Here is a 57671-nt window from a genome sequence, read left to right on the forward strand (position 1 = left end):
CTCAGCGAAAACGGCCTGTACCGACGCGTCGGTCCAGACGAGGTGGAAATGCTCTCGCCCGCACTCGAGCGCATCGGCATCCAGCTGGCCGAGCTCGACGTGCCCCTGAACACCGTGCTCGATCTTCAGGATGAGCTCATTCGGCACAGTCGCTCGATCGCGCGGGCCTACGTGGAGCAGTTGTTCATCGCGATGGTGCGCACGGTCACTGAAAACCATGCCATGCGTGGGGCGCCACCATCGACCAGTGAAGCCGCTGCCGTCGGCGTTGACCTGCGACTGGCAGAGGCGATCAAGGGCCTGTTCGAGCGCCTGCGCCCTTTGGCCATTGGTTCGGTGAGCGCCGCATTCCCGGTGGTGCTCCAACAGGAGTTCGATCGCGCCATCCAGATGCAGCTCGATCAGGCTCGCCCCCCGAACGCATCAGGCAACTGAAGGACTGGCCAACTCGGCCGCCGTCGCGGCTGATCAAGCCACCGATGGCTCCGCTCACGCCAAGCGCCCAGACACAGATCCGGGTGACACACGAAAAACACCGCGCAAAAACACGAAAGGGCCAGAAGTTTCCTTCTGGCCCTCGTGATTTCTTGGTCGGGGCGGCGGGATTCGAACTCGCGACCCCTTGCACCCCATGCAAGTGCGCTACCAGGCTGCGCTACGCCCCGACAAGAATTAGACTATAGCATGTTTTTTGCCGTCATTTCAAGCCGAACGCCTGCATTCACGACAGCAGGTCGCGAATCGACAACAAGGAAACACGCAGGCTGGCGGCAGCCTCGGGAGACAGCTTGGACAGGTCTGGCAGCTCGGGCGCGAGGAAGGCCGACTCGGCCATGACGGACGGGGACGCCTGCAAAGCACGCGACGCCATCAGCACACCGCCACCGGCCAGGCGCTCGGACGCGATCAAGGCGGAGGACGGAGGCAGCGCATCGGGCAAGGCCAGCTCGTCGTCCTCGACCTCGGTGCGTGCAGCATGCCCCAACTCGGTCAGGCGGTTGCGAGCACCGCTGATCGTGAAGCCCTGCTCGTACAGCAGCTCGCGGATGCGGCGAATCAGCAGCACCTCGTGATGCTGGTAGTAACGGCGGTTGCCCCGCCGCTTCATGGGTTTGAGCTGCACGAACTCCTGCTCCCAATAACGGAGCACATACGGCTTCACGCGGCACAACTCGCTGACCTCACCGATGGTGAAGTAGCGCTTGGCCGGGATCGGCGGTAGGTCGTGGCTGGTTCGGTCCATGTTCCCTGCTGCTGAAGGACGCAAAAGCAAAAAAGCCTGTCGGATCAATCAGATTCCGACAGGACCTCAAACTTTACTCCAAGTCGTCACCAACGGGAATGTCACCTTGCACCATGCCCTTGAGCTTGGCGCTGGCGTGAAAGGTCACCACCTGGCGGGCCTTGATGGGGATGGCCTCGCCTGTTCGCGGGTTGCGCCCGGGGCGAGGCGCCTTCTGACGGATCTGGAAGTTGCCGAATCCCGACAGCTTCACGTCGGTGCCCTGCACCAGCGTGTCGTTGATCAGCTCGAAGAAGGCCTCGACCATGTCCTTGGACTCGCGCTTGTTCAGGCCAAGCCGCTCGAACAGCAGCTCGGACAGCTCGGCCTTGGTCAGCGTGGGCGTCTCGATGGTCGGCAACAGCACCGTCAGGTCGCTGATCTTGTCGTTCATGCGTGGTCTCTCCCCTTCTCACGCCTCAGGCGCGCACGCGCGCACCCACCTTGTCGGCCAGATTCTGCAACACGGATTGCACGGCGGCTTCGATGCGCTCGTCGTTGAGCGTCTGCTCGTCGTCGCGCAGCTCGATGCGCACGGCCAGGCTGCGCTCGTCTTCGGCGATGCCGGCCACGGCTTGCTTGGGCTTGTAGATGTCGAACAGGCGAGCGCCGCGCACCAGGCCATCGGTCGTTGCCGACAGGATGGCACCGATCAGGTCGTCGTGCGCGGTGCGGTCGTTGACCACCAGCGCCAGATCGCGGAAGACCGACTGCATGCGAGGCACGCTGGTGAAGCTCGGCACGGAGCGCTGCACCAGCGCGTCGGCATCGAGTTCGAACAGCACGGGGGCCTGAGGCAGGTCATAAGCCTGACGCCACTTGGGGTGCAACTCGCCCACGAAACCCACGGCCCGGCCAGCGACCATCACCTGCGCGCAACGGCCAGGGTGGAAGGCCGGGTGCTCTGCAGCCACAAAGCTGGCCTGCAGCGGCGCCAGCAGCGACTCGACATCGCCCTTGACGTCGAAGAAATCGACCTGGCGCGCGGTCTGCCCCCATTGCAGCGCATCGGCCGGGCCATAAGCCAGGCCAGCCACGCGCACGGGCTGATCGAAACCAGCGACCGTCTGCATGCCATCGGCGACCGAAGCGTCGCGGCGGAACACGCGTCCCACCTCGAACAGGCGCACGCGGTCGGCCTTGCGGGCCAGGTTCGTGCGCAGCACCTCGACCAGGCTGCCGATCAGCGACGAGCGCATCACCGACAGCTGGCTGGCAATCGGGTTGAGCAGCTGGATGGGGTTGGCGTTGCCGGCGAAATCGGCTTCCCAGCGGGCTTCGACAAAGCTGAAGGTGATGGCTTCCTGGTAGCCACGAGCGGCCACGGCACGGCGCACGGCGTACAGGCCACGGCGCGCCTCGGGGCGCACCTCGGAGACCACCGGGGCCTTGGGCGCGCGGCGCGGCAGCTTGTCAAAACCGATGACGCGCACCACCTCTTCGATCAGGTCCTCTTCGATCTGGATGTCGAAGCGCCAGCTCGGCGGGGTCACGATGAGGTGGGTGTCGTCGCCCTGGGCCTGCGTGCCGTAAGGCAGATCCAGGCGTTGGAACACGGCCTGCACCTCGGCCAGGCTCACCGGCATGCCGATGACGCGCTGGGCGCGCGACAGGCGCAGCGTCACGGGCTTGCGCTCGGGCAGGTGCACCTTCTGGTCGTCGAGCGGGCCGGCTTCGCCACCGCAGATGTCGAGGATCAGTTGGGTGATGCGCTCGATGTGCTGCGCGGTGGGAGCCGGGTCCACGCCACGCTCGTAGCGGTGCGAGGCGTCGGTCGAGAAGTTGTAGCGGCGTGCGCGGCCGGCGATGGCCTTGGGCCACCAGAAGGCCGCTTCCAGGTAGACGTTGCGGGTGTCGTCGCTCACGGCGGTGGCGTCGCCACCCATGATGCCAGCCAGCGATTCGACCTGGCTGCCATCGGCGATCACGCCCACCTGCTCGTCGAGCGTGATGGTGTTGCCGTTGAGCAGCTTGAGCTGCTCGCCCGCACGCGCCCAACGCACGCTCAGCTCGCCCTGGATCTTGTCCAGGTCGAACACGTGCGAGGGCTGGCCCAGCTCGAACATCACGTAATTGGAGATGTCGACCAGGGCCGACACCGAACGCTGGCCGCAACGGGCCAGGCGCTCAACCATCCAGGCCGGAGTCTTCGCTCGGGGGTTGACGCCACGGATCACGCGGCCACCGAAGCGACCGCACAAATCTGCGGCCTCGACGTTGACCTTCAGGCGATCGTCGATGGTGGGCTTGACGGGCTCGCTGGCCGGCAGGTGCAGCGGGGCATCGGTCAGGGCAGACACCTCGCGGGCCACGCCCGCCACGCTCAGGCAGTGCGCCAGGTTGGGCGTGAGCTTGAGCGTGAACAGCGTGTCGTCGAGCTGGAGGTGCTCGCGGATGCTGACACCCACCGGCGCGTCGTCGGCCAGGATGTGCAGGCCATTGGACTCATCGGAGACGCCCAACTCCTTGGCCGAGCACAGCATGCCGAAGCTTTCCACGCCACGCAGCTTGCCCTTCTTGATCGCGAAAGGCTTGCCATCTGCACCCGGGGGCAGCTCGGCGCCCACCGTCGCGCAAGGCACCTTGATGCCCGGGCGCACGTTCGGCGCGCCGCAAACGATCTGCAGCACCTCGCCCGTGCCCGCGTCCACCTTGCACACGTTCAGGCGGTCGGCGTCCGGGTGCTTGGCGACTTCCAGCACCTGGGCCACGACCACGCCCGTGAAGTGCGGCGCCACCGGCTGCAGCTCTTCGACCTCCAGGCCAGCCATGGTCAGCAGGTCAGCCAGTTGCTGCGTGCTCAGATCGGGGTTGCAGAAGTTGCGCAACCAGGACTCGGGGAATTGCATGGAAAGGGATCCTCGGGGATTCAGTTCTGATCGGCGTCCAGGACCACGCGGTAGCGGGCCTTTCCGGCGCGCAGGTGGTCGAGGGCCTCATTGATTCGGCTCATCGGGAAGTGTTCGGTCTGCGGCTCGATGCCATGGCGCGCCGCAAAGGCCAGCATGGTGTCGATGTCCTGGCGTGAGCCGGTGGGCGAGCCCGACACGCTGCGCTGCCCGCCGATCAGCGGGAAGGCCTCGACCTCCATGGGCTGCGGCAGGATGCCCACCAGGTGCAAGCGGCCGTTGGGCGCCAACGTGGACATCAGCGCCTTCCAGTTCAGCATGACGTTGACGGTGACCAGCACCATGTCGAGCTGGCCCGCGATGGCCTTCATCGACTTCGGGTCGGTGCTGGAGACCACGCGGTGCGCACCCAACTGCAGCGCCTCGTCGCGCTTGGACTCGCTCGACGTGAAGGCCGTGACCTCGCAGCCCCAGGCCCGTGCGAACTTCAGCGCCAGGTGCCCCAGGCCGCCGATGCCGACCACGCCCACGCGGTGCACGGGCTTGATGTCGAAGTTCAGGAAGGGCGAGAACACCGTGATGCCACCACACAGCAGCGGGCCGGCTTTGGCCGGATCCAGGCCTTCGGGGATCGGGCTGACCCACAGCCAATGCGCGCGCACCTTTTCGGCGAAACCACCATGGTGGCCCACGATGGTGGCGACGCCAGCGCGGCACAGCTGCGGCTGGCCGCTCAGGCAGCTCGGGCAGGTCTGGCAGCTCACCGACATCCAGCCCAGGCCCACTTTCTGGCCCAGCTTGAGGCCCTTGGCGCGCTCGCCCAGGCCCACCACCGTGCCCACCACCTCGTGGCCACCGACGATCGGGTAGGCAGAAAAACCCCACTCGTTGTCGATCAGCGAGAGGTCGGAGTGGCACAGGCCACAGTGCTCGACGCGGATCTCGACCTCTTCGGCGCCCAGAGGACCCGGGTCGTACGAAAACGGCACGACGGGTTTGGCAGCTTCTTGAGCAGCCCAGGCCTGGATCGTGGTGGGGCTCGTGGCGGTGGTGGTCATGCGGGCATCCTCATCAGACTGGGTTGAGACATTGACACGCAGTTCGCAGCGATCACAACGAGGACAGGCGCCCTGTCCTCGCTCGAGCGATCACTGAAACTGCTGCAGGAAACGCAAATCGCCTTCGTAGAACAGGCGCAGGTCGTTCACACCATAGCGCAGCATGGTGAGCCGATCCGGGCCCAGGCCAAAGGCAAAGCCAATGTACTGCTCCGGGTCCAGGCCGAAGTTGCGGACCACGTTCGGGTGCACCTGGCCGGCGCCACCCACTTCCAGCCAGCGGCCCTTGAGCGGGCCAGAGGCAAAAGCGATGTCCACCTCGGCCGAAGGCTCGGTGAACGGGAAAAAGGACGGGCGGAAGCGGATGTCGAGCTCGTCCGTCTCGAAGAAGGTGCTGAAGAAATCGCCCAGCACGGCCTTCAGGTCAGTGAAGCTCACGCTCTCGCCGATCCACAGGCCTTCGCACTGGTGGAACATCGGCGAATGGGTGGCGTCGCTGTCGACACGGTAGGTGCGGCCCGGTGCGATCACGCGGATCTCGGGGATGCGCTCGCCACGGGCCAGTTGCTCGGCGTGGTCCTGCACATGTTGCATGGCGTAGCGCACCTGCATCGGGCTGGTGTGCGTGCGCAGCAGGTGACCGCCTTCGACGTAGAAGGTGTCGTGCATGGAGCGCGCGGGGTGGTCTTCCGGCGTGTTCAGCGCGGTGAAGTTGTGCCAGTCGCCTTCGATCTCGGGGCCGTCGGCCACGGCGAAGCCCATCGAGCCGAAGATGCCTTCGATGCGCTCGATGCTCAGCGACACGGGGTGCAGGCCGCCCTCGCCACGGCGACGCCCCGGCAGGCTCACGTCCAGCGATTCGGCGCGCAACTGCTGCGCGAGTTCGGCATCGGCCAAGGCCTGCCTGCGCGCATTGAGCAGCGCTTCAACCTGTTGCTTGGCCTGGTTGATGGCCGCGCCGCGGGTCTTCTTGTCTTCGGGGCTCAGGGCCGCCATGCCCTTGAGCAGATCGGTGAGCGAGCCCGACTTGCCCAGGAACCGGGCTTTGGCGTTTTCGAGGTCAGCAGGCGTGGCGGCGGCGTCGAACGCGGACTGTGCCGATTGCACCAGGGTCTGCAGGTCGCTGGACGAGTCGTTCATCGGATGCATTCGAAAAAAAAGGCCAACACGGGGTTGGCCTTGGGTTCAGTCGAGGCCACCGGCACACCGGCGGCCATCAGTCTGACATGGGTGCTGCGGAATCAGGCAGCCAGTTGGGCCTTGGCCTTTTCAACGATGCTGGCGAAAGCAGCGGGGTCGTTGACAGCCATGTCAGCCAGGACCTTGCGATCGATTTCGATCGAGGCCTTCTTGATGCCAGCAATGAACTTGCTGTAGGTCAGGCCCAGTGCGCGGCTGCCGGCGTTGATGCGAGCGATCCACAGGCGGCGGAATTCGCGCTTCTTGGCGCGACGGTCACGGTAGGCGTACTGACCGGCCTTCATCACCGCCTGCTTGGCGATGCGATAGACGTTCTTGCGGCGACCGCGGAAGCCCTTGGCGAGGGCGAGGACTTTTTTGTGACGGGCACGGGCGGTAACGCCACGTTTGACGCGAGGCATGTGTAGCTCCTTCTGCGTTGACTAGATGACTGGACGAGACGGCTGCTTGCGGGTCTTACAGACCGGCGAAAGGCAGCATCTGGGCCATGTGGCCCATGTTGGTCTCGTGCACGTTGACGGCGCCGCGGAGCTGGCGCTTGTTCTTCGTGGTCTTCTTGGTCAGGATGTGGCGCTTGAAGGCTTGGCCGCGCTTGACGGTGCCACCGGGACGAACGCGAAAACGCTTCTTCGCGCTGCTCTTGGTCTTCATCTTGGGCATGTTGATGCTCCTTATGACTTGTTCCTGTCAGGCGCCACGGCAACCCACGTCCGTGTCTTGATGGCCTGCAGGCACTTTGATTGCCTCGGTGGCGCCCTTGAAAGGCACCACTTCGGCTTGGAGGCCGCCAGAAGCAACAAAGCGGCTCAACCTGGGTTGCCCCTGGGTGATCCGCCTCGCAGACTGCTGTCGGCTTCGGCCGGCGGGCACCCCCACAAACAGGGCAAACCCACCAAAGCCTTTGATGATAACAGATTATTTCTTCTTCTTGGGGCCCAGAACCATGATCATCTGGCGCCCTTCCAGCTTGGGCATGTTCTCGACCAGGGAGCAGTCCTGCAGGTCATCACGCACGCGTTCCAGCAGGCGCATGCCCAGGTCCTGGTGGGTGATTTCACGACCACGGAAGCGCAGCGTGACCTTGCCCTTGTCACCGTCCTCCAGGAAGCGGCGCAGGTTGCGCAGCTTGATCTGGTAGTCGCCTTCGTCGGTGCCGGGGCGGAACTTGACTTCCTTGACCTCGATGACCTTCTGCTTGAGCTTGGCGTCGTGGGCCTTTTTCTGCTCCTGGTACTTGAACTTGCCGTAGTCCATCAGGCGGCAGACAGGGGGATCTGCCGTGGCGGAGATCTCGACCAGGTCCACATCGTGCTCGGCCGACAGTCGCAGGGCTTCCTGGATGCTGACGACGCCGAGGGGCTCGTTCTCAGGTCCGTTCAGGCGGACTTCGGGCGCAGTGATTTCACGGTTCAGCCGGTGCTTGCGCTCGTCGTTGCGCGTGCGGCGGTCAAAGAAGTTAGCGATGTCTGTTTCCTTCGGGCCCGGCGTTGAAATCGCTCGAACCAATGGTCGGTGAACACGCGCCCGGCGGGTTGGCGACCGGCTGTCCAGACTGCATGAACAGACGCGGCACGCGTCAGACCTGACCGGCGATGTCTGGGTCGAGCTTCAAGGCAACAAGGCAGAAGTCTTCATCGACATCGCGCCGAGGCTATTTGTTGCCCCGGGCGCGCACAGAGCCAGAGCCTGCGCACACGGCGCACTCAACTGACCTTAGCGCGCGAAAGTTTACACGCTCCTGGCACGTTGCGCAAACCCAACGATCGCTCCAAGGCCTCACAGAGGACCCGAATGAGCACCCATGGCAGACTTCGCCATGGCCCCCGCGATGTTTCGACACCTCCAACGCCCCCATCGCCCATGCCCCTGCCCCATTGCTGGCGACGGCTCCTGCTGAGCCTGACAGCGACCTGCCTGCTGCTCTGCAGCGGCGTTCCTGCCGCCCAGGAGTCTCCTGCCCCATCCGCCCCTGCCACGGGCTTGAAGGTGCTGCACGTCGTCAGCGACGAAAATTTCCCGCCCTACACCTACCGCAACAGCGATGGCGGGCCGGAGGGCCTGCTCATCGACCGTTGGCGCCTGTGGTCCCGCAAGACAGGCGTGCCTGTCGAATTCAGCCTTCGCCCCTGGGCTCAAGCGCTGCAAGCACTGCAATCGGGCGAGGCCGATGTCATTGACCTGATCTACCGCACCCCTTCACGGGAAGCGCAATACGACTTTTCCCGTCCGTACGCGGACATGCCTGTTGGCATTTTCAGCCACAGCGACATCCTGGGCATCCACGACACCGCCACGCTCAAAGGTTTCCTCATTGGGGCGCAGGACGGCGATGCCTGCATCGAACAACTGCAGGCAGCGGGCGTGCGCACCATCGCGACTTACGCCAACTACGAGCAGCTCATTCGCGCAGCTCAGCGACAAGAGGTCAAGGTCTTCTGTCTCGACGAGGGCCCCGCGCGCTTTTACCTCTACAAACTCGGCGTCGACACCGAGTTCAAGCAATCGTTCGTGCTCTACACAGGCCAGGCACACCGCGCCGTCAAGGAAGGTCGCACCGAGTTGCTGGATTTCGTCGAAAAGGGCATGCAAGCCATCTCCGAGGCAGAGGAGCAGGCGCTGCAAGACAAGTGGCTGGGAGGTGGAAGTCGTGCACCTCACGTGCCCCCGCAAGCCTGGTGGGCCGCAGCCACGGTGCTGCTGGGCGCTGGCCTGCTGCTGCTTTGGAACATGCAGTTGCGCCGACGCGTGAGCGCGCGCACATCGGCCCTGCATGGCGCGCTTGAGGCCTTGCAACAGGCACACCAGGACACCGAAGTGGCGCGCGCCGACCTGGCAGCCACCCTGGAGGCGATCCCGGACTGGCTGATCGAGTTCGATGCCAACGGCCGCGTCGTCAACGCTTTCGCGGGCCGCGAAGGCAGCGCCATCGAGGCAGATGCCTCCAGGCTGATCGGGCAGCCCCCCGAAGCCTTCCTGCCGGAGGCGGCCGCCCAACTGATGCAGGCATCGGTTGACACCGCGCGCAAAGAAGGAAGGGATCTGGGCCGAAGCATCTGCCTGAATGCGCCGTCCGGTCCGCGTTGGCTTGAGCTCTCGAGCACACGCAAGCTGCACGGCCAGCAATTGCACGTGCTCACGCTCGCTCGTGACATCACCCAAAGACGCCAAGCCGAGGCCGACACAGAGCAAGCCAGGCTGGCTCAAGCTGCGGCCGAACGCGACAAGCTCTTCAAGGTGCTCTATGAAATGGCACCAGTGGCGATGGCCTTCCAGCGCGGCAACGAGGTCGTGTCCGTCAACCAGCGCTACATGGGCCAACTGGGCTTGACGGCAGAGGACATCCGCCACCCCGAACAGTGGTTCCAACGCGCTTACCCAGACCCGGATTACCGCGAATGGGTGATCCTGCGCTGGCAGCAGGACATCGAGCTGGCCCGCAACGGCGATGGCACCGTGCCGGCACGCGAATACCAGGTCAAGACAGGGCACGGTCACACGCTCGACGTGCTGATTGGCGGACAACTGCTCGATGATGGCCTGCTCATCACCCTGCAAGACATCTCCCCGCTCAAGCGAGCCAAGGAAGCGGCCGAAGCCGCCAACGAGGCCAAAAGCGCCTTCCTGGCCACCATGAGCCATGAAATCCGCACGCCACTGAACGCCATCATCGGGCTGACGGCCTTGCTGCTTCGCGACGACCTGCTGGAGCCCGCACGCGTTCGAGACCACCTGCGCAAGGTGGAAGGAGCCAGTCAGCTGCTGCTGGGCACCATCAACGACATCCTGGACTTTTCAAAGATCGAGGCAGGAAAGCTGGAGATCGAGCGCCAACCCTTCGAGCCCCGCACGCTGCTGCGCCAACTGGCCTGGACACTCGAAGACCAGGCACGCTCGAAAGGCCTGACGCTGTCGACGCACGCCGACGCCGAGGTGCCGCAAAGCATGCAAGGCGACCCGCTCAGGCTCGGCCAGGTGCTGCTGAACCTCGCAGGCAACGCGGTGAAGTTCACCGAGGAGGGGCACATCGACATCCGCCTGAGCATCACGCAGGACGCGCAACAGCGCAGCCTGCTGAGGGCTGAGGTCAAGGACTCGGGCATCGGCATCGATGTCGATGCCCAAGCTCGATTGTTCAAACCATTTCAGCAGGCCGACAACTCAACCACCCGTCGCTTTGGCGGCACCGGCCTTGGGCTGGCCATCAGCCGGCGAATCGTGGAGCTCATGGGGGGGCGCATCGGTGTGAACAGCAGCCCCGGTGAAGGCTCCACTTTCTGGCTGGAAATCCCCATGACGCAAGCCGAACAGACAGACGCCCCGGACGCAGCGACCACCCCTGCCGATTCGGGTCTGCCGATGATGGCCAAGCTGCCTGCCGGCATGAACGTGTTGCTGGCCGAGGACAATGAGCTCAACCGAGAACTGGCTTGCGAGCTGCTGCAACTGCACGGCCTGACCGTGCACACAGCCACCAACGGTCGCGAGGCGGTGTCCCTGGCAGCAAACCCGAATCAAACGCTCGACTTGATCCTGATGGACATGCAAATGCCCGAGATGGACGGCCTGGAGGCAACTCGCCTGGTGCGAGCCATGCCACACCGTCAGCGGGTCCCCGTGATCGCCATGACGGCCAACGCGTCGCTGGACGACAGGCAGCGCTGCATCGATGCAGGCATGAACGACCACCTGCCCAAGCCCTTCGAGCTCACGCGGCTGACGCTGACACTGCAGCGCTGGCTGGTACCGCCCCCAGGCTGAGGGAGCGGCCCGGCCATCTGATCAACTGCGCTCGTTCGTCGCCTGGTTGATCAGTGCGGTCAGCGCCGACAGGTCCATCACTCCCAGGTCCTGGTTGCCACGGGCGCGCACGGCCACCTTGCCGGCGTCCTTTTCCTTGTCGCCCAGCACGATGAAGTAAGGCACCTTCTGAAGCGCGTGTTCGCGGATCTTGTAGGTGATCTTCTCGTTGCGGGTGTCGAGCTTGGTGCGGATGCCGGCCTTGTTCAGTGCCGCAGCCACGTCACGTGCGTAGTCGACCTGTGCGTCGGTGATGTTGAGCACCACGGCCTGCACGGGCGACAGCCACACCGGCAAGGCCCCCGCGTGCTGCTCGATCAGGATGCCGATGAAGCGCTCGAGCGAGCCCAGGATCGCGCGGTGCAGCATCACAGGGTGCTTGCGGTCGCTGGCCTCGGTCACGTACTCGGCGCCCAGGCGCTCGGGCATCGAGAAGTCGACCTGGATGGTGCCGCACTGCCAGTGACGACCCAGCGCGTCTTTCAGCGTGTACTCGATCTTGGGGCCGTAGAACGCGCCGTCGCCAGGGGCGATGGTGAACTCGCTGTTGGTGGCCTTGAGGCTTTCCATCAGCGCGTTCTCGGCCTTGTCCCACACCTCGTCGGAGCCGATGCGCTTTTCAGGGCGCGTGGCGACCTTGTAGATGATGTCGGTGAAGCCGAAATCGGCGTAGACCTTCTGCAGCAGCGCTGTGAAGTCCACGCACTCCTGCAGGATCTGGTCTTCGGTGCAGAAGACGTGGCCGTCGTCCTGCGTGAAGCCGCGCACGCGCATGATGCCGTGCAGGCCGCCGGTGGGCTCATTGCGGTGACACTGACCGAACTCGCCGTAGCGAATGGGCAGGTCGCGGTAGCTCTTGATGCCCTGATTGAAGATCAGGATGTGGCCGGGGCAGTTCATCGGCTTGAGCGCGTAGTCGCGCTTTTCCGACTCGGTGGTGAACATGTTCTCGCGGTACTTGTCCCAGTGGCCGGTCTTCTCCCACAGCGTCTTGTCGATGATCTGCGGGCCCTTGACCTCCTGGTAACCGTTGTCACGGTAGACCTGGCGCATGTACTGCTCCACGGCCTGCCACACGGTCCAGCCCTTGGGGTGCCAGAACACCACGCCCGGGGCGTGCTCGTCGATGTGGAACAGGTCGAGCTCCTTGCCCAGCTTGCGGTGGTCGCGCTTTTCGGCTTCTTCCAGGCGGGTGAGGTACAGCTGCAGGTCTTCCTTGCTCGTCCAGGCCGTGCCGTAGACGCGCTGCAGCTGCTCGTTGCGGTGGTCACCGCGCCAGTAGGCGCCGGCCACCTTCATCAGCTTGAAGTGCTTGAGCTTGCCGGTGGTGGGCACGTGCGGGCCGCGGCACAGGTCGGTGAAGGCGCCTTCGCTGTAGAGCGACACGTCCTGGTCGGCCGGGATGCTCTCGATGATCTCGGCCTTGTAGTGCTCACCCAGGCTCTTGAAGTACGCAACCGCCTCATCACGCGGCAGCACCTTGCGCTCGACCTTCTCGTCCCTCTTGGCCAGCTCGCCCATCTTCTTTTCGATGGCAGCCAGGTCTTCGGGCGTGAAGGGGCGCTTGTAGGCGAAGTCGTAATAGAAGCCGTCTTCGATGGTCGGGCCGATGGTGACCTGAGCCTCGGGGAACAGCTCCTTGACGGCGTAGGCCAGCAAGTGGGCGGTCGAGTGGCGGATGACGTCCAGGCCGTCGGCGTCCTTCTCGGTGACGATGGCCAGTTGCGTGTCGGCCTCGATGCGGTAGGAGGTGTCCACCAGGCGGGCGGCATCGCCCTGCCCCACGCGGCCGGCCAACGCAGCCTTGGCCAAGCCGGTACCGATGGAGGCGGCCACTTCGGCCACGGTCACCGGCTGCGGGAACTCGCGCTTGGAGCCGTCGGGCAGTTGAATCGAAATCATCTTGGTTTCCTCAGTGGGGAAGTTGCCCCTCCGGCTTGGTGCAGCCGCCGGTTGAAAGCATTCGGGCAACAAAAAAGCGCGGTGGCTGCCGCGCTTTCAGGTTTGTAGAAGCAAACAGGTTTGCGAAAGCAGCGGCCAGCCGACTAGACCTCGGTCGAGGTGAAAGTGGGGGTCGAAGTTCGCGGTGTCATAACCGTGAGTGCCTTTCTACGTTCCTTACGATGTGCCAAATCAAAACGACGCCCTGTCGAGCATCAGGGGCCCGATTGTAGCGGGCCGAAATGAAAAACGGCACCCGAAGGTGCCGCTTATGTGTTCAAGCCGATCAGGCAACGGGCCTTGCGGCCCGCGCAGATCAGTGGAACTGTTCTTCTTCGGTCGAGCCGGTCAGGGCCTTCACGGAGGACGAGCCACCTTGGATCACGGTGGTCACGTCGTCGAAGTAGCCAGCGCCCACTTCTTGTTGGTGCGACACGAAGGTGTAACCCTTTTCGCGAGCTGCGAATTCGGGCTCTTGCACCATTTCGGTGTAGTGCTTCATGCCTTCGCCGCGAGCGTAAGCGTGGGCGAACTGGAACGTGTTGTACCAGTTGACGTGGATACCAGCCAAGGTGATGAACTGGTACTTGTAGCCCAGGGCCGACAGGTCTTCCTGGAACGAAGCGATTTGCTTGTCGTTGAGGTTCTTCTTCCAGTTGAAGGAAGGCGAGCAGTTGTACGACAGCAGCTTGCCGGGGCACTTGGCGTGCACGGCTTGGGCGAATTCACGGGCGAAGCCGATGTCGGGCACGCCGGTTTCGCACCACACCAGGTCGGCGTAAGGAGCGTAAGCCACGCCACGGCTGATGGATTGCTCCAGGCCGTTCTTGACGCGGTAGAAACCTTCTTGGGTGCGCTCGCCGGTCACGAACGGCTTGTCGTTGTCGTCGCAGTCGCTGGTCAGCAGGTTGGCGGCTTCAGCGTCGGTGCGAGCCAGAACGATGGTGGGCACACCCAGCACGTCGGCAGCGAAACGAGCAGCGATCAGCTTTTCAACGGCTTCGCGGGTCGGGACCAGCACCTTGCCACCCATGTGACCGCACTTCTTCACAGCAGCCAGTTGGTCTTCGAAGTGCACGCCAGCGGCGCCAGCCGTGATCATGTTCTTCATCAGTTCGAAGGCGTTCAGAACGCCACCGAAACCGGCTTCAGCGTCAGCGACGATGGGCAGGAAGTAGTCGATGAAACCTTCGTCGCCGGGGTTGATGCCACGCGACCATTGGATTTCGTCAGCACGCTTGAACGTGTTGTTGATGCGGCGAACCATGGTGGGCACCGAGTCGTACGCGTACAGCGACTGGTCGGGGTACATGGTTTCCGAGGTGTTGCCGTCGGCGGCGACTTGCCAGCCCGACAGGTACACGGCTTCCAGGCCAGCCTTGGCCTGTTGCATGGCTTGACCGGCGGTGATGGCGCCGAAAGCGTTCACGTAGCCCTTCTTGGCACCGCCGTTGACCTTTTCCCACAGCTTTTCAGCGCCGCGCTTGGCCAGGGTGTACTCGGGCTGCAGGCTGCCACGCAGGCGAACCACGTCAGCTGCAGAGTAGCCGCGCTTGACGAGCTTCCAACGGGGGTTTTCGGCCCAGTCCTTTTCCAGGGCAGCGATTTGCTGTTCACGGGTGAGTTGAGTCATGACGATCTCCGGGGTTGAAGGGAGGTGCTAGAAAAGCCGTGACTCTATCAGGATTTCTGCGAAACGGTGCGGACTTATGTCTTATATAAGACCCCCTCACACAAGGGGGTCGTTAACCCGCAACAACGCACCCTGCCCGCTTGTGCTCGCCCACCGCGCAGCGCCCGTGCTGCAAGACCCTTGGCCAAAGAAAAAGCCGCCTGCTCCCAGCGGGGCGCAGGCGGCTGCGTCAGGCGGGGCGACACGCGCCCAACATGCCTCAGTGCTGCTTCTTGAAGCTTTCCAGGCCGGTGACCACTTCGGCCTTGGCGTCTTCGATGCCGGCCCAACCAACCACCTTCACCCACTTGCCGGGCTCCAGGTCCTTGTAGTGCTCGAAGAAGTGCTTGATCTGGGCGATCAGCAACTCGGGGAGGTCTTCCAGCTTCTGGATGCCCTTGTACATGGCGCAGATCTTCTCGGTGGGCACAGCCACCAGCTTGGAGTCACCACCAGCCTCGTCTTCCATCTTCAGGATGCCCAGAGGACGGCAGGGGATGACCACGCCCGGCTGCAGCGGGAACGGGGTCACGACCAGCACGTCGACCGGGTCGCCGTCGGCGGCGATGGTCTGGGGCACATAGCCGTAGTTGCAGGGGTAGTGCATGGCCGTGCCCATGAAGCGATCGACGAAGACCGCGCCGGTCTCGTGATCGATCTCGTACTTGATCGGGTCGGCGTTGGCGGGGATCTCGATGATGACGTTGAAGACGTCGGGCGCCTTGGCGCCAGCGGGGACGTTGAGCAGGCTCATGGTGATCGCTTTGAGCAGTTGGGATGCGGTGAAGTCGAGAGTGTAGGCGAGGAGGCGATCCGGACAGCCCTGTCCCTGCGCGATCTCGCGTTTCGCCGATTGTCAAAAACATGACAAAGTTGCAAGCGGTTGCTGCACCGCACAAAAAAGTGCTTGCAATCGGCGGCAGCGCTCCTATACTTCGAGTCATGTTGCAACGCAGCAATTGAAGTTCGAAGCTGCGGTTTGCGATCAACCCTTCATAACGGAGATTGAAATGCTGACTGCCGAACAAATCCTCGCCTCCCAAAAAGCCAGCCTGGCCACCCTGTTCGACCTGGGTCAGAAGGCCTTCGAAGGCGTCGAGAAGGTCGTCGAATTGAACCTGCAAGTCGCCAAGACTTCGCTGGAAGAAGCTTCCGAGCACGCCAAGGCTGTGCTGGCCGTCAAGGACGCCCAGGAACTGCTGGCGCTGCAAGCCTCGCTGCTGCAACCCTCGGCTGAGAAGGCCGCAGCCTACGGTCGTCACCTGTACGACATCGCTTCGACCACCAGCGCCGAAGTCAGCAAGCTGGCCGAATCGCAAGTCTCCGATGCTCAGAAGAAGTTCGCAGCTGTCGTTGACAACGCCGTCAAGAACGCCCCCGCCGGCACCGAAAACGCCGTCGTGCTGGTGAAGTCGGCTGTTGCGGCCGCCAACAACGCTTTTGACTCGGTGCAAAAAGCCGCCAAGCAAGCTGCCGATGTGGCCGAAGCCAACTTCCAGGCCATCACCAACACCGCCGTCAAGGCATCCCAGGCCGCCACGACGGCCGCCAAGCGCAAGGCCGCCTGATTGGCGCTTGCCCCTGGTTGACAAATCTTTGCAAGGAATTCGGAGCCAGTCGCTTGAACTTCCTGACCGGGCCCTGATCTCATCAGGGCCGCTCTGGACAAGCGGCACTCCCTGAAAGGTTGTCTCCTCGGTACCTGTCGAACCTTTTCTAAGGTACCTTTCAGCCCGGTGGCTTGCCACCGGGCTTTTTTCTTGCCCGCATCAACTGAATGCCCGCTCGTTCATGATCCCCTGGCTGGAAGCAGACACCCCGTTCCCAGACACGCTTGAAGCGCTGGGCCCCGACTCCGATGCCCCGGGCTTGCTGGCCGCTGGCGCCGACCTGAGCACCCAGCGGCTGGCGCAGGCCTACCGTCGCGGCATCTTCCCCTGGTTCGGTGAAGACCAGCCCATCCTCTGGTGGAGCACACACCCCCGCATGGTTTTGCCGGTGGCAGAGTTCAAGCTGTCCCGCTCCCTGCGCAAGACGATTGAGCGCTTTCGGCGCACACCAGGCTGCGAGGTGCGCATCGACTCGCACTTCGACGCGGTCATGCACCATTGCGCCCTCACCCCGCGCGACGGCCAGCGCGGCACCTGGATCGTGCCCGAGATGCGCGCCGCCTACGGCAAGTGGCACCGCGAGGGCCAAGTGCACTCTGTGGAAACCTGGGTGAACGGCGAGTTGGTCGGCGGCCTCTATGGCATCCACATGGGCCGCATGTTCTTCGGTGAATCGATGTTCTCGCACCGCACCGACGCGTCCAAAATTGCCCTGGCCGCCCTGGTGTGCTTTTGCCGAGCCAACGGCCTGCCTGTGATCGACTGCCAGCAGGAGACATCCCACCTGGCTTCCCTGGGGGCACGCCCCTGGCCAAGGGGGCAATTCGAGGCCCACCTCAAGCAGGTGGTCGATGAATCAGGCCCATCCGATTGGACCTATCATCATTCATTCTGGGATCACCTGATCCCCCGGTGAACCCTTCGCGAAACCCGCTGTGACGCATCCCAAAGACCTGCCGCTTGCCTCCCTGCAGTTCTATGCGACGGCGCCCTACCCCTGCAGCTACCTGGATGGGCGCACCGCGCGCTCGCAGGTGGCCACGCCCAGCCACCTGATCAACGCCGACGTTTACTCCGGCCTGGTGGCCACCGGCTTTCGCCGCAGCGGCATGTTCACTTACCGCCCCCATTGCGATGGCTGCAAGGCTTGCGTGCCGTTGCGCATACCTGTGCAGCGATTCCAGCCTTCGCGCAGCCAGGTGCGGGCCTGGCGTGCCCATCAGCACCTTGAGGCGCGTGTGCTGAGGCTGAATTTCAACCCCGAGCACTATCAGCTTTACCTGCGCTATCAGCGCGGCAGGCACCAAGGCGGCGGCATGGACCACGATTCGGTGGACCAGTACACCCAGTTTCTGTTGCACAGCCGGGTCAACTCTCGCCTGGTCGAGTTCCGTGAACCAGCCTCGCCCGATGGGCAGCCCGGCGCTCTCAAGATGGTGTCCGTCCTGGACGTGCTCGAAGACGGGCTCTCGGCGGTCTACACGTTTTACGAACCCGAGCCAGACACCAGCTACGGCACCTACAACGTGCTGTGGCAGATCGAGCAAACACGCGACCTCGGGCTGGCGCACCTCTACCTGGGTTACTGGATCGAGGCCAGCCCCAAGATGGTTTACAAGACGCGTTTTCGACCGCACCAGCTCTTGCTGGGCGGCCAGTGGCGCGAGGGTTGATCAGGGCTGCAGGAGGACGTCACCCGAGACCGTGATGGTCAGCGTCCCCTTGCCTGGGGCCAGCGGCAGGGCTGCGTCGGCCATCGGGGCCGCAGCCGCCTTGGCCATCGCCATCATGGGCACCGGACGCCCCTCGAAGCCCGCATCGGTGGAAGACACCGACACCGAGCCCAGGGTGTAGCCCTTCATGCCGAAGTCGGTGGCCAGCTGCCCGGCGCGCGCCCTGAACTGGCGAATGGCCTCCGTGGTGAGCGAGGCCTCGTGTTGCTCGCGCAATGCGCGCGACAGCCCGTAGCGAACCTGCGTGACGTTGAGCTGGTTGAGCTTGCCCGAGACCGTGGACACCTTGCCGGCATCCGTGCCCGAAATGATCAGTTGGGCGGATCCTTGCCAGCCGGTGATGCGGCTGTTGTTGCCGTACCGCGGGTAAAGGTTGAAGCCGCCGGTCTGCACGCTGACGGCCTCAGGTGCAGCACCCTTGATGAGCGCACGCGCCTCGGTCAGGGCCGATTCGAGCACGCGCTTGAGCTCGGCCTGCACATCTGCAGCCTGGCTGCCGTCCTTGACGGTTTCGAGGACGACGGTCAACTCGTCCTGCACCACCTCGCGGTGAGCGGTGGCGCTGAAGTTCACGCTGCCCTGGCGCGGGGCATCGGCCTGCGCGCCACAGGCTGCAGCGGCCATCAGGCAGGCGGTTGTCAGTTGGCGGACGGCTGCGGGACGTCGAGTCAGGATCATGGTCAACCTTTGTCGGTCAGTTGGAGACCCATTCTCAACGCGAAATACCCCTGTGGCGCCGACATCCTTTCAGCTTGACGGGAGCGTCATGAGCGGGCAAGAATTGTAACAACCGGTCAAATACGGGCGTTTGGGGTCCGCAAACTGCGCACAATCCGCGCTTGTTACAAACGCCTAGGAACGCACCATGACTTCCAACAACGCCAACCAGCGTCCCGACCGCGTCCTCGTGGTGGACGACGATGCTCGGATCCGCGACCTGCTGCGGCGCTACCTGAGCCAGGAAGGCTTCGAGGTGCTCCTGGCAGAAGATGCCAAGGCGCTCAACCGCCTGCTGACGCGTGAAACCGTCGACCTGATCGTGCTCGACCTGATGCTGCCCGGCGAAGACGGCCTGTCCATCTGCCGCCGCCTGCGCGCCGCCAACGACGTCACGCCGATCATCATGCTGACGGCCAAGGTCGAAGACGTCGATCGCATCGTCGGCCTGGAAGTCGGCGCCGACGACTACCTGCCCAAGCCCTTCAACCCCCGCGAGCTGCTGGCACGCATCCACGCCGTGCTGCGTCGCCGCCCGGCCCAGGAAGCTCCCGGCGCGCCCGCCAAGGAAGCCCAAACGGTGACGTTCGGCCCCTTCGAGTTCGACCTGGCCCTGCGCCGCCTGAGCAAGGAAGGCGAGCCCATCGCCCTGACCACGGGCGAGTTCTCGATGCTCAAGGCCCTGGTGCGCCACCCGCGCCAGCCACTGAGCCGCGACAAACTGGCGCAACTGGCTCGTGGCCGTGAGTTCGAGCCTTTCGACCGCAGCCTCGACGTGCAGATCTCGCGCCTGCGCAAGATGATCGAGCCCGATCCGGCACAACCTCGCTACATCCAGACGGTGTGGGGCGTGGGTTATGTGTTCGTGCCGGACGGCGGGGCTTGATCGATGCCAAGAAAGCGGTTCGCCCTCAGCCTCTTCTGGCGCACCTTCATCCTGCTCGGCCTGCTGCTGACGGCAGGCATCTTCGCCTGGGTCCAGACCTTCCGTGCGCTCGAGTTCGAGCCGCGCGCGGTCCAGGCCGCCCAGCAGATCGCCAGCCTGGTCAACTTGTCGCGGGCGGCGCTGCGCTACTCCGACAGCATCAACCGGCTCACGCTGATCAAGACGCTGTCGGACCAGGAGTCCATCCGACTCAAGCCTCGGGAGCCCTCTGATCGGTTCGAGGCCTTCGAGATCAGCCGCTTCACTCGGGCCATCGGCGAGCAACTGCGCTCGCGCCTGGGGCCAACCACCGTCGTGGCCAGCAGTGTCAACGGCGTGCCAGGGCTGTGGGTGGGCTTCCAGATCGAGCGAGACAACTACTGGCTGCAGGCAGATCCGACCCGGGTCGAGCCGCTGGCGGCTGGCACCTGGTTCATCTGGGTGGGCATCGCGCTGGTGGCGACCGTGTTGGGCTCGGCCATCATCGCGCGACTCATCAACCAGCCGCTCAAGGAGCTGTCGTTCGCCGCCAGCCGCATCCGCGAAGGCGAGTACGACTCGGTGCTGGATGAATCCATGATCACGCGCGAGATCCGCGAGGTGAACCAGGGCTTCAACCGCATGGCGCGCGAGCTGGCCAAAGTGGAAGAAGACCGCGCCGTGATGCTGGCCGGCATCTCGCACGACCTGCGCACGCCGCTGGCCCGCATGCGCCTGGAAGCAGAAATGAGCGTGGTCGACGAAGAGGCCAAGCGCAACATGGCCGCTGACATCGACCAGCTCGACGCCATCATCGACAAGTTCATGGACTACGCCCGCCCCGGCGAGGTCGAACTGGTGGCGGTGCATGTCTCGAGCGTGGTGGACAAGGCCATCAGCCAGTTCCGCGACACCAAGCGCATCCGCATCACGGCCAAATTGCCCATCGACACCCGGGTCATGGCGGACGAAACCGAACTCGGCCGGGTGCTGACCAATCTGTTCGAGAACGCCCGCCGCTACGGCCGCAACACCTACACGGGTGTGACCAACGTGGACGTCAGCTACACGCGTTCCGGCGCCTGGGTGATCCTGTCGGTGCGCGACCACGGGCCTGGTGTGGCACCCGAGAAGCTGCCGCAGCTGACCACGCCCTTCTTCCGCGGGGACGCGGCCCGCACCGCCGCCACCGGCGCCGGCCTGGGCCTGGCCATCGTGGACAAGGCCTTGCAGCGCATGGGCGGCTCGTTCGAGCTGGCGAATGCGCCGGGCGGCGGCCTGGTGGCGCACATTCGGCTCAAACGCGCTCCTTGAGCGGGCTCAGAGTCGGTAGAGCAGGCAGACCGCCCGAGTCTCGATCGCCCGTCCCTCACCCACTGGCCCCATCTTCTCGGCCGTCTTGGCCTTGACGTTGACCTGCGACTCGTCCAAGCCCAGTGCCTGGGCGATTCGCTGGCGCATGGCGCCGATGTGGGGTGCCATTTTCGGGGCCTGGGCCACGATGGTGGTGTCCAGGTTGACCACGCCCCAGCCCGCATCGATCACCCGACGATGGGCCTCCATCAGCAGCACGACCGAATCGGCGCCTTTGAAGCTTTCGTCCGTGTCAGGGAAGTGCCGGCCGATGTCGCCCAGGCCGGCTGCCCCCAGCAGTGAATCCGTGATCGCGTGCAGCAACGCGTCGGCGTCGGAATGCCCGAGCAAGCCGTGGGTGTGAGGGATGGCAACTCCCCCCAGGATCAAAGGACGGCCGACGACGAGGGCGTGGGTGTCCCACCCTTCTCCGATGCGGATGGCTGGTGCGCTCATGTGAACGGTGCTTCAAAAGGGACCGCGAGCGGTCCGCGCTGGTTGGACTGATGTCGGTTGACAGCCGCCATTGTCCGGCGATCCGAGCACCCGAGGCCCCCTCGATGCGAGAAAAGCCCATGGCGAGCTTGCCCTGCGCAGCACACCGTGCATCGCCACCTGACGCACAACATCGGTGCAAACGATCAAGCAATCACGCTGATGCACCAATGCAAATCATTTTTCCCGCCCAAGAACGGCCTGATCGCCCCAAAAACAGGCACGTGTTTTGCTTGCTTTTGGTGCTTCCGATGTGCCCGGCCCAAAAACGACTCAGATCGGTGCGGCCTACTCCGCTGTGGAACCTGACTATGGATCAACTCAAACAAGGCGCTGACGCGCTGTTCATCCTTTTGGGCGCCGTCATGGTGCTCGCCATGCATGCCGGCTTCGCCTTCCTCGAATTGGGCACGGTGCGGCACAAAAACCAGGTCAATGCCCTGGTCAAGATCCTGGTCGATTTCTGCGTCTCGACGCTGGCCTACTTTTTCGTGGGCTACACCATCGCCTACGGGGTCGACTTCTACGCTGGCGCAGGCACCCTGGCGCAGAACAACGGCTACGCCCTGGTCAAGTTTTTCTTCCTGCTGACGTTCGCAGCGGCCATCCCGGCCATCATTTCAGGTGGCATCGCCGAGCGCGCCAAGTTCGGCCCGCAGTTGATTGCCACGGCTGCCATCGTGGGCTTGTTCTACCCGCTGTGCGAAGGCGCCATCTGGAACAACAAGTTCGGTGTGGGCGACTGGCTGCAGTCTCTCTCGGGCACCCCGATGCACGACTTCGCTGGCTCGGTGGTGGTTCACGCCTTCGGTGGCTGGCTGGCGTTGCCGGCCGTGCTCATCCTGGGCGCGCGCCGCAACCGCTATCGCAAGAACGGTGAAATCTCGGCCCACCCGCCCTCGAGCATCCCCTTCCTGGCGCTGGGTTCGTGGATCCTGGCCGTGGGCTGGTTCGGCTTCAACGTGATGAGCGCCCAGACCATCGACAAGATCTCGGGCCTGGTCGCGGTGAACTCGTTGATGGCCCTGGTGGGCGGCACGCTGGTGGCCGTGCTCATGGGCCGCAACGACCCGGGCTTTGCCTACAACGGCCCCCTGGCCGGCCTGGTGGCGGTGTGCGCCGGCTCGGACATCATGCATCCGGCGGGTGCGCTGGTGGTGGGCGGCATCGCGGGCGCGATCTTCGTGCTGATGTTCACCCTGGTGCAGAACAAGTGGAAGATCGATGACGTGTTGGGCGTCTGGCCGCTGCACGGCTTGTGCGGAGCCTGGGGCGGGATCGCGGCAGGCATCTTCGGGCAGACCGAGCTCGGTGGCGCTGGTGGCGTGAGCCTGCTGACCCAGACCGTCGGCACGCTGGGCGTGGTGGCCTTTGCACTGATCTCTGGCGGGCTGGTTTACGGGGTGCTCAACAAGGCCATGGGCCTGCGCCTGTCGCAAGAAGAAGAATTCGAAGGCGCCGACCTGTCGATCCATCGAATCAAGGCGACCCCGGAACACGAAACATCCTGGTGAAGCCAAAGCGCCACACGAACCTGACAACCCGGCACCCGCCGGGTTTTTCCTTGGCGCCCCCGATGGAGGCACCAGATCACCCCCCACGAGGAATGCCCCAATGGCCGAATGGCCCTGTGGTGACGCATCCTTGAGGGAGTTCACGCCTTGGACTGCACCACGGCACCGGCGCAGTGCCACCCAGCAGCATTGGTCGCTCCAAGCCCAACACCCAGCCTCGCCTCACCATGCAAAACCGCTCGTGTTTTCTTCGCTCAATCGTTGCATCCCTTGCTGTGGGATCCGCCTTTAGCTTCGCACCGGCGGCTCACGCCATCGTCAATGGCACGGCGACCAACGGCTTTGATGCCATTGGCGAGCTTGGAGGCGCCTCTGGCGTGCTCATCGCGAGCAACTGGGTCCTGACGGCAGCGCACGTGGCCAGCTCACTGACAGTCGGCTCGAGCAGCTTCGTGTCGCAGGCCGGCTCGTCTCTGGTGAGCGCCACCTTCACGTTCAGCAGCGCCGACTTCCCGAACGACGACATCGCGCTGGTTCAGCTTTCTTCATCATTGAGCATCGCCACCCCCTTTCTCAATGACGAGGTGATCACCTCGTCGCAGGTCGCGTCGCTGGGCACGCTGACCATGGTGTCGGCGCAGAACCAGGCACCCAACGGCTTCGCCACCACGACCGCGTACGACGTGGCCGCCACCTACCAGGCGGACGCCGCTGGCGCGGCCTCGGTGAACTGGCTGCTGACCAACGGCAACGCCCATTTGCAGGGGGGCGACAGCGGCGGCGCCTTGTTCGCCGGGACACCGACCGACAGCGCTGGAGCGCTGCTGTTCGGCGTGGCGTCTGCGGTGCTCCAGGACGGCGACACGGGTGCAACAGAGGGCTCGGCCTTCGTGCAGGTCGCCAGCTACCGCAGCTGGATCGACGCCACCATGGCCAGCTCTGGGCAGCAGGCCACTTGGGTGTCCAGCGTGCCCGAGCCCTCCAGCATGCTGCTGCTCGCCATCGGCGGATTGGCCATTTTGGCCAGAAGAACTGGACAAATCAGCCGAAATGGCTAAAATGGCTCCATCGATCAAATTTGATCGCGAAGGGCGTCCCCATGACTGCACTGACCTTGCGCAACCACCGAGGCGAAGAGGTGGCTGTTCCCGAGTTTTCTGCCACCGAAGCCAAGAACAGTTTCGGGCGCGTCCTGGACGCTGCCTCCAGCCAAGGCATGGTGGCCATCACCAAACGAGACCGCACCACAGCTGTGGTGCTGTCTCTGGACGCCTACCAGGCTTTGCTTGACGCGCGCGACCAGGCTCTGGGCAGCCTGAGCCATGAGTTCGACGCCTTGCTTCAACAAATGCAAACGCCTGCATCGCGCCAGGGCATGCTGGCGGCTTTCGACGCCTCCCCCGAAGAGCTGGGCGCAGCAGCCCTGGCGGCGGTGACGCCAGCCCACTGAAATCGACCAAAGAGGTCGGCCAGACGCACCACCAGGCGCCTCGATGCGCCGCACGCTTCAGGCGCACCCCCAGGTGCGCCTTTTCGTTTCAACCTGAAAAACAGAGAGACTGCCCGTGGACCAGACTGCCCACGCCCCCCGCATTTTCGTGCTGGCTGGCACCAACGGTGCCGGCAAAAGCAGCATCGGCGGGGCCACCATCCGCGCCCATGGCGCCCAGTATTTCAACCCGGATGAGGCCGCTGCCCGCATCCGGGCGGCTCAGCCGCACCTGAGCGCCACCCAAGCCAACAGCGCCGCCTGGCATGAGGGCAAGCGCCTGCTCCAACATGCCATCGCCCAGCGGCTGGATCACAACTTTGAAACCACCCTGGGTGGGCAAAGCTTCGCGCGCCTGCTCAAACAGGCTGCTCTGGCTGGCATCGAGGTGCGGATCTGGTACGTCGGGCTGGCCAGCCCGGAGCAGCACCTGGCTCGCGTCAAAGCCCGGGTGCGCAAAGGCGGCCATGACATCCCTGAGGCCGACATCCGCCGCCGCTTTGACCAAAGCCGTTTGCAATTGATCCAGCTGATGCCCCACCTGGCTGAGCTGCGCGTCTACGACAACAGCCACGACGCCGATCCGCACCAGGGCCAAGCACCCCAACCCAAATTGGTGGTGCATTGGCAGCAAGGTCGGGTGCGCGTGCCAGCAAGCGCCACCGACATGGGTCAGACGCCGGAATGGGCCAAACCGATCGCGATGGCAGCCATCAAGGCAGCAGCCTCGCGCCAGACAGCCTCATCGACAGAACCGAAAGCAGCCAAGGCCAAGTCCAGCGAGCCCAAGCTTTCGGCGCTCAAGCCCGCGTCGCCAACAGGCGCTCGGCCAAAGCGAAGTCGCCCGGCCAAGTGACCTTGAAGTTCTCGAAATCGCCCGTCACCAGGCGGGGCGCGTGCCCCAGCATCTCGATGGCACTGGCCTCGTCGGTGACCGCCGCCGCCGTGGCGGGGTCAGACAATGCCCCCAACAAGGCCGGCTGAAGCAAGCCCAGGCGAAACACCTGAGGCGTCTGGGCTCCCCACTTGGCGGTGCGGTCCACCGTCTGGCAGGAGCGGGGTTCACCGTCCGCCCCAGGCTCCGATGCCTTGAGCGTGTCCGCCAATGGGAGCGCCAGCAAGCCGCCCACCTCGTCATCGACACAAGCGTCCAGCAGGCGATCGACCCATTCGGGCCGCAAGAGGCACCGCGCCGCGTCATGCACCAGCACCCAATCGTGGGGCTCGGCGCCCCGGGCTCGCAACTCGCTCAGCCCGTTGAGCACGCTCTCGGCCCGGCTTGCGCCGCCGACCCGCGCCACCCAGGCCCCTTCGCCTGCGAAATCAGGGGCGTGGCGCTCGAATTGCGTGTCCTCGGGCGACAGCACCACCAGCGTCGCGGACAGCCTTGGCACCGCTTGCAGCGCCCTCAAGGTGTGCGACACCACCGAGCGCCCTGCGACAGGGTGGTACTGCTTGGGCCCACCCACACCCGCCCGCTCGCCGACCCCGGCACAAGGCACCAACGCAAAACAACGCGGCTGAAATTCAGGTGACGTCAGGGTGAACAGGGATGTCTCGGGCATGGCCGGATTGTCTCGCACCTAAAATCAAAGCCAATGCGTTGATCGTTGACGCCCGGCCACACCTGTGCCCGGGCCTTTTGCTTTTTCACCTGCTCATGCTGCCCGCCCTGCCCTCGCCCGCCATCGCCCCCGGCAAACGCTTCTCCGTGCCTCGGCCCATCGGCTCGGGCGACGCGGCTTTGCTGGCCCACTTTGCCCTGGCACGCAAGGCACAAGGCCAGCTCACCGCCCTGCTCACGGCCGACCCGGCAGATGCCCAGCGCCTGCTCGACGAGGTCGCCTTCTTTGCGCCCGAGCTGCGCTGCGCCATCTTTCCCGACTGGGAAACGCTGCCCTACGACACCTTCTCGCCTCACCAGGACCTGATCTCGGAGCGCCTGGCCACGCTCTGGCGCATGCAAAACGGCGTGGCAGGAGAAGGCGACAAGGGCGTCGACCTGGTCATGCTGCCCGCCACCACGGCCCTCACGCGCCTGGCGCCGCCCTCCTTCCTGGCCGCCTACACCTTCCACTTCAAGCAAAAGCAAAAACTCAACGAAGCCGCGCTCAAGTCGCAACTCACCCTGGCCGGCTACAACCACGTCAGCCAGGTGGTCTCGCCCGGCGAATACGCCGTGCGTGGCGGCCTGATCGACCTCTACCCCATGGGCTCGCTGGTGCCTTACCGGGTCGACCTGTTCGGCGACGAGATCGACTCCATCCGCACCTTCGATCCAGACACCCAACGCAGCCTCTACCCCGTGCCGGAGGTTCGCCTGCTGCCAGGCCGCGAGTTCCCGATGGACGAAGCCTCGCGCGCGGCGTTCCGCGACCGTTGGCGCGAACGCATCGAAGGCGATCCGAGCAAGTCGCGCATTTACAAAGACATCGGCACGGGTGTGGCCACGGGCGGCATCGAGTACTACCTGCCCCTGTTTTTCAACGAGACCTCGACCTTCTTTGAACACCTGGGGGACCCGACTCAGGGTGGTGCCGCAATCGTCCTGCACGGTGACATCGACGAAGCCCTGCGCCGCTTTTGGACCGAAACCCGCGAGCGCCACCGCTTCCTGCAACACGACCCCGAGCGCCCCCTGCTGCCGCCCGAAGAGATCTTCCTCAAGTCAGACGAGTTCTTCACGCTGGCCAACGCCCACGCGGTGCTGGCCATCCGCGGCACCGAGCCCACCGAATGGGCTCGTCCATTGCCCAACCTGAGCGTCGAGCGCGGCGGCCAGGACCCGCTGCGCAAGCTGGAGCAACACCTGAGCCAGACCGAAGCCCGCGTGCTGGTGGTGGCCGAAAGCGCCGGCCGCCGCGAAAGCCTGATGGAGCTGCTGCGCGACCACAAGCTGGAGCTCCCCAGCGTCGACAACCTGCACGCCTTCTCGGTCAGCGACCACCGCCACGCCATCACCGCCGCCCCCCTTGCCGCAGGCTTCATCTGGCAGGCCGCCACCACCGCACAGAGCCTGCACCTCATCACCGAGACCGAGCTCTTCGACGCCAGCCCGGCCACGCGCCGTCGCCGCAAGAAAAACGAACAGACCACCGACGTCGACTCGCTCATCAAGGACCTGTCCGAGTTGAACGTGGGCGACCCGGTGGTGCACAGCAACCACGGCATCGGCCGCTACCAGGGCCTCATCAACCTCGACCTGGGCGACGGCCCCTCCGAGTTCCTGCACCTGGAGTACGCCGACAAGGCCGTGCTCTACGTGCCCGTGTCGCAACTGCACCTGATCAGCCGCTACACCGGCGTCAGCGCCGACGAGGCTCCGCTGCACAAGCTCGGCTCACCCCAGTGGGACAAGGCCAAGCGCAAGGCCGCCGAACAGGTGCGCGACACCGCCGCCGAGCTGCTCAACCTCTACGCCCGCCGCGCCGCCCGCGAAGGCCACGCCTTCCGCTTCAGCGCCCAGGACTACGAGGCCTTCGCCACCAGCTTCGGCTTCGAAGAAACGCCCGACCAGCGCGCAGCCATCCACGCCGTCATCCAGGACATGATCAGCCCGCGCCCGATGGACCGCCTGGTCTGCGGCGACGTGGGCTTCGGCAAGACGGAAGTCGCGCTGCGCGCCATGTTCGTGGCCGTCACCAGCGGCAAGCAAGTCGCCCTGCTGGCGCCCACCACGCTGCTGGCAGAGCAGCACTACCAGAACATCTCCGACCGCTTCGCACAGTGGCCCGTGAAGGTGGCCGAGATGTCGCGCTTCCGCTCGGCCAAGGAAATCAAGCAGGCGATGCAGGGCATCGAAGACGGCACCATCGACATTGTCGTGGGCACGCACAAGCTGCTGAGCGAATCGGTCAAGTTCAAGCGCCTGGGGCTGCTCATCATCGACGAGGAGCACCGTTTCGGCGTGCGCCACAAAGAGGCCATCAAGGCCATGCGCGCCGACATCGACGTGCTCACCCTCACCGCCACGCCCATCCCTCGCACCCTGGGCATGGCCATGGAGGGCCTGCGTGACCTGTCCGTGATCGCCACCGCCCCGCAACGCCGTCTGGCCATCAAGACCTTCGTGCGCAGTGAAAACAGCAGCGTCATCCGCGAAGCCGTGCTGCGCGAACTCAAGCGTGGCGGCCAGGTCTACTTCCTGCACAACGAGGTCGAGACCATCGAGAACCGGCGCGACAAGCTCGCCGAGCTGATCCCCGAAGCCCGCATCGCCATCGCCCACGGCCAGATGCCCGAGCGCGAGCTCGAGCGCGTCATGCGCGACTTCGTGGCCCAGCGCCACAACGTGCTGCTGTGCTCGACCATCATCGAGACCGGCATCGATGTGCCGAGTGCCAACACCATCGTGATGACCCGCGCAGACAAGTTCGGTCTGGCCCAGCTGCACCAGCTGCGCGGTCGCGTGGGCCGCTCGCACCACCAGGCCTATGCCTACCTGCTGGTGCCCGACGTCGAAGGGCTGACCAAGCAGGCCGCCCAACGCCTGGACGCCATCCAGAACATGGAAGAGCTGGGCTCGGGCTTCTACCTGGCCATGCACGACCTGGAGATCCGCGGCGCCGGCGAGGTGCTGGGCGACAACCAGAGCGGCAACATGATGGAGGTGGGCTTCCAGCTCTACAACGAGATGCTGGCCGAAGCCGTGCGCGCCCTCAAATCCGGCAAAGAACCCGACCTGCTCTCGCCCTCGGGCCTGTTCGGCAGCAACACCGACATCAACCTGCACGCGCCCGCCCTGCTGCCCGACGCCTACTGCGGCGACGTGCACGTGCGCCTGAGCCTGTACAAGCGCCTGGCGACCGCCGACTCCGCCGACAAGATCGAAGGCATGCTGGAAGAGCTGGTCGACCGATTCGGCAAACTGCCACCCCAGGCGCAGGCCCTGTTCGACACCCACAAGCTGCGAGTGCAGGCCAAGCCCTATGGCGTCATCAAGATCGACGCCGCCCCCGGCATCATCAACGTGACCTTCCGCCCCAACCCGCCGATCGACCCGATGCGCATCATCGAGCTGGTGCAGAAGAACCGCCACATCAAGCTGGCCGGCAACGACAAGCTGCGCATCGAGAAGGAGTTGAAAGACCCGAAAGACCGCGCCCAGTACGTGCGCGATCTGCTCAAGCAACTCGGGCAGCCGCTCAAAACCTGAGCACGCAACTCATCCCTGGCGCTGTGCATCCTCCAGCGCCATGAGCAAACTGGCGCGGTCGGCCACGGCCACCTCCTGCCAGGGCCGGCCGGTCAGCGCCCCCTCCAGGGCCCACAACAGGTTCAGGCTCACGCCCGGACTGAACTCGCGTGTGCGCACGTACGCCCTCACCGCACCAAGCTGCCGCAAACCATCCAGGCTGGTGATGCCGGCGGCCGCCAACGCGGCCACGCTGCGCGGCCCCAGGTTGGGCAGCTTGTCGAGTGGCACAGCTGATGCCGGGGCGCCGCCGCGCTTGTCCGTGCGACCCGCCTGGGCCACCCCAGGCATGGCCTCGGCGTCGATCGACTTCGCCGGCGACTTGCCGCCCCGCTTGTTTCGGGGCTGACACCGGGCCCTGAGCGCCGCCTGCCAGGCCAATGCGCACCATTGGGCCATCTCAGTCGGGTCCTCCAATGCTTGAGGCGGCGCCTCGTGATAACTGAGGTGCACCGTGCGCCCCTTGGCGGCAAATGAAAAAGGCTGCAGATTGCATTTTGTGAAAATCGCGCGAGTTTCATCGTCCACCTTGAGATAAAGCACCCCGTTTGCCAGAAGCGCAAACATGACGCCATCGCGATAAAAGCCATGCCCGCCGAACATCGCGCGCGCGCGCACCACAGCGAAGCGATCCATCAGGTCGATGAAATGCTGCACCACCGCACCAGGTGGTCTGATCGGCTCACGGGACATGGCAAAACCCCTGGCAAAGGGTTGAACTCAGGCCACAGGCCCGGGAACAAGGGGTTGTCAAGTGTGAGGTATTCACAGTAACGTTCCGAGTAACTGAAAACGCCCCAGGGGAGAGGTTCCCCAAAACCGGAGCAAACCATGATCAAAAAGCTTGCCATCGCAGCCGCCCTGTCCGCAGCCGCCCTTTCGTCGGCCCAAGCCGGCGTGGTCGTCGGCGCCCAATCTGCCCAGATTGTCGCCGGTGCCCCCGGCATTGGCGCCATCTCCAGCACATTCGACCAATATGGACTGATCACCGACTACGTGAGCGGCGTGACCGATTTTGACACCTACATCGCCAGCAACCCGCTGCATGTGTGGGACTTCAGCGTTGAAGACGCCGGCACCACCTACTACTACGAGTGGTTCTCCAACTTCGGCACCGCCACCGCCAGCGTTTCTTACGACCTGGGCGAAGTGCGCTTCACCCAAGGCCTGGCACTGTGGAACGAAGACGGCAATGGCATCGGCAAGCTCAACATCCTGGGCTCGGTTGACGGCATCACCTGGACCACCCTCGGCAGCAGCCTGTCCCCCACTGACAACGCTTCCGGCCAGGACTACGGTGCCGACGTGTTCAACTGGGACGCCATTGCCACGCGCTACATCAAGCTTGAAGCCAGCCAATGCCCGGCCAGCAGCACCTGGGTGGGCTGCAGCGTCGGCGAAGTGGCGTTCAACGTGACCGACGTGCCTGAACCCAGCAGCGTCGCCATGGCCGGCCTGGGTCTGGCCGTTGTGGGCGCCGTGGCCGCACGCCGCCGCCGCCAACAAGCCTGATCGTCCTCGCTCCCTGCCGATCGGTGCCCGTGGCGCTGTGATAATCACAGCCCTCGCGCACCGATTTCTCTTTTCATGTCCGCTTACTTTCACTCACCTGGCCTGGCCATCCAGGGCATCACGCCCCCGCTGAACTGGTCCTCGTTCAAGGCCATCGCCTTCGACATGGACTCCACGCTGATCAACATCGAGTGCATCGATGAGATCGCCGATGCCGTTGGCAAGAAGGCCGAGGTGGCTGCCATCACCGAAGCGGCCATGCGCGGAGAGATCACCGACTTCAAGGACAGCCTGCGAAGGCGCGTGGCCCTGCTCAAAGGCGTGCCGGCCGAAAGCCTGGCGCAGGTCTACGACGAGCGACTGCGGCTGAACCCAGGCGCCCAGACCCTGATGCAGGCCGCCAAAGAAGCCGGCCTGCAAACCATGCTGGTCTCGGGTGGTTTCACCTTTTTTGCCGAGCGCGTGAAAACACGCCTGGGCATGCACGAAGCGCACGCCAACGTGCTGGCCATCGAGGGCGGCCTGCTGACCGGCGAGGTCGTCGGTGACATCGTTGATGGCGAGGCCAAGAGGCAGCACCTGATCTCGCTGTGCGCCCGCCTGGGATGCCCCACTTCGGCGGCAATCGCCGTGGGCGACGGCGCCAATGACCTGCCGATGATGGGCGCAGCCGGACTCAGCGTGGCCTACCACGCCAAACCCAAGGTGCGCGAGCAGGCCATGGTGTCCATTCAGGAAGGCGGCCTTGACCGCCTCCTTGAACTGATTCGCTGAGGGGCGACGGGGGCGCGCCAGGGTGCGCCCCTCGACGATGCGCAGGGCCGGTGATCAGATCAGCGGGCGCGAGGCCACCACGATCCCGTCTTCATCAGCGTAGAGCCAGTCATCTGGGCGCACCCAGACACCCTGAATCTGAACGGCCACATCGCTTTGGCCCTCCTGGCGCTTTTCCGTGGGCAGGGGCATCAAAGCCAGCGCTCGGATGCCCACATTGCACTCGGCCAGCTCGGCGGAATCACGCACGCAACCATCCACGATCACACCTGCCCAGCCGTTCTTGGCGGCAGCCTTGCCCAGGTTGCCACCCACCAACGCCCGGCGCAGCGAAGCACCGCCATCGACCACGAGCACGCGCCCATTGCCAGGCGAGTCCACCGCTGCCTTGACCAGGGTGTTGTCCTCGAAACACTTCACGGTGCTGACCTGGCCCGAAAACTTGATCCGACGCCCGTAGTCCTTGAAGACCGGCGGCAAAACCCGGAAGTCGCCGTCGGTGTTGTTCTTGTGCGTGTCACACAGGTCGCAGGTGGCAAAGGATGCGGTCATGTCTGGCTCCAGTCTTCGTTCGTCTGTCGGTGCGGTCGCATGACGCTCCCCAAAAACACGGGGAGCGTGACAACGGCGCGCGCAAAATGAATGCCCGGATCGTATCGCAGCGCCCCGCCGTTCACGGCAGGCCGGCTGCATGCTAAATTCCGCGCGCCACCCGACCACCCCCTGCGCACATGCCCATCGTCAGCGTCATCATCCCGGCTTACAACGCGGCCAGCTACATCGCGGAGACACTGACTTCGGCCCTTGGTCAAACGCTCGCCGACGTCGAGGTCATCGTGGTCGACGACGGCTCCAAGGACAACACGGCCGAGGTGGTTCAGCGCTTTGCGTCGGTGCGCTACGTGCATCAGAAAAACGCCGGCGTCTCGGCAGCGCGCAACACCGGCGCGGCGAACGCGCGCGGCGAATTCCTGGCCTTCCTGGACTCCGACGACCTCTGGCACCCGGACAAATTGCGCCAACAGGTCGAAGCCTTGCGCCAACACCCAGGCAGCGTCTTTTGTCGCACAGAAGCGGTGAGCGACCCCGCCCGGCAAGCCGAAATCCAGCGTGGCGCCCCCAACCCCGACGCACCGCACGAACTCATCCCCGACTTCCACAGCAGCTTCCTGGTGCCCTACCTGACCACCTCCACGGTGATGGTGAGGCGCTCGGCCTTCGAAGAGGCCGGTGGCTTTGACACCCGCCTGCGCATCGCCGAAGACGTTGACTTCTACCTGCGTGTGCTGGTGCGTCACCCACTGGTGATCAAGATGACTCAAGCGCTTGTCTACAAACGCCCCGTTCCAGGCAGCCTGGGCGACGACAGCGTGGCCGGCTACCACCAGTTGCTCAAGGTTTACGACCGTTTCCTGGCAAACCACCCGCAAGCCCGCGACGTGATCGGCGCACAGCGCATCGAGCAGGCCTATCACAAGCTCTACCTCGACCTGGCGCGCAGCCACCTCTGGATCGGCGAGAACCGCCAGGCGTGGCAAGCCGCCTGGCAGGCTCGAAAGCATGGCCCGGCCAGCGCATCGTGGCCGCTGATGGCCAAGGCTTGCGTGCCGAACTGGCTGCGCGAACAACTCGGCAGCCGCCGCAAGCTGGCGAGCTGATCACCCTCTTGCGGGGCCTTGCGTCAAGGATGCGTCAGGGCCTCGCCTGGCACGGCACCGCCTTGCCGGACTGGATGTCCCGCAGGAACGCTTCGAGTTGGCGCGTGTTGTGGCACCACTGACGCTCACGGCCGATGTACTCGCGGGCCGCCGCACCCACCCGAGCCAACTCGGCTGGCTGGCGTGCGCGCTCCAGCACGCAGGCAACGGCGTGATCGAGGTCTCCGGCCCGGAACACCCAACCCGTCTCGTCAACCTTGAGCACCTCCTTGATGGGCTCGAAGTCGGGAGCGATCGGCGCGATGCCGCAAGCCATGAATTCGAACAGCTTGACGGGTGACGTGTAGTCACCTGCGCTGGGCAGCACGGCCAGGTCCATGGCGGCCAGCAAGCCAGGCACCTCCTCGTGGGCCACCCGTCCGGTCAGGATCACCTGCGCCTGCAAGCCCTTTTCGTTGACGAAGCGGCGCACCTCGTCCGAGGTGATGCCGTCGCCGATCAACAGCAACTTCAGTTGCGGCTCGCTCTTGAGGCGATCGGCGATGCGGTAGACGAACTGGTCGATGGCATGCCAGGGCAGGAAGGCACCCAGGTAGCCGCAGACGGTCGCGCCCTCCAGGCCCCACTTGCGGCGAGCCGCCTCGCGTTGCTCGGGCGTGAAGGAGAACTGCGACAGGTTCGCCGCATTGGGCGAGACGATGGCGGGCGCCATCCACCCGTGGGCCTTGACCAGTCGGTCGCGGAACACCGACGACACGAACACCAGGCCGTCGGCGCGCTGCACGGTCCAACGCTCCAGCCAGATGGCCAGGCGAGACAAAGACAGCGGCCGCACGCGGTAGACCGTTGCAGAGTCGTTGATCTCCAGGATCATGGGCACACCGAACCAGCGAGCGATCAGGGTCGGGGCGAACATGAACAGCGAGTAGCGCTCGTAGATGAGCTCGGTGTCGCGGTGCTTGAGCAGGTAGCGGCCCACCCGGTAAGCAGCCACCAGGTTGTAAGCCAGCTCGACCAGCTCGAACAGGGGCTCGGGCAGGCGGCTGACCAGCTTCATCCACCACTTGGCTTGCTTGGTGGGCGACAGCGTCTTGGGCGACGAGTAGGGGTCGGCCCCTGGCAAAGACAGCACATCCACCACGGTGCCATCGGCCCGCAGGGCGTCCGTGATGCCACGGATGTGAACGCCCTCGACTGCCTTGCCCTGGGTGCGGTGGTGATACAGAACTCGCTTGATCATGTGTTGTATTGCCGGGTTGTGGACCGTTTTCCCCCTCAATCATACGGTCTGCCCCCCAGGCAATCTCCGCTATCATCCGCGCACTCCCCGTGTCCACGGGCCGCCGCCGTCCTGCGGCAAAAGGGCATGGCCCGCGCGCATCGATCCGCACGGCGATGCACCCGCGTTCATTGCCACCTTTTGAGTCTGCCGCGATTGAACATGCACATCTACTGGGGATTGGGTCTGGTTGCAGCGGTGTTCTTGGCCGCGGTCGCCGTTTTGGCGCGGGAAGTGCGCAGCCGCCACATCGGCATCTGGTTCCGCTCCTGGCTGAAACAGGACTGGCGCGAGCCCGCCCCCGAAGGCGCCCTGCGCCACCTGATGTTCTGCTTCGTCGACCACTACGAGCCGGCCTGGGCGCGGCCCACGTACGAGGTCGAACGCAAGCGCGTGCTGGAGTGGAAACAGCGCTACCCCGAGTTGTGCGCCAAGCACCGCGACGCCGACGGCTTGCCTCCGGTGCACACCTTCTTCTACCCCGAAGAGGAATACCGCCCCGAGCACCTCGATGACATCGTCGACCTGTGCCGCATGCGCCTGGGCGAGATCGAGATTCACCTTCATCACGAAGACGACACCGAAGCCGGCCTTCGCGAGAAGCTTCAGCGCTTCACCCGCACCCTGATAGACCGGCACGATGCCCTGCCGGTTGACCCCGTCACGGGCCAGGCCCGCTGGGCCTTCATCCATGGCAACTGGGCACTGGACAACGCCCACCCGGACGGCACAGGCTGCGGCGTCAACAACGAGCTCATCATCCTGCGCGAAGAGGGCTGCTACGCCGACTACACCCTGCCGGCCGCGCCGAACCCTTGCCAGACGGTCACGATCAACCAGATCTACTACGCCAAGGACGACCCTGACCGCCCGCGCTCGCACGACCACGGCGTGCCAGTGCGCGTGGGCACGCCCCCCAGTGGCGACCTGATGATCCTGCAAGGCCCGCTGACTTTCGATTTCAAAAAGCGCAAGCTGGGCCTGATCCCTCGCATCGAAAACAGCGATGTGCGCACCAACAACCCGCCCACGCGCCAGCGCGTCGACGCCTGGGTCGAGACCGGCATCCACGTCAAGGGCCGTCCCGAGTGGATCTTCGTCAAGGTGCACACCCACGGCACGCAAGAGCCGGACATGCCCACGCTGCTGGGTCCGGCCATGGACGACTGCTTCACCTACATGGAGACGAAGTACAACTGCGGCCGCGACTGGAAGCTGCACTACGTGAGCGCGCGGGAGATGTACAACATCGTCAAGGCGGCCGAGCAGGGCCTCACCGGGGACCCCAACGCCTACCGTGATCACGTGATCCCCCGTCCGGCTTACGCCCCACGGGTGGGCGCATGAATGCGGCGACGCTGACCCTGGTTGGCATCGCGCTCGGGGGCTGGGCCCTCGTGGTGTACAGCTACGCCGGCTACCCGGTGCTGCTGGCCCTGGTTGCCGCGCTGCACCAGCTCAAGCGCGACCTGCGCTACGTGTTGGGCAAGGCCGAACGCCGTCGCCAAACCAGCGCCAACGACGCCAGCCAATGGCCCGACGTCGCCGTGGTGATCGCTGCCTACAACGAAGAGCGCCACATCCACGCCCGCGTCATGAACCTGCTCGAGCAGGACTACCCGGCTGACAAACTGAGCATCCACATCGGCTCGGACGGCAGCCGGGACCGCACGGCCGAGATCCTGCGCAGCATCGATGACCCAAGACTGAAAGCCCACGTCTTCGAGGCCAACCGCGGCAAGGCCAACGTGCTCAACGACCTGCGCGGCCGGGTCAATGCACCCATCGTGGTCTTCTCCGACGCCAACACCTTCTTCGATCGCCAGGCCATCCGGCGCCTGGTGGGCTGGTTCAACGACCCCGATGTGGGCGGCGTCAGCGGCGAGCTGCGCCTGCTGGGCAACGCCGGGCAAAACCAGGACAGCCTGTATTGGCGCATCGAGCAGGTGCTCAAGTTCTTCGAGGGCCGCATCGGCGGACTCCTGGGCGCCAATGGGGCCATCTACGCGGTGCGCCGCGAGCTGTGGCCCGAGCTGGCCAGCAACGCCATCTGCGACGACTTCCTCATCGGCATGCACGTGAGCGCCAGTGGCAAGCGCATGGCCTACGACCCATCGGCCTGGGCCGAAGAAGACACGCCCGAGAACATCTCGGAAGAACACCACCGGCGCCTGCGCATCGGGGTGGGCAACTTCCAGGCGCTGTTCGAGCACCCGGAGTTCCTGACGCGCACCAGCGGGGCCACCCGATTCGCGTACGTGTCGCACAAGGTGCTGCGCTGGCTGACCCCGCACCTGCTCCTGGCGGCCTTGCTGGCCAGCCTGGCGTTGTCGACCCTGCCCAGCCCGAATCAACACCTTTGGCAAGCCTGGACCGCGCTGCAAGTGCTGGGCTACGCCATGGTGTCCTGGTGGTACCGGCGCAGCAGCGCTGGCGCGGCGCTGCCACGCATCGCCAAGCTGCCCACCTTCTTTTTCGCCCTGAACTGGGCCTTCCTGTTGGCTTCGATCCGTTACGCGCGTGGCACCCAGCAGGGAACCTGGCGCCGCACGGCCCGCTGACCCACGGAGCACGCATGCTGTTCAACTCCGTCGAGTTCCTCTTTCTCTTCCTGCCGATCGTCCTGATCGTGTACTACCTGCTGCCTCACAAGCAGCAAAACACCTTCCTGGTGCTGGCCAGCTGCTTCTTCTACGCGAGCTGGGACTGGCGCTTCCTGCTGCCGCTGCTGTGCACCACCGGCCTGGACTACTGGATCGCGGGCAAGCTGGAAGCCTCGCACAAAGCCAGGGGCCCCGAAGCCGAGCGCAAGCGCCTGGTCTGGATCAGCGTGGTCTCGAACCTGTCGCTGCTGGGCTTCTTCAAGTACTGCAACTTCTTCATCGAGTCGACCTCGGCGGTGCTGACCGCGCTGGGCTTCGAGGTGTCGGTGCACACGCTCAACATCGTGCTGCCGGTGGCGATCTCGTTCTACACCTTCCAGGCGCTGTCCTACACGATCGATGTCTACCGGGGTGAACTGCACCCGTCGGGCACGTTCTGGGACTTCTTCCTGGGCGTGCTGTACTTCCCTCACTTGGTGGCAGGCCCGATCCAGCGCGCGTCCACCTTGCTGCCGCAGGTGCTACTGCCCCGACAAACCACGCGCCAGCAATGGGAAGACGGCCTGCACCTGATCATGTGGGGCTTTTTCAAGAAGGTGTTCCTGGCCGACAACCTGGCGCCCATCGCCGACCAGGTTTTCAGCAAACCTGACCCGACCGGGGGCGAGGTGCTGGTGGGCGTGCTGGCCTTCACCTTCCAGATCTACGGTGACTTCTCGGGTTACACCGACATCGCGCGCGGCATCGCCAAGATCATGGGCTTCGAGTTCACCCTGAACTTCAACCTGCCTTACTTCGCGACCAACCCGTCCGACTTCTGGCGACGCTGGCACATCAGCCTGTCGCAATGGCTGCGCGACTACCTCTACAAGTCGCTGGGCGGCAATCGCGGCGGCACCTTCTTCACTTACCGCAACCTGATGATCACGATGGTGCTTGGCGGCCTGTGGCACGGCGCCGCCTGGAACTTCGTGCTCTGGGGCTTCTACCACGGCGCGCTTCTGTGCATCCACCGCTACCTGAGCCCCTACCTGGACCGTTTCGAGCAGGCGATCCCCCTGCCCCGCGCGCTGTGGCTGACGCTGCACATCGCCACCATGTTCGTGATGACCTGCTATGGCTGGCTGCTGTTTCGCGCCACGTCTTTGGACCAGGTGATCGGCATGAGCGGCGCCCTGAGCAACCCACTTGAGGGGCTGGACACGGCCAGCCTGCAAACGATCGGCCTCTACGCCCTGCCCCTGGTCATCGTGCAGTGGCTGCAGTGGCGCAGCGGCGAGCTCCAGTTCATGCGCCTACCCATCATCCCTGGCTGGCTCAAGCCCGTGCTGTACGCCGGCATGTTCTATGCGGCGGTCTTCCTGGGTGGCACGCCGCAGTCTTTCGTCTACTTCCAGTTCTGAGTCATGAGCATGCGATCCGTGGCCCGCTGGGTGGCCTACAGCCTGATCTTCCTGCTGACGCTGGAGGCCCTGGCGCGCCTGGATGACTGGGTGCGCGAGGGTGCGCCGCTGGCCGGCAACCACGACATCGACACGGTCTTCGTGAGCGCCCCGGGCGTCAAGGCCGGCAAGCCCGGCGCCCACTTCGGCAAGTGGCAGATGAACAGCCTGGGCTTTCGCGGGCCCGAGCCCATCGAGGGGCGCCGAAACATCCTGGTCTACGGCGCCTCCGAGTCCTTCGGGATCTATGAGAGCCCCGATCAGGAATACCCCCGCCAGTTGGCGCGGCTGCTGGACGCAGCCCAGCCTGGCGCGTACAACGTGCTCAATGCGGCCGTACCGGGGCTTCGCATCGGCCGCATGGGCTACCTCGAGCGCATCATCCAACAAGCCCCGGCCAGCCACGTCATCGTCTACCCGACGCCAGCGGCCTACATCGGCGTGGACAAACCGTTCTGCGACGAGCCCGCCACCTGGCCAAGCCAGCTGAGCACCCAGGACTCGCCGCGCGCACGCCTCAAGGGCAAGGTCGAGTTGGTGGCCAAGCAGGTGATGCCCGAGCCCGTGATGACCGCGCTCAAGGAGTTCGGCATCTGGCGGGCCACGCGAGAACTCCAGGTCATCGATCGGCTGCCGGAAGTGGCCATGCAGGCTTTCGAGAAGGACTTGCGCTGTGTGGTCGAGCGAGCTCGCCGCGCCGGTGCCACCCCGGTCCTCGTGACCCACGGCAATTACTTCGGCGACCAGATCACGCCTGAAAACCGCCCGATGCTGGTGGCCTGGCGGCGCTTCTACCCCGACCTGTCCGAGGCTGGCTTCATCGACATGGAAGCGCGCGCCAACCAGGTCGTGCAGCGGGTGGCAAACAGCGAGCCGCAAGCCATCCTGGTCGACATCCGCAAGGCCGTGCCGCCGGGTCCCCAACACTACGCCGACTTCGTGCATTTCACCGACGAAGGAGCGCGCTTGCTGGCGGAGCAACTGAGCGCGGCCATCCTTGCAAAGCCATCTCAGGGGAGCCAGCCATGAGCAGCCCGCGCCAGGCCATTACCCCGCCAGACCTGAGCGGACACATCCCCTCGCTGGATGGCTTGCGCGCTTTCTCGGTGCTGCTGGTGTTGATCGGACACGTCGCGGCCACGCACGGCGCCCCGCTGTGGTTGGACAAACCGGCCATCACCTCTCTGGGCAACATCGGGGTGCGGTTTTTCTTCCTCATCTCGGGCTTTCTGATCACCACCCTGCTGCTGCGCGAGCATGCGCGCACCGGCCGCATCGACCTCGGGCAGTTCTACCTCAGGCGCGCGTACCGAATCCTGCCTGCGGCCTTTGCCTACATCGGCCTGATCTGGCTGGCCTTTCAGATTGGCTGGATCGACCTGTCGCTGAGCGTGCCGAACCGCACGCAGGACGAAGAAGCGCCCATGCGGCACCTGCTGCACGCGCTGACCTTCACCGCCAACTACAACCACGACTACAACTGGTACTACAACCACCTGTGGTCGCTGTCGGTCGAAGAGCAGTTCTACTTGCTGTGGCCTTTTGTGCTGGTGATCGCCGGGCTCAGCCGAAGCCTGGTCGTGGCCGCTGTTGCGATCGTTCTGTGCCCGCTCATCCGACTGGCCATGCACCTGTGGACCGACGCGCCGGAGATCGCGTTCAACCGCGAGTTCCAGGCCATCGCAGACGCCCTGGCCATGGGTTGCCTTGCAGCCATGCTCCATGCCAAGCTGAGCACCATGCCACGCATCAAGGCGTTCCTGATGCACCCCATGGCACCGTTGGCAGTGGGCGGCCTGCTCATTGGTGCGGCATATGCCTCGGCGCTGGTCTCGCGGCCGTTCGCGTTCATCGGCGGCCAGGTTCTGAGCAACCTGGGCATCGTCGTCATCCTGCAGCACTTGGTGCGCACGCCGGGCTCATGGGCCGGTCGCATCGCCAACCTCAAGCCAGTGGCCCTGATCGGTGCCATGAGCTACTCGCTCTACCTGTGGCAAGAGCCCTTCCTGTACTTCCTGGTTGACAGCTGGGAAACGCGCTTCCCGCTGAACCTGCTGCTGAGCTTCGCCGCCGCCTGGCTGTCCTACCGCTTCGTCGAGCAGCCCTTCCTGAGGCTGAAAGAGCGCCTGCATGGCTCTCCAGCCCGATCCACAGCGCCAACGCCATGACGTTCAAGCTGTACCTGCTGCTGATGGCGCTGTCGTACCTGCGCGTCTTCGAGCTCTTTGCTCCTGAGTTGGCGCCGCTGCGGCCGATGCTGCTGCTCATGCTGATCGTGCTCGGCCTGTCCATCGCCGATCTCAAGAAGCAAGGCGGCAGTGCCTTGAGCAAACAGCACCAGAGGCTGATGTGGGGGATCATCGGCATGGTGTTCCTGTCGTCCCTGCTGGCTGCAGGGTTTGGCGACGCCATTGGCTCCCTGATCGCATTCCTGCCCACGCCGATGCTGTTCTTCATCTCGGGCATGAACCTCACCAGCATGGAGCGGGTCAAGCGACTGACGGCCACCATCCTCGGCTGCCTGGCCATCCTGGGCATCATGAGCGTGGCCTGCTATCACACCGGCTTCATGGTCGACACCCTGACCATGAAGGAAAACGGCACCGGTCCGGACAGCGGGTTCGCAGCCGTGATCGAGAGCAACGACATCCCCGCGCTCGACACTTCTGGTCGCTACCTCTGGCGCATCCGCTCCGTGGGCTTTCTGGGCGACCCCAACGACTACGCCCAAACAATGGTGTGCTTCCTGCCCCTGCTGCTGACGTTCTGGCAGCCTGGGCACGCGCTGCGCAACCTCCTGCTCATCGCGCCAACGGTCAGCCTCCTGCTCTACACCATCTACCTGACGCGCTCGCGGGGCGCCCTGCTGGGTCTGAGCTCGCTCTTTTTCCTGACGGTGCGCAAGAAACTGGGCAACTTGCTGACCGCCGGCTTGGTGGTCGGCATCTTCGTGGGCGCGATGGCCCTGAACTTCACCGGTGGACGGGCCGTTTCCTCCAAGGACGAATCCGCAGGCGGGCGCATCGAGGCCTGGGCCCAAGGCCTGAACATGCTGACCTACCACCCCGTGGCCGGGGTCGGCTATCACCGCTTCAGCGACCACCACACCCACACCGCGCACAACACCTTGGTGGTCTGCTTCGGGGAGCTGGGCCTGCTGGGATATTGGGTCTGGCTGGGGCTGGTGCTGATGGTGTTCACGCAACTCAGCCGCGCAGCCGACGCCGCGCTGCCAGGCACCGACGAGCAGCTGTGGGCCACCCGAGCCAAGATGTCCTTCATCGGGTTCTTCGTTTGCAGCATGTTCCTTTCACGCGCGTTCGAGCCCCAGCTGTTCATCCTTCTGGTGATCAGCATCGGCATCTGGAATGCCGTGTGCAAGCAACTGCAGGGCACGCCACAGGGCGTCGCACTGGCCGCCACCCTGCCTTGGCGCTCGCGAACCTTCTTCTGGGCCATCGGCACCATCCTGTTCTTCTACGTGCTGGTCAACGTCAACAACATCCTGCTGGGCCGCTGAAGCACCCCGCACACCCGCCAGATGAGCGCAACCACCTCCACCCAACAACCAGTGGCCCCGAGCAGGCGCGGCATCCTGCATGTGGTCGATTCGCTGGAAAGAGGCGGACTCGAGCGCCTGGTGCGCGACCTGGCGGTGGCCCAGCTGCGCCGCGGTCATCACGTGGCGGTGTTCAGCATCAACCAGACAGGTGGCTTCATCGACGAGCTGCGGGCTGAGGGCGTCCCCGTGATCGAGGGCAACAAGCAAGGCACGCTGGACCTGCAGGTCTTGCAGTCATTGCGCCGGGCTGTTCGAGACCACCACATCGACACCGTCCACGCCCACAATTTCGTGCCCAGCTATTACGCCGCAGCCGCCCTGATCGGCATGCGGCAACGCCCCACCCAAGTCGTCACCTGTCATGACATGGGCACCAGGCTGAGCAACCGGCGCCTGCGCTGGCTCTTCAAGTGGTCGATCCTGCGCACTCAGGGCGTGGCCATGGTCGGGCAACAGGTGCACGAGCGGTTCACGCGCGACGGCTACGTGCCCGCACGCAAGGCCATGACCCTGCTCAACGCCGTGCCGGTCGAAGACTTCGGCATCACGCCCGAACGCAGGGCGTCCGCGCGCCAGGCGCTGGGCCTGTCCGATGACGAGATCGTCGTCGGCTGCGTGGGGCGCCTGGTCGAGCTCAAGAACCACCTTGGGCTGATCCGCCAATGGCCGGCCGTGCGGTCCGCACACCCCAAGGCCCGCCTCGTGCTGATCGGCGAGGGGCCCCTGCGCAAGCAGATCGAGCAACTGATCAGCGAGCTCGATCTGGGAGAGGGCGTCCTGCTGGCCGGCATCCGATCCGATGTTTCGCGGCTGCTGCCCGGCCTCGATGTCTTCGCCCTGCCATCGTTCACCGAGGGCGTCTCGATCGCGCTGCTCGAAGCCTGCGCCACCGGGCTGCCCGCCCTGGCCAGCCGCGTCGGAGGCAACGTGGAAGTCATCCAGGAGGGCGTGACGGGCAGGCTCTTCGACGTCCAGGACGCGTCCGCCTTGCGCTCCGCGCTGCTCGACCTGGTGGGCAGTGCCTCCTTGCGCGAATCACTCGGGCGTCAAGCACGCCAGTGGGTGCAGGAACACGCGTCCCTGTCCGTGCTGTGCACCCAGTACGACCGCCTGTACGACGACTCGGCCTCGCGCCGGTGAGGCCCATCCGTGCGCAAACCCCACCCCGCCCCCCACCCCGACGCGCTGCAAGCGGCGCTGTCTCAGCCTCGCATCCCCGGCCTGGACGCCCTGCGCGCCCTGGCCGTCTTCCTGGTGCTGGCCGACCACTCGGGCTGGTCAGGCCCCTTCGGCCTGCCGCTGTTCGACGGCGGCTTCGGGGTGATGCTCTTCTTCGTGCTCAGCGGCTTCCTCATCACGCGCGGATTGCTGGCCGAACTGCGCCAACGTGGCGACATCGACCTGGGGCGTTTTTACCTGCGCCGGGCTGCGCGGCTGCTGCCGGTCTTCTACGTCTATGTGCTGGTTGGCCTGGTGCTGCTGACCTTGGCACACCGTCCCGTTCCCTGGGGCGCGATCTGGAGCAGCAGCACCTACGTGGTGAACTACTACCAGGCGTTCACGGGGGCTGCTTCGCACTACCTCTCGCATTGCTGGTCGCTGGCGGTCGAGGAACAGTTCTACATGCTCTGGCCCTTGGGCCTGCTGCTGATCCACCGGCACATCAAGGTGACCTGGCACGGCGTGCTCGCCCTGACCCTGGCGCTCATTGGCTGCCGACTCGCCTGGGTCGCCGCAGGTGCCTCCGATGAATACCTGTATCGCGCCCTGGAAACCCGGGGGGATCAGCTGGCGATCGGTGGCCTGCTGGCCTGCGCCGTTGCCTCGGAGCGGGTTCGCCAAGGGTTTGCTCGCGTGCCGGCCCGGCACTGGGTCCTTCTGGCAAGCCTGGGCCTCGTGATCCTGAGCTTCAACGTGTTTCGCGGCAGCAATGTCCTGAAATACGCAGTTGGTTTTTCCATCGAATCCCTGCTGGTGGCCCTGGCCTTGCCACTCGTCATCCTGGCCGCCAACCAGCCAAGCACGCGCACCTCCAGGTTGCTCAATGCCGAAGGGCTGGCCTGGATCGGCCGCATTTCCTACGGCATCTACCTTTTCCACCCCATGGTGTTGCACCCCGTTCGAAACATCCTGACGCGACTCGGGCTGCACACCGACGTGGCCATTGCCGTGTCGATGGTGGCTGTGGCCGTCGTCGCCCACCTGTCCTTCCGCTGGTTCGAGGAACCCTTGCGCCAGCGCATCGTGCAGAACCAACGCCCGACCGCATGACCCGCATCGCCGTCATCACGCCCATCCTGCCCGTGCCCGAGGACATGACCCGCGGGCGTTTCATCTATGAGACCACCCGGGCCTTGGCCAAGCAGGCAGACGTCCGGGTTTTCCTCACGCAGGCCCAGTATCCCCAAACCAGTTGGCTGCAACCCAGCCGACACAAATCGGTTGTCATGGCGGACGCATATTCCCTGCCGGGCATCGACATCGAAACCGTGACCTACCCCGCCCTGCCCCTGATTTCTCGGGTAACAAATGGCGTGGCATCAGGAATGTCCCTGCTGAAAAGGGTCGCGCAATACTCCCCCGACATCCTGATCGGTTATTGGACATACCCTGAAGGTGCCGGCGCCGAATACGTGGGTCGAAAACTCGGCAAACCCGTGGTCATCGGCGCGTTGGGCACCGACATCAATGACCGCCATGGCGTCAACGCCTGGCTCACCCGCAGAACGCTGCAAGCCGCCGACAGGATCGTCTTCGTCAGCCAGGCCATGACGCGGCATGCCATCGACACCTTCGGCGTCTCACCCGAGCGATGCGCCACCGTGGTCAATGGCATCAACACCGCGATCTTTCACCCGCAGGAGCGAAACAGCTGCCGCGAAGCACTCGGCCTGCCCCCCGATGCGCCCGTCGTGATTTATGTCGGTCGATTGATTGAGGCCAAGGGCTTGGGCGAACTGGTGGCAAGCGCCACGAAATTGCGTCAAAAGCATCCCGACTTGCGCACCATCCTGATCGGCGATGGCCCCTACCTTGAAACCTTGAGGGGACTCATCGCCGCCCAGGGGCAGCAAGACAGGATCATCCTGGCCGGGGGTCAGCTGCCCCAGACAGTGGCCCAATACATCAATGCGGCCGACGTCCTCACCTTGCCCAGCTGGAGCGAGGGCTACCCCAATGTGCTGGTGGAGGCCCTGGCGTGCGGCTGTCCTGTTGTCGCGACCCGCGTTGGAGGGATCCCCGAAATCGTCACAACCGACAACGGCTGCCTGATTCCTGCGCGAGATACAAATGCCTTGACCGAGGCCCTCGACCAAACCCTCAAAAAGGCGTGGGATCGCCCCGCGATTTCCAGAAACATGTCACGGACCTGGGACGATGTCGCTCGAGAAACATTGCACGTGTGCCGCTCACTGACCCGCTAGCCCCGCCTTCAAGGGGCTTTTGCGTGAATGGCCCCCTCGAAAATCCAAAGCAATTCTTACGGTCCGTTACTTCCTGTCTGTGACAGACTCACACCCCAGTGCTTGCCGCAACTTTGAGAATGACCTCACTGGCAACCGAAATCCCGGTCAGCTCATCGCAAGGGGCCTAGCGGTTCCAAATCCGCCCCGGCACTCAGCAACGCACTTCATTCGAGAGTCCTTCATGCCCAACCAACCGTCTCACCTGTCTCGCGCCGCCCTCCTGGCTTCGATGGCATCCGTTGTCGTGCTGACCGCTTGTGGCGGCGGCGGTGGCGGCGGTGACAACCCGAGCACCGAGAACACCACGGCTCAGGGCATGACTCAAGCCGAGGCCGACGCCGAGGCAGAACGCCTGCGCCGCAAGACGGCCTCGACAGGCACCACGGCCCCCACAACGACCACCACCACGACCACGCCCACCACCGGGACCACCACCCCGACGAGCGGCAGCACGACCACCACTCCTGTGGTTCGCACGGCACCGGACTGGAACAACTACGAAACCCCGACGAACTGGGACTACCAGGCCGTCTACCCCAGCCGTTCGGCCTGCGCCGCAGGCGAAGGCAAGACCTTCGAAGTGGGCGATGGCAAGGAATTCGCAACGCCGGCAGCCGTGCCTTGGCTGACCCTGCTGCCTTGCGACATCGTCAACATCAACTACCGCGCAACGCCCTACAACAACATCATTTACCTGGCATCGCGCGGCCGTCACAACAAGTGGATCACCATCCAGGGCGTTGCCGGCCCCAACGGTGAAATGCCCATCCTCGATGGCACCAACGCCGTGATGCCCAAGAACACGGGCGCCCCGTCCGCTGTGGACACCGCCGGCATGATCGTCATCATGACGCCCAGCAACAGCGTCGTGACCCGCTCGAGCAACTACAAGCCCGGTTACCTGCACATCACCGGCCTGAAGATCCGCAACGCCCGCCCGCCGCAGAAGGTGACCAACATGGCCGGCAGCACCGGCGCCTGGGGCAATTTCTCCTCCGGCATCGCCATGTACGGTGCCGAGAAGGTCGCCATCACCAAGTGCGACATCGGTGACAACGGCCTGGGCGTGTTCGCCAACTCGACCGGCGGTGAATGGCTGCAGACCCGCAACCTGCTGATCGCCCGCAACCACTTCCATGGCAACGGCAACGTCGGCAGCTTCAGCGAGCACAACTCGTACACCGAAGGCATCGGCACCATCTACGAGTACAACTACTTCGCGCCTCCGGTCAACGGCAGCAACGGCGACAACATCAAGGAACGCTCGGCTGGCGTCATCTTCCGCTACAACTACATCGAAGGGGGTGCGGACCTGATCGCCATGCGTGACCCCGAGTCCAACGTCGACCACGAGAGCGCCCAAGTTGACACGCATGGCGAAAAGCTGGTGGCCAACGCCTTCGTCTACAGCAACATCCTGGTCACCCGCCAATACCTGCAAGCCATCGTGGGCCACGGTGACGGCGGCATGGGCACGAACAAGCAGCCTCGTGAAGGCAACCTGTTCTTCTACAACAACCGCGTGGCCTCGTTCGTCAACAACGAATCCTACTGGCGCAACAACAACTACTTCGAACTGCAGCCCGTGCCGCTGATCGACCTGTTGAACACCCGCGCCCAGACCACCGTGGTCGCCCGCAACAACCTGCTGTACGCAGCCCCTGCCACCGCCGGCGCCACCGCCGCACCCATCGGGCTGTTCTACTACCAAGGCCGCGCTGACTTCCAATCCAACTGGACCAACAACTTCGCTCACACGGTTGACCCCTACGGCGGCACCAACCTGGCCACCGGCACCAAGTGGAACGGCATCAACACCCTGACCAACACGCTGATCGACGGCAACGCGGCCAACGGCCTGACCAAGAACACGTCCAACCCGGGCTTCGTGGACATGGCCAAAGGCAACTTCCTGACCACCAGCTCCTCACCGTATGCACTGCTGGCAGGCAACCTCCCCACGGGCATCACCAAGCGCAACCTGATGCCGATGGCCGAGCCCGTCACCGCCCCGCCGGTCAAGTGACGCAGACGCCACAAGCCACCCAAGCCCGCCTCTGGCGGGCTTTTTTTTACCCCGGATCCACGGGGACCGTCTCCAGAATCCCACCAAACTCGTTACCGAGCCATGCTCTAATCATGTCGCCGCCGAAGATGCGGCGCCGTGCCGATGCGCCTTGAACGGGCGTTCGAGCCGATCCTTGTCCATCCGGCTGCCCGCCTGATATGAGGCGGCAGGGTTTTCAAACAGAAGAGGGTACCCAGATGACACCGCCCCGTTCCATCCGCCAGGCAGGCAGCTTCTGGCTCATCGCCCTTGCCCTGGCTACAGGGCTGACCGGCTGCGGCTCGTTCCAGCAACACCCCCCGGCACCCATGACCGCCGACAACGTCGAGCAGTCGTACCGCATCGGCGCACTGGACCAACTGTCTGTCGTCGTCTGGCGCAACCCTGACCTCTCGTCGAACATCACCGTGCGACCCGACGGTCGCATCTCGCTGCCCCTGGTCGAAAACATCCAGGCGGCCGGTCGACGCCCGGATGAGCTCTCGCGCGAAATCGAGCAAGCCCTGGCCAAGTACATCCGCGAGCCGGTCGTCACCGTCATCGTCAACAACTTCCAGGGCGTCTCGACCGAGCAGATCCGCATCGTGGGCGAAGCAGCTCGCCCGCAGTCGGTGCCATACCGCCAGAACCTGACTTTGCTGGACGTCATGATCCAGGTTGGCGGCCTGACCGAGTTCGCCGACGGCAACGCGGCGGTGCTGGTTCGCGGCGCAGAAAAGAGCAAGCCCTACAGCATCAGGCTCAAAGACCTGATCCGCCGTGGCGACATCTCCGCCAACGTGGAAGTGCGCCCCGGCGACATCATCATCATCCCCCAGAGCTGGTTCTGACACCGGGCCCCTGGGCAGGCGGCAGACCTGTCGCCTGAGGGTCCACTTGTATCGCCTCTATGGACGAGCTTTTCAGACAAGTCTCCGGCATCCTGGTTTCGATGTGGCAGCGCCGCTGGCTGGGCGTGGCTGCGGCATGGGCAGCCGCCCTCCTGAGCATGGCGGCCGTCACCCTGCTGGTGCGAGACCGCTACGAGGCATCGGCGCGGGTGTTCGTCGACACCCAGACCGTGCTCAAGCCCCTGATGAGCGGTTTGGCTTTCCAGCCAGACGTCGACCAACAGGTCCGCATGCTGGCGCGCACGCTGATCAGCCGCCCCAACGTCGAGCGACTGATCTCCTCGCCCCGGGCCGGTTTGCAGAACCTCAGCCCAGCCGACCGCGAAAAGACCATCGACCGCCTCACCCGCGAAATCAAGGTGCTGCCCAGCGGTGATGCCAACCTCTTTGCCATCACCTACCGCGACATCAACCCTCAGCGGGCGCAAATCATCGTTGACGAGCTGGTTTCTTTGTTCGTGAGCTCGGGCGTGACCGACAAGCAACGCGACTCCGAACAGGCTCGCCGTTTCCTGGATGACCAGATCAAATCCTACGAAGCCAAGTTGATGGAGTCCGAGAACCGGCTCAAGGATTTCAAGCTGCGCAACTTCGGCCTGACCGGCACCTCCGACCAGGACCACTACGCACGCATGTCGGCGTCGACCGAAGAGGTCAACCGCCTGAAGATCGAACTCCAAGCCGCTGCGCAAGCGCGCGACGCCCTCAGGAGGGAGCTTTCCCAGGAAGACCCCACCATGCCCGTCGAGGCCATGATGCCAGGCATGGCTCCCGTGCAAAGCGACACCGAGTCACGCCTGGACGCGCAGAAGCGCCAGCTCGATGAGCTGCTGCGCCGCTACACCGACCAGCACCCGGATGTCATGGCGGCACGCCGCACCATCGCGCAACTGGAGCAGCAGCGCAAGACCGAGCAGGATGCTCGGCGCGGCGACGGCAAGCGGGGTCCAGCCCCCACCAGCCCGGTCTTCCAGCGCATCCGCGTCGCGCTCGCCGAGGCCGAAGCCAAGGTGGCGTCGCTCCAAGGCCAACTGTCGGCGCAGCAGTCGCAACTGGAGCAAGCCCGGGCCATGGCAGGTCGCATGCCCGAGGTCGAGGCTGAATTCAGCCAGCTCAACCGCGACTACACCGTCGTGCGCAAGAACTACGAGGAACTGGTGGCCCGACGCGAGTCGGCGTCCCTGGGCGAGAAAATCGACCTCACCACCAAGGTCGCCGACTTCCGGGTGGTCGAGCCGCCACGTGTCTCCCCCACGCCCGCGCGTCCCAGCCGCATGCTGGTGGCTGTCCTGGGCTTTCTCGCGTCCATTGCAGCAGGCTTCGGGGTCGCTTTCGCGCTCACGCAAGTCTTCCCGACGGTGCAGGACTCGCGCAGTCTGCGAGAGGTCGGCGGGCGCCCCATCCTGGGCTCGGCCTCGCTGGTCATCAACCCGCTGACATCGGAAGCGGTCCAGAAGGCCAACCGTTTGTTCTTCGGCCTCGTTGGCCTGTTTCTGCTCGTCAACGTCTGCTGGCTGATCGTCGTCAGACAGCAGTGGTTGCCCTGAGGTCGAAGACGATGAACACGATCGAACAAGCCGCCAAACGACTGGAACAGCTGCGCCGCGCAGGCGTGCCATTGCTGCAGGAAGAGCCTGCAGCTCCACCGAGCGAAATCGCCCCGGCGCCTGCGGTCGAAGACAGCAACCCGGTCGCAGCCGACACCGATCCGCAACGCGCGCCTCCCACGCAGGCAGATCCTGCGACACAGGTCGCCACGTCGCCTGCCGCCGCAGCGCCTGAAACCTCCAGCCAGGGAGAACGCCGCAGCCGCGAGGTGACCCTCGACCTGCTGCGCATGCAGCGCGCTGGCCTGCTGGTGCCGGGCCAGCCTCGCTCGCAGCTCGAAGAAGAATTCCGCATCATCAAGCGACCTCTGCTGGAAAACGTCCGACACGAGGGGCCCATGCGCCCGAACCGCGCCAACCTCATCATGGTGACGAGCGCAGTCGCCGGTGAAGGCAAGACACAGACATCGCTGAACCTGGCCATCAGCATCGCCATGGAGCTGGACCACACGGTGCTGCTCGTCGAAGCGGACGTGCTCAGGCCGTCTGCGCTGGCGCGTGTCGGCGTACAGGCCAGCCACGGCCTGCTCGACCTGCTGGAGACCCCGCAAACCCAGTTGCCGGACGTGCTCCTGCGCACCAACATCCCGAAGCTGACCCTCTTGCCTGCCGGCACTGCCAGCTCGCGCTCGACCGAACTGCTGGCCAGTGACGCCATGGACAACCTGCTGTCCGAGCTGGCGAGCAAGTACCCCGATCGCATCATCATCTTCGACACCCCACCCCTGCTGTCGACCACCGAGTCCAGGGTCCTGGCCTCGAACATGGGACAGGTGGTGCTGGTGACCGAGGCCAACAACACCCCGGTTTCGCTCGTCAAGCAGGCATACGCCACGGTTGAAAACCACCCTGTGGTGCTCGGCTTGCTGAACAAATACCGCGGACCGAAAGGCAGCACGGCTTATGGCTACTACGCACCGTGAAGCCCTCAAGGCTGCGTGCCTGGTCGCCTGCACCAGTGGCGCACTGATGCACGCCGGCCTCGTGCAGGCTCAAACGCGCACCCACAGCGTCACCCCGAAAATCGCGGTGAAGGTCGAGCACACCGACAACGTCGATTCGGTCAGCAACACCGCCCAGCAGCCTCGGCGCAGCGAAAACACCCTGACCCTCAACCCGATGTTGATGTTCGAACATCGCGGGGCCGACACGACGCTGGATGGCAGCTTTGGCATCCTCGCCGAACAACGCCTGAACAACACTGGGGCAGACCGGGTGTCACCAGACGGTTTTGTGAGATGGCGAACCCTGCTGAGAGAACAAGGCTTGGGCCTGGACGCCAGCCTGCAGTCTCAACAGGTGCCGCCATCGATTGCTTCGGTCGGACAGGGCATCGACAGCACCAGCACCACGTCCACTCAGACGCGGGCCAACTTCAGTCCCACCCTGGAGCGGCGCCTGAACGAGCGTCAGAGCCTGCGGCTGCAGGGCAATGGGCTGCTCATCCGCACCGACCCGCGCGATGACACCCACCGGACTTTGCGCACCCGCGCCAGCAACGTGCAATTGTCCTGGCTCAGCAGACCGGCCCCCATGGGTTACGCGATCGAAGCGAGGTCGCTGAACGAGCACTCGACGGTCGAAACACCCGCGGTGATCACTGGCACCAATGCATCCCGGGAGATCGGAGAAACCCGCCAGCGCTCGCTGAGCGCGACGCTCATGTATGCCTGGGGCGAAGAGTTGCAGATCGGTGTGCTCGCGGGCGTTGAAGAAGATCGCCGCCGGGTGACATTCGACACGCCAAGCACCAAGCTGCAACTCGATCGTGACTTCGACGGCCCCTTCGGCGGCTTTCAGCTGACCTGGCACCCGACCCCACGGACCACGTTTGCAGGTCGCTATGAACGACACGAAACCGGGCGCACCTGGAACGCGGACTTCTCGCACCGCATGCGTCGGACCACGTTCGCGTTGATCAGCAGCCAATCCACGGTTCGCAACACACCGACCCTCACCACCGACCTTGGGCAGCTCGCCAGCTCAGGGCTGATCGCCAGCACGCCCACGTCCAGCACGCTGACGGCCGACCGCAACGCGGTGACCAATGCGGCGCTGGGGGTGCAGCGCAACCTCGCGCTCAGGGTGACATACGAAGGGGTGCGTGCCACCTTGAACCTGACGTCAGGACGCTTCCAGTCCAGGGCGCTGTTGAGTGCCAGCACGCAGACCAATGGCACCGACCGCAGCCGGTACCACGCAGCCCTGGTGTCCTACAGGCTGACAACCAACATCACCCCTTCAGCTGGCCTGCGCTGGAACCGGGCGCAGGACGGCCTTGGCGTGTCACGCCGCGAATGGGTCGGGTCGCTTGGCCTGGCTGTGCGGCTGTCGCCCCAGACCGAGTTCAGCGGAGGCTTCAGCCTGCTTCGCAGCCGAGGCACGTCGATCGCCACGTCAGACTCCTCCCTCACGGTCGTGCGCAGCGCCAACGTCCGTCTGGAACACCGCTTCTGAGGCAGCACGCATGTACGAGTCGTACTTCGGCCTGAACGGCGCCCCATTCCTGCTCAATCCTGACCCGAGCTTCTACTTCGACAGCCGGGGGCACAACAGCGCCCTGTCCTACCTGAAGTTCGGCCTCTACCAGGCCGAGGGCTTCATCGTCGTGACGGGCGACATCGGCGCGGGCAAGACCACGCTGGTGCGCACGCTGCTCAGCGACATCGACAACGAGAAGGTGGTGGCCGCCCAGTTGGTGAGCACCCAGCTCGAAGCCGGCGACCTGCTGCGATCGGCCCTCACCGCCTTCGGGGTGCCGGTCAAAGGGCAGACCAAGGCCGAACTGATCGCCTCGCTGGAGGCCTACCTCACGCTGTTGGCCACGCAGAACAAGCGCGCCGTGCTGATCGTCGACGAGGCCCAGAACCTCAGCCGCGACGCCATCGAAGAGCTGCGCATGCTCTCGAACTTCCAGTTCGGCAACCAGGCTCTGCTGCAAAGCTTCCTGATTGGTCAACCCGAATTGCGCGACATGCTGCTCTCGCGCAGCCTGGAACAGCTTCGCCAGCGCGTGATCGCGTCCTACCACCTGGGGCCGATGGACCGGGAAGAGACCCGCCGGTACATCGAACACCGCCTGCACAAGGTCGGCTGGCAGGACAACCCGCACTTCGACGACGACGCCTTCGACGAGATCTACCAGTGGACCTCCGGCATCCCCCGGCGGATCAACCTGCTTTGCAACCGGGTGCTGCTGGCCACGTTCCTGGCCGAAGGGCACATCGTCACCTCGGCCGACATCGCCCGTGTTGCACTGGAAATCCGCGCCGAGATCGGCGAGGTCACACCCAGCCCTGCGCCAGCCGGCTCGGGCCTGGCGCCCCTGTCACCCAGCCAGGCACGCGAGCCCCAGTTGACGGCCTATGGCCACCCCGCGGTCGGCGTGCCCACGCTCACCGACAACGTGGCACTGGCGCCGCTGCAGCCTCAGTTCGCCACCCCTCAGTACCACGGTCAATCGGCAGCCGGCGGCCAGCCTCACCTGCTGATGCTCACGGCTTCGCGCGCGGGCTGCATCCGCGCAGCTGCCCTGCAAAGAGCCTTCCTCAGCCGTCAGGACCTGCCCGCGCTGCGCACCCTGTTGATCGACTCGCCGGGGCGCTTCGAACTCACCTCCGAGTGGTGCGAGCACATGGGCCTGGCTGCACCCGACGTGTCCATCCGTCTGCCGGGCGGCTCCCCGATCGCCCAGACGGCCGACGCCCTGCGCCAGCTCGATCACCTGCTGAACGAATACCGGCCGGCTGCGGTCATCGTGCAAGGCGGTGAAGATGCTGCCTTGGCCGCCGGTCTGGCCGCTCACCGACAAGGCATCCCGGTGCTGCACCTCGAAGCCGGCCTGCGCAGCTTCGATCGCAGCCGCCCCCAGGAAATCAACGCCATGATGAGCGATCACATGGCCGACCTGCTGCTCACATCCGAGTGGGTGGCCCACGACAACCTCACACGCGAAGGCATCCCGGCCGACCGGGTCGTGTTTGTCGGCAACCTGATGATGGACACCATGCGCGCCATGTTGTCTCAGGCGGCCCCCCCGAAGTACACCTTGCGGCAGTTCAACCAGTCGCCTGAGCTGCTCAAGGCCGGACGAGGCTATGCCGTGGTCTACCTGCAGGACCAGGGCATCGCACAGAACCCCGAAGCCCTGCTGGAGCTGGTGATCACACTCAAGTCGGTGGCACGGGACATGCCGCTGATCTGGACCATGACCGATGCCACCCGGGCCTGGGTCGAAGAAAACCACGTGCTCGAGGGTGTTTCGGGCAACCAGGTCGGGCTGCTGCCCATCATTCCCTATTTCAAGATGATGGGTTTGATCGGCACCGCCGCTTGCGTGTTGACAGACTCGTCCGCCGTCCAGGAAGAGGCCACCATCCTTGGCGTCCCCTGCCTGACGCTGACCAACTACACCGAAAGGCGTATCACGGTCGAGCAAGGCACCAACATCGCGGTGGGGCGCAACAGCAGCCTCATCCACCGTGCGGTGGCCGAAGTCATCCGTGGTGGAGGCAAAAAAGGCCGGCTTCCCAAGTTCTGGGATGGCCTGTCGGCCCAGCGCACGGCCGATCACCTGGCCGCATGGTGGAAGCAGCGACAGCCTCGCTCGCACACACCTCAGGGTTGACCACCCCACCCGAGGGGGTTGGGTTGTGCCCAAAGCCACATCCATCCCCCTAATGTCCAGGGGTCCCCCACAAACGGAGGATATTGGCGTGCCCTCATCCCGCTGACAATCAGGCCATTACAAAATCTTACCAAGGCAGGTCATGCGTTTCAGGCCCTGCCTGTGAGACGGCGCGACAGAGAGGCACCACATGCTGCGGGTTTTTCAACACCATATTTCGCTGGCCACCCTGGCTGAACTGATCGCGGACAGCCTCACGAGCTTCCTGGCGATCATGCTGGGTGTCCTGACACTCGCCCACTTCTACGGCGACGGCGATGCCCTGGGTGTCTCCACGGTGCTTCGTTCCGGCCTGGGCTTTGCCCTGTTGATCCCCCTGCATTGCGGCCTGGTCGGTGTCTACCGCGAAGGCGCGACCCGTCAAACCGCCCGCGCCAAGCTCGGGCGCGCCGTGCTCGGTTGCCTGATTGGCGCCCCCATCGCGTACCACCTGGCCGTCAAGACACTGGTCGATGGCACCCAGGCACCCCAGCTGATGGGTTTTGCCATCGCGTACCTGATGGTGGGCCTGGTGCTTGTGCGCGGCCTGCTGCTGACCGCCTGGCACGGCTCGCTCGTGCAACAACGCGTGCTGATCGTTGGCACGGGCAACGAAGCCCATGCGGTGGCCGCCGACCTGAAGTCGCGTCGCCGCTCCAGCCACGCCGTGGTGGGTTTCTATCCCGCCGGCCACTCTGTGCTGCCGGGTGATGACAAGCGCTTCAACATCTTCTCGCGCGACACGGCCATCGACGACATCGTCAACAAGCACGACGTCAACCAGATCATCGTGGCCGTCAAGGAGCAACGCGGTGGCAACGTCCCCATGGACCAGTTGCTGCAGGCACGCATCCAGGGCATCCCCGTGATGGACCTGGCCACTTTCTACGAACAGACCACTGGCGAAGTGCCCGTCGACAGCCTGAAGGCCAGCTTCCTGGTCTACGGCCGCGGCTTTGCCCAGGACCGCACCCGTGCGCTGGTCAAGCGTGTCTTTGACATCGTCACCTCCGGTCTGTTGCTCACCCTGGCCTCGCCGATCATGCTGATCACCGCGATCGCCATCAAGCTGGAGAGTGCTGGCCCGGTGATCTATCGCCAGGAACGCGTGGGCCTGGCTGGCAAGGGCTTCATGTGCCTGAAGTTCCGCAGCATGTGCACCGACGCCGAGAAGGATGGCGTGGCCGTGTGGGCCAAGAAGAACGACAGCCGCGTCACCCGCGTGGGCCGTTTCATCCGCAAGACCCGCATCGACGAGCTGCCCCAGCTGCTGTCCGTGCTCAAGGGCGAGATGAGCATGGTTGGCCCGCGCCCCGAGCGCCCCTCGTTCGTGGCTCAACTGCGTGACCAGATCCCCTTCTACGATGTGCGCCACAGCGTCAAACCGGGCGTGACCGGCTGGGCCCAGGTTCGCTATGCCTACGGTGCTTCGGTCGAGGACGCGCTGCACAAGCACCAGTACGACCTGTATTACGTCAAGAACAACTCGCTGTTCCTGGACCTGCTGGTCCTGTTCGAAACGGTCAGCGTGGTGCTGTTCCGCGAGGGCGCTCAGTGAGCCAGCGCTGAGACGCAACTTTTCCGCAAGGCGGGCTTCGGCCCGCCTTTTGTTTTGTGCGCGACAATCCCGGGTTCGCCGGATCACTTCCGCCCTGTGAATTCCCCACAAGCCACCCCTGCCACCTCCCCCCGCTCGCGCCTGAAGCTGGTGCTGACGTGGGTCGTGGGTTTCGGTCTGCTGGGCTGGCTGCTGCCGCACGTGCCCCTGGCGCAGGCCCAGGACGCGTTGATGCGACCCAGCGCCTCGACCTGGGGGCTCACGCTCGGCGGCCTGCTGCTGAGTTACGGCCTGCGCGGCGCTCGCCTGCAAGTCGTGCTCGACCTGGACAACCACCAGGCACCGCCGCGGCGCTGGCTGGGTCTGCGCACCGACGCGCTGAGGGTCATCCTCATGCACAACGCCGCCATCAACCTGCTGCCCATGCGTGCTGGCGAGCTGAGCTTCCCGTGGCTGGCCTCACGCGAGCTGGGTTACCCGGTGGCGCGGGCCGTGGCATGCCTGCTTTGGATGCGCTTGCAAGACATCACCGTGCTGGTGGGCCTTGGCATTTTGCTGTGGCCTGGCCTGGCCTCGGCCTGGCGCGCGGCGGGGCTCGCCACCGTCGTGCTGGGCTGGTGGCTGCTGCTTGCAGGTTTGCGCAACTGGGACCGCCAACACCCCAGCGACGCCTCTGTGCCCGCCGGGCTCGTGGGGCGTTGGCTCAACAAGTTGCGCCATGCCCTGCTGGAGTCTGCCCACCACCGCATCACGGCCTGGTTGCTCACGCTGTCGAAC

General features: G+C 64.7%; 49 protein-coding genes and 1 tRNA gene (2 of these 50 cut by a window edge). 32 read left to right on the forward strand and 18 right to left on the reverse strand.

Going from position 1 to position 57671, the window contains the following annotated elements; genetic code table 11:
* Nucleotides 1-435, forward strand: the 3' portion of a protein-coding gene (locus ABG80_RS18775) for a MerR family transcriptional regulator (RefSeq protein WP_152987750.1). 417 nt of this gene lie to the left of the window's left edge; the window shows 435 of its 852 coding nt (coding positions 418-852); its start codon lies beyond the left edge, outside the window; the stop codon is at nt 433-435.
* A gap of 153 nt (nt 436-588) precedes the next feature.
* Here ABG80_RS18775 and ABG80_RS18780 read toward each other — a convergent pair.
* The 9 genes from ABG80_RS18780 to infC form a co-directional block, all read right to left on the reverse strand.
* Nucleotides 589-665, reverse strand: a tRNA-Pro gene (locus ABG80_RS18780).
* Between the two features lie 56 nt (nt 666-721).
* Nucleotides 722-1243, reverse strand: a complete 522-nt coding sequence (locus ABG80_RS18785) for a MerR family transcriptional regulator (protein ID WP_058089090.1) — start codon at nt 1241-1243, stop codon at nt 722-724.
* A gap of 73 nt (nt 1244-1316) precedes the next feature.
* Nucleotides 1317-1676, reverse strand: a complete 360-nt coding sequence (locus ABG80_RS18790) for an integration host factor subunit alpha (RefSeq protein WP_058089091.1) — start codon at nt 1674-1676, stop codon at nt 1317-1319.
* Nucleotides 1677-1701: 25 nt separating this feature from the next.
* A complete protein-coding gene (gene pheT, locus ABG80_RS18795; protein ID WP_058089092.1) occupies nt 1702-4131 on the reverse strand; it encodes a phenylalanine--tRNA ligase subunit beta in 2430 nt (809 codons plus the stop codon).
* 20 nt (nt 4132-4151) lie between these two features.
* Nucleotides 4152-5189, reverse strand: a complete 1038-nt coding sequence (ahr, locus tag ABG80_RS18800; RefSeq protein ID WP_058089093.1) for an NADPH-dependent aldehyde reductase Ahr — start codon at nt 5187-5189, stop codon at nt 4152-4154.
* 90 nt (nt 5190-5279) lie between these two features.
* A complete protein-coding gene (pheS, locus tag ABG80_RS18805) occupies nt 5280-6329 on the reverse strand; it encodes a phenylalanine--tRNA ligase subunit alpha (protein ID WP_058089094.1) in 1050 nt (349 codons plus the stop codon).
* A 101-nt stretch (nt 6330-6430) separates the two neighbouring features.
* Entirely contained in the window at nt 6431-6790 is a 360-nt protein-coding gene (rplT, locus tag ABG80_RS18810) for a 50S ribosomal protein L20 (RefSeq protein ID WP_058089095.1), read from the reverse strand.
* A gap of 55 nt (nt 6791-6845) precedes the next feature.
* Nucleotides 6846-7049: a 50S ribosomal protein L35 gene (gene rpmI, locus ABG80_RS18815; RefSeq protein ID WP_028601240.1), complete on the reverse strand. Its 204-nt coding sequence runs from the start codon at nt 7047-7049 to the stop codon at nt 6846-6848.
* Nucleotides 7050-7304: 255 nt separating this feature from the next.
* Nucleotides 7305-7853 (reverse strand): translation initiation factor IF-3, encoded by a 549-nt coding sequence (infC, locus tag ABG80_RS18820; RefSeq protein ID WP_058089204.1) that lies wholly within the window; start codon nt 7851-7853, stop codon nt 7305-7307.
* Between the two features lie 396 nt (nt 7854-8249).
* Here infC and ABG80_RS18825 point away from each other — a divergent pair, with 396 nt between their 5' ends.
* On the forward strand, nt 8250-11147 hold the full coding sequence (locus ABG80_RS18825; RefSeq protein WP_058089096.1) for an ATP-binding protein: 2898 nt from the start codon (nt 8250-8252) through the stop codon (nt 11145-11147).
* A gap of 21 nt (nt 11148-11168) precedes the next feature.
* On the opposite strand, the gene thrS is transcribed toward ABG80_RS18825, so the two are convergent.
* From thrS to ppa, 3 genes are all read right to left on the reverse strand, one after another.
* On the reverse strand, nt 11169-13088 hold the full coding sequence (gene thrS, locus ABG80_RS18830; protein ID WP_058089097.1) for a threonine--tRNA ligase: 1920 nt from the start codon (nt 13086-13088) through the stop codon (nt 11169-11171).
* 355 nt (nt 13089-13443) lie between these two features.
* Nucleotides 13444-14760 carry an isocitrate lyase gene (aceA, locus tag ABG80_RS18835; protein ID WP_058089098.1) on the reverse strand — a complete coding sequence of 439 codons (1317 nt, stop codon included), beginning with the start codon at nt 14758-14760 and terminating at the stop codon, nt 13444-13446.
* Nucleotides 14761-15019: 259 nt separating this feature from the next.
* Nucleotides 15020-15553, reverse strand: a complete 534-nt coding sequence (ppa, locus tag ABG80_RS18840) for an inorganic diphosphatase (protein ID WP_058089099.1) — start codon at nt 15551-15553, stop codon at nt 15020-15022.
* A 256-nt stretch (nt 15554-15809) separates the two neighbouring features.
* Between ppa and ABG80_RS18845 the strand changes: the two genes are divergently transcribed.
* From ABG80_RS18845 to ABG80_RS18855, 3 genes are all read left to right on the forward strand, one after another.
* Nucleotides 15810-16367: a phasin family protein gene (locus ABG80_RS18845; RefSeq protein ID WP_058089100.1), complete on the forward strand. Its 558-nt coding sequence runs from the start codon at nt 15810-15812 to the stop codon at nt 16365-16367.
* Nucleotides 16368-16590: 223 nt separating this feature from the next.
* Nucleotides 16591-17325 carry a leucyl/phenylalanyl-tRNA--protein transferase gene (aat, locus tag ABG80_RS18850; RefSeq protein ID WP_058089101.1) on the forward strand — a complete coding sequence of 245 codons (735 nt, stop codon included), beginning with the start codon at nt 16591-16593 and terminating at the stop codon, nt 17323-17325.
* A 19-nt stretch (nt 17326-17344) separates the two neighbouring features.
* A complete protein-coding gene (locus ABG80_RS18855; protein WP_058089102.1) occupies nt 17345-18082 on the forward strand; it encodes an arginyltransferase in 738 nt (245 codons plus the stop codon).
* Here ABG80_RS18855 and ABG80_RS18860 read toward each other — a convergent pair whose 3' ends face one another.
* Nucleotides 18083-18820, reverse strand: coding sequence for an SIMPL domain-containing protein (locus ABG80_RS18860; RefSeq protein WP_058089103.1), 738 nt, complete (start codon nt 18818-18820; stop codon nt 18083-18085).
* 187 nt (nt 18821-19007) lie between these two features.
* Here ABG80_RS18860 and ompR point away from each other — a divergent pair, with 187 nt between their 5' ends.
* Both ompR and ABG80_RS18870 read left to right on the forward strand, forming a co-directional pair.
* Nucleotides 19008-19745: an osmolarity response regulator transcription factor OmpR gene (gene ompR, locus ABG80_RS18865; RefSeq protein WP_058089104.1), complete on the forward strand. Its 738-nt coding sequence runs from the start codon at nt 19008-19010 to the stop codon at nt 19743-19745.
* Nucleotides 19746-19748: 3 nt separating this feature from the next.
* On the forward strand, nt 19749-21077 hold the full coding sequence (locus ABG80_RS18870; RefSeq protein ID WP_058089105.1) for a sensor histidine kinase: 1329 nt from the start codon (nt 19749-19751) through the stop codon (nt 21075-21077).
* A 6-nt stretch (nt 21078-21083) separates the two neighbouring features.
* Here the strand turns inward: ABG80_RS18870 and ispF are convergent, their stop codons facing one another.
* Nucleotides 21084-21572, reverse strand: a complete 489-nt coding sequence (ispF, locus tag ABG80_RS18875; RefSeq protein ID WP_058089106.1) for a 2-C-methyl-D-erythritol 2,4-cyclodiphosphate synthase — start codon at nt 21570-21572, stop codon at nt 21084-21086.
* 350 nt (nt 21573-21922) lie between these two features.
* On the opposite strand from ispF, the gene ABG80_RS18880 reads away from it, so the two are divergent.
* The 4 genes from ABG80_RS18880 (at nt 21923) to ABG80_RS18895 (ending at nt 25470) form a co-directional block, all read left to right on the forward strand.
* Nucleotides 21923-23125, forward strand: a complete 1203-nt coding sequence (locus ABG80_RS18880; protein WP_058089107.1) for an ammonium transporter — start codon at nt 21923-21925, stop codon at nt 23123-23125.
* Between the two features lie 275 nt (nt 23126-23400).
* On the forward strand, nt 23401-24183 hold the full coding sequence (locus tag ABG80_RS18885; RefSeq protein WP_058089108.1) for a trypsin-like serine protease: 783 nt from the start codon (nt 23401-23403) through the stop codon (nt 24181-24183).
* A 41-nt stretch (nt 24184-24224) separates the two neighbouring features.
* Complete coding sequence (locus ABG80_RS18890; protein ID WP_058089109.1) at nt 24225-24575, forward strand: type II toxin-antitoxin system Phd/YefM family antitoxin; 351 nt, start codon at nt 24225-24227, stop codon at nt 24573-24575.
* Between the two features lie 115 nt (nt 24576-24690).
* Nucleotides 24691-25470 carry a zeta toxin family protein gene (locus tag ABG80_RS18895; protein WP_083506280.1) on the forward strand — a complete coding sequence of 260 codons (780 nt, stop codon included), beginning with the start codon at nt 24691-24693 and terminating at the stop codon, nt 25468-25470.
* Here ABG80_RS18895 and ispD read toward each other — a convergent pair.
* Complete coding sequence (gene ispD, locus ABG80_RS18900) at nt 25415-26179, reverse strand: 2-C-methyl-D-erythritol 4-phosphate cytidylyltransferase (RefSeq protein ID WP_058089110.1); 765 nt, start codon at nt 26177-26179, stop codon at nt 25415-25417. The genes ABG80_RS18895 and ispD overlap by 56 nt on opposite strands.
* 95 nt (nt 26180-26274) lie before the next feature.
* On the opposite strand from ispD, the gene mfd reads away from it, so the two are divergent.
* On the forward strand, nt 26275-29769 hold the full coding sequence (gene mfd, locus ABG80_RS18905; RefSeq protein ID WP_058089205.1) for a transcription-repair coupling factor: 3495 nt from the start codon (nt 26275-26277) through the stop codon (nt 29767-29769).
* 9 nt (nt 29770-29778) lie between these two features.
* Here the strand turns inward: mfd and ABG80_RS23300 are convergent, their stop codons facing one another.
* The gene (locus ABG80_RS23300; protein WP_200964347.1) at nt 29779-30501 is read right to left on the reverse strand and encodes a TfoX/Sxy family DNA transformation protein; all 723 of its coding nucleotides are present in this window, start codon (nt 30499-30501) and stop codon (nt 29779-29781) included.
* A 138-nt stretch (nt 30502-30639) separates the two neighbouring features.
* On the opposite strand from ABG80_RS23300, the gene ABG80_RS18915 reads away from it, so the two are divergent.
* Both ABG80_RS18915 and serB read left to right on the forward strand, forming a co-directional pair.
* Nucleotides 30640-31320 carry a PEP-CTERM sorting domain-containing protein gene (locus ABG80_RS18915; protein ID WP_058089111.1) on the forward strand — a complete coding sequence of 227 codons (681 nt, stop codon included), beginning with the start codon at nt 30640-30642 and terminating at the stop codon, nt 31318-31320.
* Nucleotides 31321-31395: 75 nt separating this feature from the next.
* The gene (gene serB, locus ABG80_RS18920; RefSeq protein ID WP_058089112.1) at nt 31396-32094 is read left to right on the forward strand and encodes a phosphoserine phosphatase SerB; all 699 of its coding nucleotides are present in this window, start codon (nt 31396-31398) and stop codon (nt 32092-32094) included.
* A 54-nt stretch (nt 32095-32148) separates the two neighbouring features.
* On the opposite strand, the gene rraA is transcribed toward serB, so the two are convergent.
* Nucleotides 32149-32646: a ribonuclease E activity regulator RraA gene (gene rraA / locus ABG80_RS18925; protein ID WP_058089113.1), complete on the reverse strand. Its 498-nt coding sequence runs from the start codon at nt 32644-32646 to the stop codon at nt 32149-32151.
* A gap of 179 nt (nt 32647-32825) precedes the next feature.
* Between rraA and ABG80_RS18930 the strand changes: the two genes are divergently transcribed.
* Nucleotides 32826-33752, forward strand: coding sequence for a glycosyltransferase family 2 protein (locus tag ABG80_RS18930; RefSeq protein ID WP_058089114.1), 927 nt, complete (start codon nt 32826-32828; stop codon nt 33750-33752).
* Between the two features lie 34 nt (nt 33753-33786).
* Here the strand turns inward: ABG80_RS18930 and ABG80_RS18935 are convergent, their stop codons facing one another.
* Nucleotides 33787-34992, reverse strand: coding sequence for a glycosyltransferase family 4 protein (locus ABG80_RS18935; RefSeq protein WP_058089115.1), 1206 nt, complete (start codon nt 34990-34992; stop codon nt 33787-33789).
* Nucleotides 34993-35193: 201 nt separating this feature from the next.
* Between ABG80_RS18935 and ABG80_RS18940 the strand changes: the two genes are divergently transcribed.
* The 17 genes from ABG80_RS18940 to ABG80_RS19020 form a co-directional block, all read left to right on the forward strand.
* Entirely contained in the window at nt 35194-36378 is a 1185-nt protein-coding gene (locus tag ABG80_RS18940; protein ID WP_058089116.1) for a hypothetical protein, read from the forward strand.
* Nucleotides 36375-37592: a glycosyltransferase family 2 protein gene (locus tag ABG80_RS18945; protein WP_058089117.1), complete on the forward strand. Its 1218-nt coding sequence runs from the start codon at nt 36375-36377 to the stop codon at nt 37590-37592. The genes ABG80_RS18940 and ABG80_RS18945 overlap by 4 nt, the downstream gene beginning before the upstream one ends.
* 14 nt (nt 37593-37606) lie before the next feature.
* On the forward strand, nt 37607-39037 hold the full coding sequence (locus ABG80_RS18950; protein WP_058089118.1) for an MBOAT family O-acyltransferase: 1431 nt from the start codon (nt 37607-37609) through the stop codon (nt 39035-39037).
* Nucleotides 39038-39040: 3 nt separating this feature from the next.
* Nucleotides 39041-40105 (forward strand): SGNH/GDSL hydrolase family protein, encoded by a 1065-nt coding sequence (locus ABG80_RS18955; RefSeq protein WP_058089119.1) that lies wholly within the window; start codon nt 39041-39043, stop codon nt 40103-40105.
* The gene (locus tag ABG80_RS18960) at nt 40102-41244 is read left to right on the forward strand and encodes an acyltransferase family protein (protein ID WP_058089120.1); all 1143 of its coding nucleotides are present in this window, start codon (nt 40102-40104) and stop codon (nt 41242-41244) included. The genes ABG80_RS18955 and ABG80_RS18960 overlap by 4 nt, the downstream gene beginning before the upstream one ends.
* On the forward strand, nt 41241-42596 hold the full coding sequence (locus ABG80_RS18965; protein WP_058089121.1) for an O-antigen ligase family protein: 1356 nt from the start codon (nt 41241-41243) through the stop codon (nt 42594-42596). The genes ABG80_RS18960 and ABG80_RS18965 overlap by 4 nt, the downstream gene beginning before the upstream one ends.
* A 21-nt stretch (nt 42597-42617) precedes the next feature.
* Nucleotides 42618-43778 (forward strand): glycosyltransferase, encoded by a 1161-nt coding sequence (locus ABG80_RS18970; protein WP_058089122.1) that lies wholly within the window; start codon nt 42618-42620, stop codon nt 43776-43778.
* Nucleotides 43779-43787: 9 nt separating this feature from the next.
* Nucleotides 43788-44909, forward strand: a complete 1122-nt coding sequence (locus ABG80_RS18975; protein WP_058089123.1) for an acyltransferase family protein — start codon at nt 43788-43790, stop codon at nt 44907-44909.
* A complete protein-coding gene (locus ABG80_RS18980) occupies nt 44906-46063 on the forward strand; it encodes a glycosyltransferase (protein ID WP_058089124.1) in 1158 nt (385 codons plus the stop codon). Before ABG80_RS18975 ends, ABG80_RS18980 begins: the two co-directional genes overlap by 4 nt.
* A gap of 223 nt (nt 46064-46286) precedes the next feature.
* The gene (locus tag ABG80_RS23305) at nt 46287-48131 is read left to right on the forward strand and encodes a hypothetical protein (RefSeq protein ID WP_058089125.1); all 1845 of its coding nucleotides are present in this window, start codon (nt 46287-46289) and stop codon (nt 48129-48131) included.
* A gap of 239 nt (nt 48132-48370) precedes the next feature.
* Entirely contained in the window at nt 48371-49003 is a 633-nt protein-coding gene (locus ABG80_RS18990; RefSeq protein WP_058089126.1) for an XrtA/PEP-CTERM system exopolysaccharide export protein, read from the forward strand.
* Between the two features lie 59 nt (nt 49004-49062).
* Nucleotides 49063-50610 carry an XrtA system polysaccharide chain length determinant gene (locus ABG80_RS18995; protein WP_058089127.1) on the forward strand — a complete coding sequence of 516 codons (1548 nt, stop codon included), beginning with the start codon at nt 49063-49065 and terminating at the stop codon, nt 50608-50610.
* A gap of 11 nt (nt 50611-50621) precedes the next feature.
* Nucleotides 50622-51593: an XrtA-associated tyrosine autokinase gene (locus tag ABG80_RS19000; protein ID WP_058089128.1), complete on the forward strand. Its 972-nt coding sequence runs from the start codon at nt 50622-50624 to the stop codon at nt 51591-51593.
* A 46-nt stretch (nt 51594-51639) separates the two neighbouring features.
* Nucleotides 51640-53127 (forward strand): TonB-dependent receptor, encoded by a 1488-nt coding sequence (locus ABG80_RS19005; protein WP_058089129.1) that lies wholly within the window; start codon nt 51640-51642, stop codon nt 53125-53127.
* 10 nt (nt 53128-53137) lie between these two features.
* The gene (locus tag ABG80_RS19010) at nt 53138-55297 is read left to right on the forward strand and encodes an XrtA/PEP-CTERM system-associated ATPase (RefSeq protein ID WP_058089130.1); all 2160 of its coding nucleotides are present in this window, start codon (nt 53138-53140) and stop codon (nt 55295-55297) included.
* Between the two features lie 190 nt (nt 55298-55487).
* Nucleotides 55488-56894, forward strand: coding sequence for a TIGR03013 family XrtA/PEP-CTERM system glycosyltransferase (locus ABG80_RS19015; RefSeq protein ID WP_058089131.1), 1407 nt, complete (start codon nt 55488-55490; stop codon nt 56892-56894).
* A gap of 96 nt (nt 56895-56990) precedes the next feature.
* On the forward strand, nt 56991-57671 hold the 5' portion of the coding sequence (locus tag ABG80_RS19020) for a lysylphosphatidylglycerol synthase domain-containing protein (protein WP_058089132.1). It continues 315 nt past the right edge of the window; the window shows 681 of its 996 coding nt (coding positions 1-681); it begins with the start codon at nt 56991-56993; the stop codon falls past the right edge of the window.

It is taken from the genome of Aquabacterium parvum (genome assembly GCF_001447195.1).
GTDB classification, from domain to species: Bacteria; Pseudomonadota; Gammaproteobacteria; order Burkholderiales; family Burkholderiaceae_C; genus Aquabacterium; species Aquabacterium parvum.

Coding starts and splice junctions, on each gene's coding strand:
- ABG80_RS18785 (WP_058089090.1), bottom strand. CDS start 1,243: ATGGACCGAACCAGCCACGACCTACCGCCGATCCCGGCCAAGCGCTAC.
- ABG80_RS18790 (WP_058089091.1), bottom strand. CDS start 1,676: ATGAACGACAAGATCAGCGACCTGACGGTGCTGTTGCCGACCATCGAG.
- pheT (WP_058089092.1), bottom strand. CDS start 4,131: ATGCAATTCCCCGAGTCCTGGTTGCGCAACTTCTGCAACCCCGATCTG.
- ahr (WP_058089093.1), bottom strand. CDS start 5,189: ATGACCACCACCGCCACGAGCCCCACCACGATCCAGGCCTGGGCTGCT.
- pheS (WP_058089094.1), bottom strand. CDS start 6,329: ATGAACGACTCGTCCAGCGACCTGCAGACCCTGGTGCAATCGGCACAG.
- rplT (WP_058089095.1), bottom strand. CDS start 6,790: ATGCCTCGCGTCAAACGTGGCGTTACCGCCCGTGCCCGTCACAAAAAA.
- rpmI (WP_028601240.1), bottom strand. CDS start 7,049: ATGCCCAAGATGAAGACCAAGAGCAGCGCGAAGAAGCGTTTTCGCGTT.
- ABG80_RS18825 (WP_058089096.1), top strand. CDS start 8,250: ATGCCCCTGCCCCATTGCTGGCGACGGCTCCTGCTGAGCCTGACAGCG.
- thrS (WP_058089097.1), bottom strand. CDS start 13,088: ATGATTTCGATTCAACTGCCCGACGGCTCCAAGCGCGAGTTCCCGCAG.
- aceA (WP_058089098.1), bottom strand. CDS start 14,760: ATGACTCAACTCACCCGTGAACAGCAAATCGCTGCCCTGGAAAAGGAC.
- ppa (WP_058089099.1), bottom strand. CDS start 15,553: ATGAGCCTGCTCAACGTCCCCGCTGGCGCCAAGGCGCCCGACGTCTTC.
- ABG80_RS18845 (WP_058089100.1), top strand. CDS start 15,810: ATGCTGACTGCCGAACAAATCCTCGCCTCCCAAAAAGCCAGCCTGGCC.
- aat (WP_058089101.1), top strand. CDS start 16,591: ATGATCCCCTGGCTGGAAGCAGACACCCCGTTCCCAGACACGCTTGAA.
- ABG80_RS18860 (WP_058089103.1), bottom strand. CDS start 18,820: ATGATCCTGACTCGACGTCCCGCAGCCGTCCGCCAACTGACAACCGCC.
- ompR (WP_058089104.1), top strand. CDS start 19,008: ATGACTTCCAACAACGCCAACCAGCGTCCCGACCGCGTCCTCGTGGTG.
- ABG80_RS18870 (WP_058089105.1), top strand. CDS start 19,749: ATGCCAAGAAAGCGGTTCGCCCTCAGCCTCTTCTGGCGCACCTTCATC.
- ispF (WP_058089106.1), bottom strand. CDS start 21,572: ATGAGCGCACCAGCCATCCGCATCGGAGAAGGGTGGGACACCCACGCC.
- ABG80_RS18880 (WP_058089107.1), top strand. CDS start 21,923: ATGGATCAACTCAAACAAGGCGCTGACGCGCTGTTCATCCTTTTGGGC.
- ABG80_RS18890 (WP_058089109.1), top strand. CDS start 24,225: ATGACTGCACTGACCTTGCGCAACCACCGAGGCGAAGAGGTGGCTGTT.
- ispD (WP_058089110.1), bottom strand. CDS start 26,179: ATGCCCGAGACATCCCTGTTCACCCTGACGTCACCTGAATTTCAGCCG.
- mfd (WP_058089205.1), top strand. CDS start 26,275: ATGCTGCCCGCCCTGCCCTCGCCCGCCATCGCCCCCGGCAAACGCTTC.
- ABG80_RS23300 (WP_200964347.1), bottom strand. CDS start 30,501: ATGTCCCGTGAGCCGATCAGACCACCTGGTGCGGTGGTGCAGCATTTC.
- ABG80_RS18915 (WP_058089111.1), top strand. CDS start 30,640: ATGATCAAAAAGCTTGCCATCGCAGCCGCCCTGTCCGCAGCCGCCCTT.
- serB (WP_058089112.1), top strand. CDS start 31,396: ATGTCCGCTTACTTTCACTCACCTGGCCTGGCCATCCAGGGCATCACG.
- rraA (WP_058089113.1), bottom strand. CDS start 32,646: ATGACCGCATCCTTTGCCACCTGCGACCTGTGTGACACGCACAAGAAC.
- ABG80_RS18930 (WP_058089114.1), top strand. CDS start 32,826: ATGCCCATCGTCAGCGTCATCATCCCGGCTTACAACGCGGCCAGCTAC.
- ABG80_RS18935 (WP_058089115.1), bottom strand. CDS start 34,992: ATGATCAAGCGAGTTCTGTATCACCACCGCACCCAGGGCAAGGCAGTC.
- ABG80_RS18940 (WP_058089116.1), top strand. CDS start 35,194: ATGCACATCTACTGGGGATTGGGTCTGGTTGCAGCGGTGTTCTTGGCC.
- ABG80_RS18945 (WP_058089117.1), top strand. CDS start 36,375: ATGAATGCGGCGACGCTGACCCTGGTTGGCATCGCGCTCGGGGGCTGG.
- ABG80_RS18950 (WP_058089118.1), top strand. CDS start 37,607: ATGCTGTTCAACTCCGTCGAGTTCCTCTTTCTCTTCCTGCCGATCGTC.
- ABG80_RS18955 (WP_058089119.1), top strand. CDS start 39,041: ATGAGCATGCGATCCGTGGCCCGCTGGGTGGCCTACAGCCTGATCTTC.
- ABG80_RS18960 (WP_058089120.1), top strand. CDS start 40,102: ATGAGCAGCCCGCGCCAGGCCATTACCCCGCCAGACCTGAGCGGACAC.
- ABG80_RS18965 (WP_058089121.1), top strand. CDS start 41,241: ATGACGTTCAAGCTGTACCTGCTGCTGATGGCGCTGTCGTACCTGCGC.
- ABG80_RS18970 (WP_058089122.1), top strand. CDS start 42,618: ATGAGCGCAACCACCTCCACCCAACAACCAGTGGCCCCGAGCAGGCGC.
- ABG80_RS18980 (WP_058089124.1), top strand. CDS start 44,906: ATGACCCGCATCGCCGTCATCACGCCCATCCTGCCCGTGCCCGAGGAC.
- ABG80_RS23305 (WP_058089125.1), top strand. CDS start 46,287: ATGCCCAACCAACCGTCTCACCTGTCTCGCGCCGCCCTCCTGGCTTCG.
- ABG80_RS18990 (WP_058089126.1), top strand. CDS start 48,371: ATGACACCGCCCCGTTCCATCCGCCAGGCAGGCAGCTTCTGGCTCATC.
- ABG80_RS18995 (WP_058089127.1), top strand. CDS start 49,063: ATGGACGAGCTTTTCAGACAAGTCTCCGGCATCCTGGTTTCGATGTGG.
- ABG80_RS19000 (WP_058089128.1), top strand. CDS start 50,622: ATGAACACGATCGAACAAGCCGCCAAACGACTGGAACAGCTGCGCCGC.
- ABG80_RS19005 (WP_058089129.1), top strand. CDS start 51,640: ATGCACGCCGGCCTCGTGCAGGCTCAAACGCGCACCCACAGCGTCACC.
- ABG80_RS19010 (WP_058089130.1), top strand. CDS start 53,138: ATGTACGAGTCGTACTTCGGCCTGAACGGCGCCCCATTCCTGCTCAAT.
- ABG80_RS19015 (WP_058089131.1), top strand. CDS start 55,488: ATGCTGCGGGTTTTTCAACACCATATTTCGCTGGCCACCCTGGCTGAA.